The following is a 57,671-nucleotide window of genomic DNA, read 5'->3' on the forward strand; positions in this document are numbered from 1 at the left end:
CAACTTGCACATTGGACTCCGCCTTCTTCTTTCGGCCGCAATTATTACGGCCAGCTTCTTCTTAACGTTTTGTAAAGAAGAAGAATTTCATGAACGGCATTGGGTATTCCCCCTCGAATCCCAAGGCTCGCTTACAGTTGATCCGAACCCAGCCTCTTGCGGGAGCTGCCATTTACAACAGTTCGGTTCCTGGAAGTCGACTCTTCACTCCCGGGCCATCGGCCCGGGCTTTCTTTGGCAATTACCTCGGATCGGAAAACATGGATCCGAAAATTGTATGAACTGCCATAGTCCAAATCCAGAAACCAAAAACTTGTTACTCTTTCGTTTAGGCTGGGGAGAAGTTTCCGATTCCATTTGGAAACCGGGTAGTGAAGAAGGCGGAGTCCAATGTGCAAGTTGCCATCTCCGAAAAGGAAATGTTTATGGGCCTTTTCCAAAAGATGGAAATAAGGATAGAATATTCCAAAATGTGAATATTCCTCACCAAGGTTTTATTCCACAAAAGGAATTCGAAAAATCGGAATTTTGTAAAACCTGTCATCAATCTCCGGAGACGGCAAAACAAATAAATGGAAAATTTCTGATGGATACGTATGGCCAATGGAGAAGGTCGGAATTTGCAAGATCAAATGTCCAATGCCAAAATTGCCATATGCCTCATAGAAAACACGAATGGAAAGGTATCTCCGATCCGGAAATGGTAAAACGTGGAGTCCAAACTTTCTTACAGGTTGTACCAAAGGAAGAAGGCGCAGAAATTATCTCAGAATTGAAAAACACCGGGGTAGGACATTTATTTCCGAGTTATTCCGTTCCAAAAGTGTATTTAGAAATTCTGGCTGAGTTCGTAACGGGAGAAAGAAGAAAGATTTCCGAGAAAACTCTTGGCTGGATGTTAGATTTGGAATTACAAAAAGAAATTTTCGATACAAGACTTTCTCCTGGAGAATCCGCTTTTCTAAGCGCAAACTTATCCAAGGAAGAATTTTCCAAACTTAAACGGGTGGAGTTCATCGTCACAGTAGATCCCAAGGAGTATTATAAAAGAATGTTCCAGGACAATTGGAATTACAGAGACACATTCCGAGAAGATACAAAACTTTGGGTCTTGCCAAACCTAAAAAAAGCCCTCGCGGAAGCAAACTCGGCGAAGTATGAATTGGTTCGCCTTGAATGGAAGAAATAGGCACAGAGTTTCAAGAGGCACAAGGATGTTCTCACACAGATACACAAGGCCACGGAGAAAAGAGTTTTGTTGGAACTCCTACAGGCATACTTTCCATATAATAACCCTCAGTGTTTCTGTGCCTTTGTGTGAAAAAAACAATTTCCGAATAAACGGCCCTTCCTAAAAATCATCCCGAGTATGGGCTCTTTATTAGAAGAACCGGAATTTCCAAAATTGATAAGCGCATATAGAGAAGCTTTAAGAAGAAGATATTCCAAAAACAATCTTTCCAAGTATCCAAAGTTCTCTACAATACCGGAAGAGAAAGTGGATCTTCTCGTACGTTACTTTTTAGAGCTACTATACCCTGAATACGAGGGGAGGAAAAAATTAGACGGGGCATTCGAATCTTTGGCGGGATTTGTACATTCTCCACAAAAAGTATTCGGGTTATTAGGTTCTTTAAGTATGGCGGTATTCAAACTGGGCCGTCATTTAAGGTCTGCGTTCCAAGCAGGATTTGCCGCCCTACATTCTTATATAACCGCTCATAGATTCGAAGAGATCATGTTCTCCAAGGCAAAAGAATTATTAAAAGAAGGGAAAGATCTCACAAATAGATCCGTATTTAATCAGGTGCTTGCTTCCGTTTCTAAAAAAGACGCGGATCAATTTAGGGAAGATATCTTAAAATTATTCGCCACACTTTCGGATAAGGAACTTCTTTCTAAAATAAAACAACTTATGGACGCAGTCGTTAAGACAATGAAATCCAAATCTAAAACATATACTCGGCAAGAGGTAGAAGGTATTATGCTCGGTGCAGGAATTCTTACGAAGGGAGAAGAATTATTTGCCGGGATGACTAGAGAAGAAATGGATTTGATCTTAGAAGCGATTGATCAAGTGGAGAAGGATGCATTTGAAGAAGCGATTGCTTCTGGTAAGTAAATAACCCTGCCGACGGTCGGAGTCGAACCGACACGGGGTTGCCCCCGCTGGATTTTGAATCCAGTGCGTCTACCAATTCCACCACATCGGCGGGTTTTATAATTCCGTATTGGATCAGGAATCGAGTTCGATGTATTTGCCCTTACCGCGGGCAACAATCTTACCGATCTCGTTCTCTATTTCGGCTCTGTTTTCGATCACTTTTTTGTTCTTTTTCACGAACCAGCCACGTAAATGCAGAGGTTGATTTACTTGGGCAGGCTGTAAGAAGCGGATCGTTAACTCGCCAGTTGTTGTTTTAAAATTCATCGCTTCATTGATTTTGGCCATGATTTCGTCCAAAATAGTGGCAATGATTCCGGGATGGATCACGTCCGGGGACCCTTGGAACTTTTCAGGAACCGTGTAGTCACCGTAAGCGGTTTTTGTGTCCTCATCAAAGGTGATCTTTAACTGAAGACCGTCCGGATTATCAGGACTAGACCCGAAGCTCAGGTTTTCCCGAACCGTTGATTTCATATATGTCAAGTTATTACTTAACATTCATGGTGTCAATCCGAAAAAGCTACTGATTGCTGTTTAAGAACGACGTAATACTCTGTCGAAAATAATAGATAAGAATCTTTTAGATGACTGCACTTCTTTTATTACTAGGACTTCTTTCTGCAGGAGCAGGAGCGTACACTTTATTCCGAAATCCGAATCGATCTTCCGGAAGTTCTGCACCTTCTCCAGGTGGTGGAAGTGCAGGTGGAGGCGGCGGTCCAGGGTCGGGAGGTTCCGGTGCAGGAACTCCAGCTCCAGCTGATCGAGGAAAACTAGTCAATGTAGGAGACCAAGATTCTTCTCCATCATCATCATCCTCTTCTTCTCCACAAAAAGGTGGAGGGCAGGCAGAAGCAGAGAAGCCCGATCAAGAATGGAGTCCTCCTTCCGAAAGTGGTGAAAAACCTAACTACACAGGATTGAAGAAGAAGGAAAAATTACAACTTCCTCATGCAACGGATGATATCATCCGGAATAACTCTCGTTATGCGCATCATAGAAGACCTCTATTACATTCAGAAGCGTTAGTAGATAAAGAAAATTTCTTAGGTGCGTTGGAGATCTTAAAGAGAACTAACGCTAGAATTCCCGACTCGGATATTAATGAGAAGATCGACAATAATATCCAAGCAATCGAAGATCATTTAAACGCTCCTCCTGAAGAAGAAACTTATACTCCTGATGACCCGAATTATACAGGACCTCCTATTCCTTTGGGAGATTTGGTTAAAGCGATCAAGGATATCAGCCAAGCCTTAGGCGGAAGTCTCTCCCAGGGATTTGCAAATCCGATCCAGATACAAGCTCCACCCGGAACAGAAGCTCCAAAACTTCCCGCGGAATTACCCCCGGGCCCGGTATCTTATCAAATTATTTCTTATGCGCCTTCTTCCGGGCCAATACCTCCGCCACCACCGGGAGCACCTATCTCTTATTCTGCCGGAGTTCCTTCACCTCCTGGCCCTGGTGGAGGTCCTCCTCCAAGCGGCGGACCAGGCCCTGTAAGTCCCGAAGATTTTGCTCCTTCGGAACCTTCTCCAAAACCTAAGGATCCAGAACATCTTGATCCAAATGAGATGGATCTTCCAGAAGATACGTTCTTCTCGGATGAATGGGATAAGTTTAAGGACCTTCCACTTGTGGATAGAAGGACGGGAGAAGATCGTCGTTCCCAAGGAGAAAGAAGAGGAGGAGAGGGTTCCCGAAAAGATAGAAGGGGAGAAGACGATAGAAGAAAAGAAGATCTCTTTCAAGAGAGAGATGATTATCTAAAGAAGAAGGCGGAAGAAAAACGCCAAGAAAGAGAAGAGCAAGCATTAGAAGAACCTTTACCTCAGGATTGGCCTAAACCAGAATATCCTCTTTCCGATCAGATCCCGGGTTATGCCGCACCTGTTCTTCCTCAGCTAGATTTAGTTCCGATCCGTTTACCTGATCCGGAAGATAAAGTCGTCCGAGGAGAACCTGAAGGAACTCCTCAGGCGCCCGCACCGGCTCCAAGTGGAGAAGCTGCTCCTGCTACAGGTCCGATCGAGTTACCTAAGATAGATCTTCCTGATCCGATAGATGAAACAAAACATGAAGAATATACACCTGAGATTCCTCCACTTGCAGGACCAGGTGCCCCGACTTCTGCACCTTCTCCTGTTCCAAATGCAGAAGAAGCTCCTGAAATAGAAGTACTGGATGGAGGCCTAGAACCTTTAGACCAAGATAGGCCAGAAGGCCAGAGTGGAGGAGGGGACGACGAGCCTAAGATGATCCACGGTATTCTGGAGTTAAAACCTCCGGAAGTGGATGATGCTCCCTTCTTGACCTTGACCTATGATTTCGGAAAGATACCACATTCGTTCAAACTTTCCAAGAATTACAGTATTATGGAATACTCATATTATAAGTATAAACCTATGCTGATTAAGGCCCAGGAATTTGCCCGCCGCAAAATGTTGAAGAATGCTTTGAACTATTATCGCGTGATCAAATCGCAAAATATTCCTCCTGAACTCAGAAAGATGATCAATCGGAACATCAAGGATATCACAGAGTTCATGGAGAAATACCTGATGGCGAAAGGCTGAAAATTTGGCAGAGAAGTTTCTCCGGAAAAAAATTTTCAGATTTCCTAAAAAAGAAAAACTGCTTTCCATCCTGGCTGTCTAAATTTAGAATGATTCTAAATAGGAGAGAGCAAAATGCCTCAAGTTACTTCACTCGCACCGGACTTTAAAGCAGAAGCCGTAATCGGCCAGCAAATCAAGGAAATCAAACTTTCCGAATATAAAGGAAAGTGGGTTGTTCTATTCTTCTGGCCCCTCGACTTCACTTTCGTTTGTCCTACTGAAATCATCGAGTATGATGCAAAATTGGACGAATTCAAAAAAATCGGAGCGGAAGTTCTGGGAGTTTCCGTAGACAGCGCTTTTACTCACCTTGCATGGAAAAACACTCCTCGTAAACAAGGCGGATTGGGAGATATCAAGTATCCTCTAGTTGCTGACATAACCAAGTCAATCGCAAGAGATTACGGAGTTCTTACCGAAGGTGGAGTTGCTTTAAGAGGAACTTTCATCATCGATCCAGCCGGAGTAATCCGTCAGTCTACCATCAATGACCTTCCTGTAGGAAGAAACATAGACGAAGCAATCCGTCTGGTCAAAGCTTTCCAATACGTGGAAAAACACGGCGAAGTTTGCCCTGCAAACTGGGACGAAGGAAAGAAAACCATGAAAGCGGATCCGGAAAAGTCCAAAGAATACTTCTCCGCAGTAAACTAATCCAAATACTTACGGAAATCCGGCCTTCGGCCGGATTCTCCTTTCTGAATTTCTCCTGGTCACACACCTGTCCTCTTAAAACCTGGTTATAGGGCCCTCAACCTTAACGAAACTCGCCTTTCAGGCTTTCAAAAGGGTTGCATCTTTCTTTTCAAAGTCTAAGATATGGGAGAAGAATATTATGGCACAAGCACTTGAGATCATTTCCGACGAAGATAGATATTATCGTGCGGATAATTTTCCCAAAGGACTTACCCGCAAAGTGGTGGAGTCCATCTCCCATATTAAAAATGAGCCGACCTGGCTAACCGAATTCCGTCTAGAAGCATTTAAGGTTTTTGAAAGTAAACCTATGCCTAGTTGGGGATTTTTTCCCAACTTCAAAGTGGATATAGACGAGTATGTGCATTATATAGGTGCTAACCATAAGAAGAAAAAATCCTGGGACGAAGTAGATCCTGAAGTATTAAAAAGTTTTGAAAGACTTGGAATCCCTGAACACGAAAGAAAATACCTGGCTGGAATAGAAGCCATGGAAGATTCCGAGACTATTTACGCTAACGTTAAAAAGGAACTTACCGACTTAGGAATTCTATTCTGTGATATTGATACTGCGATCCGTGAATATCCTGATATCGTTCGTAAATATATCGGGACTGTAGTTTCCATCGGGGATAATAAATTTTCCGCATTGAACTCCGCGGTTTTTTCAGGCGGATCTTTTGCTTACGTTCCGAAAGGTGTCAAAACTCCTATGCCTTTGCAGGCTTATTTCAAAGTGACTGCAGCTTCTTCAGGTCAATATGAAAGAACTCTTTTGATTGCAGAAGACGGGGCAGAATTGGAATATTCGGAAGGATGTTCTTCTGTCCAAGACAAGGGCACAAATTTTCATACTGCAGTTGTGGAGCTGATTGCTCATAAGAATTCTAAAATATTCTATACTACCATCCAGAACTGGAAAAAGAATATGTATAACTGGACCGTTAAGCGTGGTCTTTGCCATGAAGCTGCTCATATCACTTGGACGGATGTGAATATTGGCGCAAACACGATCAAATATCCGGGTATCGTATTACAAGGTGATAATTCTACAGGTGATATTCTATCCTTAGCCTTTGCCGGCTCCGGTCAGATCCAAGATACAGGCGCAAGGATTATCCACGTAGGTAAAAACACCCGCAGTAATATTTTAGCAAAAGGTGTTTCCCTGGACGGCGGGATCAACTCTTACAGAGGTCTCGTAAAATTCACAACAGGTTCTTCTAACGCATATAGCCATGTAAAATGTGATGGTCTTATGATGGACGATCGTTCCCAGTCCCACGCTTATCCTTATAATGATGTAAGCGGGCAGAATGGAACCTTAAACTATGAGGCGACTGTTTCTCGTATAGACGAAGAGCAACTCTTCTATCTTCAGTCCAGAGGACTTTCGGAAGATGATGCAAAACTTCTAATCATCAATGGTTTTTGCGAAGGTGTGACTAAACACTTAAATGTGGAATATTCGGTGGAGATGACTAGGCTTATCAGAATGATCCTGGAAGACGGGAAAGTTATTTCTGAACATTCGGATTCTGCTGTTTCCTGACCGGAAAAAAGCTGGTATTCCTTTTAAAATCCGGTCATACAAATCGTATGCAGAAAGTATTGGGCATTTTCCTGGTAGTTGGTTTAATTTTGGCAGGGTTTCAGATCTTTTCTCCGGATGGGTCTGTTTCTTCTAACGAGGCTGAAAAATCGGACACACAAAAAGAAGAATCAACACCTCAGACTTCTTTTCAATTCTCTTCTCTTTTTTCCGAGATAACTGCGTTTATAGACCAATTGAAAAAAGAATCAGGAAGCACCAATGTTGTTGCTCCTGAAGTTCTTACAGACCAGGAACTGAATGAACTTTTTCAACAAGGTTTAGATTCTTATAATGCAGCCGAGTATGAAAATTCTATCTCTCAATATGATCGTTATCTCGCAGCGAATCCTAATAATTCTTCCGCATTGTATAATCGCGGCTTAAGCAAATATTATCTGAATAGATATACCGAGGCCGAAACCGATTTTGATTCCGCATATTCTATGGATCGTAAAAATCTGGATGCATTATTTTACAGAGGTTTAAGCCGTTTCGGTTTGGAAAGAAAGGAAGAAGGTTTGGAGGATATGAATCGGGCCATCGATTCGGGTCTCATCAAATCATATGCATTTGCGGAAAGATCCATCCAACTTGGTATATTAGAAAAAGCGAAAGAATCTTTGGCGGACGCTAAAAAAGCGGTACAATTGGATCCGGAATATCCGAGAGCGATCTTTTCTTTGGGGTTCGCTTATTATGCTTCCGGAAAATATAAGGATAGCGTAGATTCTTATTCCAAAGTTTTAAAGCTCCTACCGGACGATTCGATTTCTTATTTTAACCGCGGTTTGGGTTATGCTGCCTTAAAAAGAAAGGCAGAGTCTTGCAGGGATTATAAAAAATCCTGGGATCTGGGATACGAAAACGCAGAAAAAGAATATAAGGATTCTTGTAAGTGAACGAAACCCTTTCCAATTCTGAACTCCAGGAAAATAGAGCTGGAAAAATCCCGGTCAAGGGCCAGACCTTGGAAGAGCTCACCCGGATTATTTCAGAACTGGGAGAAAAACCTTTTAGAGCGAAACAAATCTATAATGGATTGTACACAAATCGTTACGAGTCCTGGGAAGAATTTTCTACAATCGGAAAAGACTTAAAGGATAAATTAAAGGAGAAGTTTTACTTCTCATCTATCAGTGTTGCCAAACATTTAAAATCAATAGACGGAACCCAAAAATTCACATTCGAATCCGTTCCTGGAAGCGGAAAAGAATTCGAATCGGTTTGGATCCCTTCCGGAGATGGTGGAAGAAAAACGATCTGCATTTCTTCTCAAGTAGGTTGCACTCTAAATTGTAAATTCTGCGCTACTGCTAAACTACCTTACCAAGGAAATTTAAAAGCAGGAGAGATCATCGATCAGATCCTTCAGGTAGAAAAGATCGTAGGCGATCGAGCTACCAATATTGTATTCATGGGAATGGGTGAGCCTATGCATAATTACTTTAATGTAATGCGTGCAGCGGAACTTCTGCATGATGGGGAAGCTTTAGGGATGGGCGCGAAAAGAATCACGATCTCCACCTCAGGAGTAGTGAACGGTATTCGTAGATTTATAGAAAATAAAGAACCTTATAATCTTGCAATCTCACTCAACCATCCTGATCCGAACGGAAGAAAAGAAATCATGGATATAGAGGAGAAATTTGCACTCCCGGAACTTCTAGATGCTGCCTTAGAATATACCAAAGTTCTAAAGCGTAGGATTACATTCGAATATGTGATGATCCCCGGTGTGAACATGAGCGGGGAAGACGCTAAAAAATTAGTGAAGATCGCAAGAAGACTGGATTGTAAAATAAACGTAATCCCTTTAAACACCGAGTTTTATGGCTGGAGAAGGCCCACCGATCAGGAAATAGACGAGTTTTTACGCCATCTGGAACCTGCAGGAGTTCCCATCTTGAATAGAAGGTCCCCTGGAAAAGACATCAACGGAGCATGCGGAATGCTCGCCGCAAAAAGTTGACCTTAGATCCGTATCGAATAACCTAGCTGGAATGAGGCTGTCTCTTTTTTCGACCTTATTCTTATTTTCTTTTATTATGATCGGGATTGCCGATTGTAAGGATCCTTACCAACAAAAATGCCAGGAGATTTGCGGTTTTTTCACCTCTTGTGTGGAAAAACAATACGCATCCAATGGGCCCATGGACGCCTCTCAAAAAAGTTTTATGCAGATTGAATGTGAGTCCGGATGTTTAAGAGAACAAGGATATGCAATGCCTTGTTACGAGTCCGAAAAAACATGTACTGGATTTTCACGTTGTCTCATGGAATCCGGGCTCATGGATTGATATTATCGTTTTTCTATTAAGTTTGGAGTATTATAAAAATATGAATTTCGTTCAGGATGGGAAAAACTCCTCTTTTGTGAAATATTCTATTTGGTTTCTTTTAGCAGTAGCCGTTCTGCCCTTATTTCTAACATTTCCCCTGGATGTGATCGATATTGATTCTTCCCAATATGCGGAAATCGGTAGGGAAATGACCGATAGCGGGAATTGGTTTTTTATTCGAGATAATGGTAGAAGATACCTAGATAAACCGATCCTTACTTTCTGGAAGATCAGTTCTTCTTTTACTCTTTTCGGTCAGAATAATTACGCGTTCCGTTTGCCTGCAATACTCATGACCCTACTTTCTCTCTGGGGAGTGTTTACAATCACCAAACTATATTCAGGAAATGTGAAACGTGCCTGGATTTCGGTGTTCTTATACGCGTTGTCTCCTGGATTGTATGCAATGGTGGTGGATCCTAAGATTGATGTATACGTGACTCCTTATATCATTTTAGTATTCGCTTTTTATTATTTAGGAACCAAAAAAAATCCTGCCTATTATTACGCGATGTATCTTGCTATGGGACTCGGCTTTATCACAAAAGGGCCGATCGCAGTCGTGATTCCAGGAATTGGAATCGGCGGGGACATTCTTTTTAGAAGGGATTGGAAGAGACTTCTTGGGATGAAATTGTTTCCTGGAGGGATATTAGCGTTAATTCCTCCGTTTCTATGGTCTATTCCTTTGTATTCGGAATTTAATACCTACGGACCTTATTTTTTCCTTTGGGTGCAATCTTTCGGTCGCTTTTATATCAAGATGTATGACCAAAAATTCAATCCTCTATTTTTCTACTCCAATTTCTCTTGGGCATTCGGAATATTCATATTACCGTTCTTGGCTTGGATCGGATCGAATTTAGTCGGATTCATCAGAGAGAAGGGTAAAAATCTATTTTCTAATATTCGAAAAAATGAATGGAGAGATAAGGATTTTGTCCCTGCTTTTTGGTTGTTCTTATTTTTGTTTTTGATCAGCTTTTCCAAATACCAATTGCCTCAGTACATTTACTGGTGCCTTCCTGCAGGAGCTATTATTGGCTCCGGCTTTTTGCTCAGACTGATAGAAAGTCCGGAAGGATCTCTTTCTTTTGCGGGTAAAATTTTAGTTTATCTAACTAGTTTGGGATTTGTGTTCGCAGGGATCTTATTTCCGATCTTGGTCTTAGATGTTCCGGTTTCCTATTATGTTTGGGTGGCAGTGTATCTGGGAATTGCGGCTATCGTTTTATTATATTTTAAGACGGAAGCCGTGCTCGGGACCTTAGTGGTATCCGTCTCCTTCTTCTTTACTTTGGTGAGTTTATATGCGTATCCGTTGCTTGTATCTTACCAACCTTCTAAGGAAATAGGAGAGATTATCCAAGAAGCAGAACCTGGAAAAGAAAAGTTTCTGATGTTCGGAGTTCCTGCCTCTAAAAGATCCTATGCGTTTTATTCCAAACGTTTGACCAGAACCTTATTTGATCCGGAAGTTCTGTTCGAAGCATTGCAGAAGGATGGAGAAAGAATGATACTCATCTCCGAAAAGTATATGCCTCATTTTGACGAATTTACTGCGGATCGAGTGGATCTGGATATTTTTGCAGAATATGAGAGTTACAAGGTAGCTACTCCCGAGTTTGGTTTTTTCTTAAAATCCAAACGAGATTCTTTGACCACCAAGGTGTATTTAGGAAAGATCCGATTTAAACCTGGGAAAGAAATTTCCAGAAAATGATCCTTCGAATTTTTTTTTTAAAAATATTAAAAAAGTTTAAGGGAAATTTTGTAAACCCTCCGAATTCTTAAGTAGGCTTTGTTATGAGCCTGGTTTGGTTTTGGTCCCAGGGTCCTCCTGGGGCTACTTTTCCCTATAAGTAATTCTCGACTTTTGATCATTCTTCTTTTAGAAATGACGAATGTTCGTTTCTCGCACATTTTTTTATCTTTGTTCAATCTTATTCTTCTATCAATGTGTCACATCCCCCATTAAGGACACTTCTCTAAAGGAAGAAAATCATATTCTATCCTGGGATAAGAGAGAGGCGGAAACAGTTAAAATTCTCACAGATCTGATTCGGATCAAATCGATTAGAGGAAACGAAAAACAAGTCGCAGAATATATCAGATCTATTTTCGAAAAAGAAGGTATTAAGACCAAGTTTGTCTCCGAGCCTGGATTTCCGGATCGAGTGAATTTAATCGCTGAGTTGGAGCCGAGTTCTCCCAGTTCCGAAAAAGGTTTAATTTTAGGAAATCATTTGGATGTGGTAGAAGCGGATCCGAAGGAATGGACGGAAGACCCTTTTGCAGGAACAATCAAAGAAGGTAGAATTCACGGAAGAGGTGCCTTGGATTGTAAAGGTCTTATAGCAATGCAGATTGTTTCCTTTTTGGAACTGAAAAGATCTGCGGTTCCACTTAAAAGAAAAATAATGTTCTTAAGTATGGCAGACGAAGAATCCGGAAGTGAAAGAGGTGCCAGATTTTTATTAAAAGCTCATCCTGAATTGTTCAAAGGTTACGGATATATGTTGAACGAAGGAAGTTTCGGGACCAAGGATGTCGCTATACCTGGAAGTATCATCTTCAATATCCAATATGCGGAAAAAGGAAATCTTTGGTTGAATGTTAGAGCAAAAGGGGACCAAGGACATGGAAGCACCCCAAGTCTAAATTATCCCAGTCTCAGACTTTTGAAATTTTTGACCGAAGTTTTGGAATATGATACTGAGATCCGTATCTCCGAAGAAACCCAAGGATTTTTCTATCAATTGGGAAGTATCAGCTCTTTTCCAAAATCATTTATATTAAAAAATTCAAATATTCCAATTTTAAGAGGCTTATTATACGGGCCGATTCGTTCCAGCAGGCAGCTGAGCGCTATCACTAGAAATACTAAGGCTGTTTCCGGCTTAAAAACGGAAGAAGGTAAAGGTCATAATGTACTTTCTTCCTTGGCGGAAGCAAAACTGGATGTGAGACTTCTTCCTGGGTTTGATCCTTTGGAATATTTAAAAGAGATCCAAAAGATAGCGGGAAAATATGAAGTAGAAGTGGAACCTGCATCCACTGTTAGCTCAGATAAATCTAAATTGGATTCTATTCTTTTCCAAACGATTGCTTCGGTTGCGACTCGCAAAATTCCAGGAAGTGTAGCCGCTCCTTTTATTTCTCCGGGTAAAACGGATAATGCATACTTTCGTCAAATAGGTTTGGAATGTTATGGGTTAATTCCAGTTCTTCTTAACGAAAAAGAGCTGACTATGCTTCATGCTAAGAATGAAAGTATTAGTTTGGAAAATTTGAAATTGGGAACGCAGATCCTCTTCGAGATATTGTATCAAATGAACTGAGGGTCTTTTTGCTTGTCAAAGAACCTACATCGAATCCTTATGTTCGAAAAACAAGAATTGGATCCACTTTGGTTCGCTATATTATTCCCTATATCTTTTTATACTTATTTTATCTACCGTTCAGAATTCTACCTTATAGAGCCTGCTTAGTTTACGGAAGATTTTTAGTACGTCTTCTTTATCCACTCGCTAAAAAACATCGTAAGATAGCTTACGATAATATTTCTTATGCATTCCCTGAATATTCGGAAGAAAAGAAGAAGGAACTAGTATGGAAAAGTTTTCTTCATATAGGTGATCTTCTTGCAGGTACTTTATTCGCTCCTCGTTTAAGCCGTAAATGGATGGATAAATATCTAGTCTATGATGCAGAGTCTTTGGCAATCGAACAGAAAACGATCCAAGATGGGGTGGGAGTTGTTTTGATCTCAGGACATTTTGGGACCTGGGAAATCCTTGTACAATTTATGGGGATTAGAATGAAGGGAGGAGGGATTTATAAAAAAGTCCGAAATCCTTATGTGGACAGACTCATTCATAAATTAAGAAGTAAGAATGGAATCAAGTTGGTTTCTACTGAAGAGTCCAGCCAAGTTACTAAGATGTTAAAACAAGGATACTGGGTAGGATTCGGTTCGGACCAAAATGCAGGTAAGGTCGGGATCTTTGTAGACTTCTTCAATCGTAAAGCTTCTACTTACCAAGGTCCTGCGTTGATGGCGTATTTGACCGGCGCAAAGATGTTACTTTATTCTGTTTTATGCGGAGAGAAAGGAAAGGTCATGGTTCGCGTTAAGGATCTTGGCTTCGTAGATAAATCTGCATTTTCGGATAGAGAAGCTGCGATCCGCCATTATACTGAAGTTTGGACCAAAGCATTAGAAGAAGAAGTTAAACTATATCCTGAACAATATTTTTGGGTACATAGAAGATGGAGGACCAAACCGGGAGATTTTCCGGGTCAAACTTAGTTATGGTTCCTGCGATACCGATCATTTCGTTTACAATCTGCGTTTTTTCCGCCTTTTTAATTTTTACCAAACGACCTAGGTATCCTTTCGATTCAATTTATTCTGTATTTACGATCTTTCTTTCGGTACCCCATTTAGGGCATTTGCTTGCCTATAGATTCGAATGGGGTCCTGAGTTTTTAGATTTTACCATCCTATTTCCTTATACTTATGGTCCATTATTATTATTGTATATTCGAAATCTGACAACGGAAGGTAAGAGTTTCAGAAGAACGGACCTTCTTCATTTTGTTCCTTTTGTATTCCTCCAATTTATACTTTTAGCCAAGTTGTTCTTTTTCCAAAGTCCCGAAGAAGAATTGTATCCTCATGAATGGCATAGGCCGAGTAGGGGATTTCATCCAAACGGCGGATTATTGGTCACTTCCATGTTGGTGTATTCCATTTGGACGTTTTTACTTTTGAACAGACATAGAAGGAATATAGTAAATCATTTTTCTAATATAGATGGTATTAAGGATTTACGATGGATGTATTGGAGTTTAGTTTTATTCGTAATTTCTACCTGTGTCCATTTTTTGTTAGAAGGTTTGCTATTTACGGACCTTCCTCCGGAAACCTACGAGCCGAGACTGATCAGAGGAGCAGCCGTTTTAGCATTCTCCGTTTTTTTCTGCTGGTTCGGTGTAAGACAAACCGTGGTTTACACTCATAGAGAACTGCATGCATTTAAGACAAAAACTTCAAAAGAAGAAGAGGAGGTAGAAGAAGAACGCAAAAAATACGAAAAATCCGGACTAAGAGAAGATATGATCCCAGAGTATCTATCTAAGATTCGTGGTTATATGGAGTCTGAAAAACCTTATAAAGATTCCGAATTTTCTATCGATCTACTTTCCGAAAATACGGAAGTTCCAAGATTCTATATCACACAAATCTTAAGCGAAACGTTGGAAACAAATTTCTATAATTTCGTAAACGAATATAGGATCAAAGATATCATCTTTGTTTTGGGAAATATTTCGGAAGAACGTCCGAATTTTTTGAGATTGGCCCTTGAGTATGGGTTCAATTCCAAGTCCACTTTTAACACTTCTTTTAAAAAAGTCACAGGGAAGACACCGACACAATATCTGGAAGAAATTTCCGAAGTGAGTTCACGTTAAAATTTTAAAAATATGGTTCGAGCCGATTGGGGCGGTCGAATTCATTCGAAAGATCTCGTAGATTATTCTAAACTAATAAGTTTGGAGTAGTTATGCTTCGATTACGATCTGTCCTACTGATTGCTATTGCAGCTTTTATTTGGAATTGTGATAATTCTGGAGGGAGTGATCTTTCTTCCACAGCGGTTTTATTGGCCGCTTCTCAATGTACACCAACAACCACCACTACAATGCCCACAACTCTTACGTCCACTGCGTCTTGCCCCGCTGCGATTAATGAGTCTAATGATGATCTTGGTTTTGGGGGGCCTACCTGTGTAACTAGCATTGCTGCAGAGGCTCCTTGCTGGATGAAGACCAGTTTTCACTGTGTGACTATTACTGTAGAAGGTTCCAATTATGTGATCACAACCAATGATCGGCCTCCACATAAAAGCACCTACTATACTGGTACGGATAGTACTTACACTGAGAGCATGGACTCAGGTTTCCATACCAATCCAAATCATATTATTACCCAGAATATCACGATGACGATCCCGACTACTCCTACAGTTACGGATTGTTCACAATCCAATGCAGGAACGGATTCTGTCGGAATTACAACATTGGGTGTTGTGATCTTCAATAACCAGGCGGCTCCTGGAGATTCTTTTGCAACTGAATATTATACAATGGACCCATCTCAAGGCCACCCACAGAATACTGGAAAATATCATTATCATACGGAGCCTTATAAAATCACAAATGATGATGATAATATGGTAGGGATCATGCTGGATGGTTTCCCAATTTATGGAAAGAAAAATCAATCAGGTTCTTATCCTACATTGGATTCTACCACACATACCACTTCCTGTACAACTACCGAATTTGTTGATTCGACTTATTGTTATCACGTGGAAAACCAAACAGGTTTAAACGGATACATCATAGGGAGTTATTTCAAGGGAACTCCAGGTTCCGTAGACTAATCAGAGGTTAGATTGAAGTTCTATTTATTCACGATCTGCTTTCTTCTAGTCGCTTGCGATCCGGCTCGGGTTGTAAGCACTGATCCTTCTATTACTCGAAATGGAAGGGTTGTTTTTTATGGAGGAGAAAAGTTCTACGGCTTTTTGGAATCAAGGACGGAAGAATTGGGAATCGTCCGTGTAACTTCTTACAAGAACGGTTTGCCTGATGGAATCGAAAAAGATGTACATTCTAACGGCCAAGTTTTGGCAGAAAGAGAATTTTCCCAGGGGAAGAAGATCGGAACTCATCTTGGTTGGTTTCCCGACGGTAAAAAACGTTTTCATAATGAATACTCAGAGGGGCAGTTTCACGGCTCCCAATGGGAATGGAGAAACTCCGGTACATTATATTCTTACGCAAAATTCGATCATGGAAAAGTGGTTGGAAAGAAGATGTGGAGAGAGAACGGGCAGATCTATATGAACTTTGTGATCTATCAAGGACGAGCATATGGGATGACGGGCGGAAAATTATGCAGCCAAGTTAGAGGAGATGAAGATGGGAATACGGTCCTATTTTAAAATTTTATTCTGCAGTTTGATTTTAATCTCTCTTTCGATCGGTTGTTCTAAAGATCCGAAAGAGGAATATTCGCAAGAAATCACCGACTTCTCCTTACCTCAAAAGGATAAACTTCCTTTATATTATGGAAAAGATCTTCAACCGGTCTGGGAGAATAAAAATACTTTTAAACCAAGAGAGATTTCCAAATTTATAATGAAGGATCAGGAGAATCAGAATATTTCTGAAGTGTCCTGTAAGGGAAAAATTACTGTTGTTTCCTTTTTCTTTACTAAATGTGCCGGGATCTGTCCTACAATTACTAATAATTTGAGTTTGGTGCAGAAGGAATTCGAGGCCGACACCAAGATCCAAATTTTGTCCTTCTCCGCCACACCTGATTTGGATTCTCCTCAGGTTTTAAAAGAATACGGATCCAAACGAAAAATCCGTTATGAAAAATGGAAACTTCTGACAGGAAATCAAAAAGAAATTTATGCTTTAGCAAGAGATTCATTTAACGCGGACACAGCGATCCCGAAAGAAAACGCTAAAAAGAAGCTCACTGAAAATGATTTCCTTCACTCGGATCATGTGTATCTTTTAGATTCTCAACTTAGATTACGCGGAATTTATAATGGAAAGATGAAGTCTTCTATCCAGGAATTGAATTCAGATATAGAAGTTTTGAGACGAGAACTTTGATTTAATTATAAACATAGGATATGCTGAGTTCGTGTTAGCTAGCAAATATGGACGTAACACGAACTTGGAATTGATATTCCGCGTGTTCGAAGTGATTTGAAATCAATGTAGTTGACGAATTAAAAAAATATAAATATCCTTGGGTCATGAAAATGACAGCTACAGGACTCAAATACCGATTCCCATTAGTGCGATTTGAACACGAATCAGAGCCTACTACGAAAAAACGAATTCCAACGAATCAAGTTGGAACACCCAAAAAAAGAATACTAGGAATTTTAAAGGGAAAAGCTTCCTTTAAAATCTCCGATGATTTTAAAATGACAGAGGAGGAATTCCTGAATCTGTGAATTATCTATTGGATACACATGCAATCTTATGGGTATTATTTCAGCCGGAGAATTTATCTTATAAAGTTGAATCAGAAATTTTAAACCAGACGAACCGGATCTTTATTAGTAGTATTTCTTTGTGGGAAATTTCACTGAAATTTTCTCTAAGAAAGATGGACTTACAAGGAATTACACCAGAGCAACTGCCTAAAAAGATCCGAGAAGCTGGATTTGAATTTATCGGAGATTCTCCTGAGATATTTGCGAATTATTATAAGCTGCCGACCGGGAAACATACAGACCCATTCGATAGATTTCTGGTTTGGCAAGCGGTAAGTTTTGATTTTGTGTTTATTACAAAAGATAGATACTTAAAGGAGTATAACCCTCTGGGTTTAAGATTGTTTTGGTAAAATTATGAGCCATCATCTTTCCAATAATAAATCCGCGCTCACTGGACAATGATCCGAAAGGCCTTTTTCTGCGCTTGGATTCCCGTCAAAATTGCCATCGTCAGATTCGAACTTGGTTTGGATAAAACTTCCTTCTTGCCATTCCATATTCGTGATCAGGTAATCTATAAAGCCGTCATTGTGTTGCCAACAATCCGATTTTTGTTTATAGTTCGCTATCTTAAGTTTTAGATTTTTTTGAAGAATTTTCCAGAGATCTATTCTTCTTTCCAGAACCTCATTAAAATCTCCTAACAAAACAAATTTACCTAGGGAAGGCAGAATATCCTTCAATACAAGTATCTGTTCCTTTCTTTCCTTCTTGTCCTTTGGAGAATGTCCCGCTTTCAAGTGAACTACTAAGATAAAAACTTTCTTACCATCGAAATTGAACTCTGCAAGAAGTCCCTTTCTCAGGCCCGGGCGAATGGAAAGTTGTTCTAATTCGCTGATAGTCGGTTTTCCAAGTTCCTTCTTCCAACATAATCCTAACTCTTGAGAATAACCTGGAGTAACTGTCGCTGTGCACTCATATTCATTTATTATAATATGCTGAAGTGCGGTTTCGTTTTCTATTTCTTGGAATCCGATTATGTCGGGATGATTGGAAAGAATTATCTTTTTTATTTTGGCAAAATCTTCTTCCGTTCTATGCCTTCTATCTTTAGGAAACTTATGTGAATCTCCTATCTCATCATATAAAAAGTAGGAATTGAAGCTTGTGATTTTAAGTTTTTTTATGGGACCTTTCGCGATAATGGAGATTGTTATTAGGAAAGCGAAGGGAATTCCCAGAAATCGGATCAGTGGGCAGTGCATCATTCTTTCCAAATTAGATTTTTGAATTCATATTTTAGTGATATGAGAAAGTAAAATCCAGGAATTTTCTTAATATTAAGAACGACCGTTCTAATCATATCTATCATAAACTTAGGTTTTGTATTCGAGATCTTTTATCTTCTAAAATAGACCTTCTTCAATACAAATGGTATCCATTTAATTGATACTAAGTCTCAAAGAAAAATGCAAGAAATCGCCAAACCAATCGCGTTTTTAGGCGTTTACTTGCAATTTTAACCTAAGCCAAAATCCTTGTTCCCAAACCTTATTTTGGAACCCACGGGACTTCTCACGAATGAATAAGAAAGCTTTGAAACTTTCGGTTCCGCTTATTGCTATTGCAGCAGTGGCTTACCTGATTTTTTCTCCCTCCAAATATGTAGGCTACTCTCCGGATCAGCCTATACCTTTTAACCACAAGATTCACGCAGGTGATAATAAGATAGATTGTCGTTATTGTCATACTGGTGTAGAAACAAGCGCGCACGCAACGGTTCCGAATACTTCTACTTGTATGAACTGTCACTCGCTTGTTGCAAAGAACAGCCCAGATATAAAATTTTTGAGCGAAAGTTACACGAACAAGAAACCGATCGAGTGGGTGAAAATCCACGACCTTCCGGATCATGTTCAGTTCAATCACTCTCGCCATATCTCAAGAGGCGTGGATTGTTCGCAATGCCACGGCAATGTAGCTGAAATGGTCAAGGTCAAGCAGGTAGCATCTCTGAATATGGGATACTGTATCAACTGCCACCGGGAGAACAATGCTCCTACCGACTGTTCCACCTGTCACAGATAATCAGGAGATAGCATAACAGATGGATAAAAAGAATTTCCAGAAAGAAAAGAAAGCTCACTGGCTCTCCCTCGAACTGAAAGATAACGAAAAAGAAACGAAGGACCTAGCACGCTCTGAATTTTTCACTTCTCCGGATCCAGTAATCGCAAGAATTAAATCCGGCGAGTTCGATCGTAAAACTTTCCTCAAATTGATGGGTGCGGGAGTCGCAATGACTTCCTTAAATTGTGTACGCAAGCCTGTCGAAAAAATCGTTCCATACGTGGATCTGAAAACTGACGAAGGTACTTTTGATTTCGTAAAACACGGACAAGCGTATTACTATGCTACCGTATTTAACGGAACCGGTTACTTAGTTAGATCTAAAGACGGACGTCCTCTAAAATTAGAAGGAAACGAAGATCACCCTGTTTCTCAAGGTGCTCTTGGTGCTTCTGGCCAAGCTGCTATTTTTGATCTATATGATCCAGACAGAGCACAAGGTCCGGCGGCAATTTCCGGCGGAAAAGTGGAGAATATCCAATGGGCCGCTTTGGATTCTAAAGTTCAGGAAGCTCTTTCTAAGAACAAAGGTAATACTGTAATCGTAACTAGACCTCTTGATTCTCCTTCTACCAAAGCGATCATCGCTGACTTCTTAAAAGCAGTCGGTGGGGGACAACATTTAGAGATCTCTATCACTTCTCCGGAAGATGCAATTTCCAAAGCTCAAGCGGCTTCTTACGGAAAGGCACTTGTTCCTAACTATAATTTCGAATTGGCGAACACGATCCTGTCCATCGATTGCGATTTTATGGGTGGATGGTTGTCTCCTGAAGAACACCAAAAGGATTTTGCAAAACGCAGAAACCTAAGAGATGGAGCAAAGGATCTTAACTACTTCATCGCTGCCGAATCCGTTCCTACTATGTCTGGATCTAACGCGGATCTTAGACTTCCGATTCGTCCTGGTGACCAGTCCAAACTGGCTCTTGCAATTGCTGCGGGTCTGGGAGAATTAGGAGCAAATACTAAGGATGTTACCGGAGCTTCTACAGTAGAAAGTCTCGCAGGAGAACTTGGAGTTAGCGCAGAGGGAGTCCGTAAAACTGCAAAAGCACTTTGGACAAACAAAGGTAGATCTCTTGTGGTAGCCGGTGGTCTTGCCGCTTCTACTAAAGAAGCTGTGGATCTTCAAATCCTTGTGAACTTCTTAAACTCTACCTTAGACAACGACGGTAAGACTGTTGATTACGCTACTCCTAAGAAAGAAGGGTTAGCGGATTATTCAGGTAACTTAAATAAACTTACTGAAGCATTAAAACAAACTAAAGTAGGAGTTCTATTCCTCTACGATACCAACTTGGTTTACCAAGCGGGAGATTCTTGGAAGGACCTTCTTCATAGAGCTGCTTTGACTGTAAGTCTTGCTGACAGGGCGGATGAGACTGCGCTTGCTTCCAATTATCTGGCTTCCACTACTCATTTCTTAGAGTCTTGGGGAGATTCAGAAGGAACTAAGGGAATATTCTCTATCCAACAACCTGCGATCCGTCCTTTATTCAACACTCGTTCTTTCGAGGACAGTTTGATCGCTTTCGCAGGCGGATCTCTTTCTAACGAAAAATCGTTTTACGAATTCGTAATGAACTCTTGGACCAAAAAACTAGGTTCTAAACAGAAATGGGAAGAACTTCTCAGAGTTGGAACCACAGTAAGGGCTAAAGACCGCAGCAAAACTGCAAGTGCTACTCGTGGCTTCAATAAAGCGGCCCTGAAAAAGCCTGCAAGTTATCCTGCTGGAATCCGTTTGGCTCTTTATGAGACAAGCTCCATCGGAGACGGTAGAGCCGCGAATAACTCTCTATTACAAGAGCTTCCGGATCCTGTTACCAAGGTTACTTGGGACAACTACGTAGTTATTTCTCCTGCATTGGCGAAAGAAAAAGGGATCCAATCCAATGATGTGGTTTCCGTTAAAACCACCAAAGGTTCTATCGAACTTCCTGCTCAGGTTCAACCTGGAGTTCACAAGGATACGATCGGAATCGCTGTTGGTTACGGTAGAACTGCAGCTGGTAAAGTAGGAAACGAAGTAGGTAAGAACGCTTATGCTCTTGCAGAAGATGGAGTATTCTCTGGAATTTCCGTGACTTCTCTCGAGAAAACAGGCAAAACCTACAAGCTTGCTTGCACCCAGCACCACCACGTTTTATCTCCAGGTTTCGGATACGAAGATCGTCCTTTGGTTCAATCTACTTCTTTGGAAGAATGGAAAAAGAATCCAGCTTCCGGAGTGAAAGAATCCGAAATTCCTAAAATTAAAAAAGACGGTAAGATGGTCTACGCAGCCGGAGCAAACCCGGTTCATGAATACCCTGGTTATAAATGGGGTATGGCTATCGATTTGACTGCTTGCACCGGTTGCGGTTCTTGCGTCATCGCTTGCCAAGTAGAGAACAATATTCCTGTAGTAGGAAGAGACGAAGTTAGAGTGGGTCGCGAGATGCATTGGCTTCGTATCGACCGTTACTATATCGGTGATCCTGAAAAACCGGAAGATCTACAGATCGCTCACCAGCCTATGATGTGCCAACAGTGTGATAACGCTCCTTGTGAGACTGTTTGCCCTGTTGCAGCTACCGTTCATAGTTCCGAAGGGATCAACGACATGGTTTATAACCGTTGCGTTGGAACTCGTTACTGCTCTAACAACTGTCCTTACAAAGTTCGTCGTTATAACTGGGCTCAACACTGGTATAACGATACCGGAGCCGAAAAAGGATCCAGAACTCCGAGATATCTCGGACTCAATCCTGAAGTTACGGTTCGTGGTAGAGGGGTTATGGAAAAATGTAACTTCTGCGCTCATAAGATCGCAGAGGCTAAAATCCATGCTAAGAACGAAGGTAGAACTCTTAAAGACGGAGAAGTTCGTTGTGCTTGCGAGCAAAGCTGTGCAGCAGATGCGATCAGCTTCGGTAATACCAACGATAAAACTTCTAAGGTTTCCAAACTTAGTGCGGATCCTAGATCTTTCCGAGTTCTCGAGTATTTAAATGTCGGTCCCCAGGTCGCATATCTGACCAGGGTAAGAGCTTAATCCGGAGTAATTAAAGCGCTATGTCTATACCTAACGCAATCAAAGAAGCCCTGGATATCCAACCCTTAGTCACTGGCGGCAAGTCCGTCCGTGACGTTACGGAGGATATCCTCAAGCCGGTAGAAGCTTTCCCCACTTCCTTGTGGTGGAAGGCTTTCATTCTGGCTCTTACCATTACCGTAATCGATTTAGGTATCATCGGATACTTGGTATACGAAGGTCTTTATATCCTCGGGATTAACAATCCTGTAGGTTGGGGATTTTTCATTGTAAACTTCGTATTCTGGATCGGTATCGGTCACGCAGGAACTCTGATCTCAGCGGTTCTTTATCTGTTCCGCCAAGAGTGGAGAACCGGTATTAACCGTGCTGCAGAAGCGATGACCATTTTCGCGGTGTTAACTGCTGCATCCACTTTGATCATCCACATCGGACGTCCTTGGATGGGATTTTGGTTATTCCCTTATCCGAATGAAAGAGGACCTCTTTGGGTGAACTTCAGATCTCCTCTGATCTGGGATACATTTGCGGTTTCCACTTACTTGAGTATCTCTCTTGTTTTCTGGTATATCGGTTTGATCCCGGATATCGCAGCTGTGAGAGACAGAGCGACCACTCCTATTCGCAGAAAGGTATATGATATTCTTTCCTTCGGATGGGTTGGATCCAATAGAGCTTGGTCTCACTTAGAGACTGTTGCGATGATCCTCGCTGCATTGTCTACTCCTCTGGTTCTTTCGGTGCACACGATCGTATCCTTCGACTTCGCTGTTTCCATCGTTCCTGGATGGCACACTACGATTTTCCCTCCTTACTTCGTTGCCGGTGCGATCTTCTCCGGATTCGCGATGGTGGTTACTCTGATGGTAATCGCAAGGGAAGTCTTCCAACTGAAAGATTATATCACCATGAAACACTTGGAAAACATGAACAAGGTGATCATGGTTACCGGTTTGATCGTGGGTCTTGCTTACTCCACTGAGTTCTTCATGGCTTGGTATTCAGGAAACGAATACGAAGGATTTACCTTCGTAAACAGAGCATTCGGACCTTATGGATGGGCATACTTCATCATGTTCAGCTGTAACGTGTTTGCGCCTCAGGTATTCTGGTCTAAAAAACTTAGAAACAGCATCCCTGTGATGTTCATCGTTTCCATCATCGTAAACATCGGTATGTGGTTCGAACGTTTCGTGATCGTAATGACATTACACGCGGACTTCTTACCTTCCAGCTGGGATAAATACATTCCAACGGTTTACGACTTCATGATGTTACTCGGAACCTTCGGTATCTTCTTCACTATGTTCCTTCTCTTCTGTAGATTACTTCCAGTAATCGCGATCGCGGAAGTGAAAACAGTAATGCCTCATAAAGATGGAGGTCATCATTAATGTATACTCCTAAGAAAGAACAGTTTCATACTTTCGAAGAAACAGAGCATGGAGTTTTCGGACTATTCGATACTCCTGCTCAGATCATAGACGCGGCTCAAAAAACAAAAGAGAAGGGTTATACCAACTTCGATTGTTTTACTCCATATCCTGTTCACGGACTGGATGATGCAATGGGTCTTGCACGTTCCGGACTTCCTTGGGTGACCTTCTTCATGGGGCTTTTCGGATGTATCACCGGTTTCTCTATGCAGTATTTAACTCATAAATACGATTGGCCGATCAATATTTCCGGAAAAAGTTTCAACGCTTGGTTCGCATATATTCCAATCACATTCGAGTTTACAGTGTTCATGGCTGGACTTTCCACAGCTGCAGCTTTGTTCTTCCTGGCTAAACTTCCAAGAACCGGTCGTAAGGTTTTACATCCGGACATCACTACCGACAAATTCGCACTTTGGATCCCTTCCAACTCCGCGAATTATTCAGAAGGTTCAGTGACCGACTTTATCAAAGGCCTCGGCTCTAAACATGTCGAGACGGTGAAATAGGAGAATTTTGATGATTTCACTGCAAAGAATTTTTGCTCTTTCTCTCGCGGGTTTGATCCTATGGAACTGCGAGTCTAAGACTCCTCCAATGGAGTACATGCCGGATATGGCTGATTCTCCAGCAAGAGAGGCTCAGGAAGCGGACTCTAATTTTCCGAACAATACTTCCTTACGCCTTCCTCCTGTGGGAGCAGTTCCTCAAGGATATTACCCTTACGAGTATGCGGGTATGCTGGATCTCAACAAGCTTCCAAATAAAGGTTTAGCAAATCCTTTTAAAGGTGATTTGGCTAATCTTCAAAAAGGGGAGATCAAATACCAAACGTATTGTAGCCCTTGTCATGGTGTTCGAGGACAAGGAAATGGAACCGTAGTAGGTCCAGCTCCACGTTTGAATATGGCTCAAGGCGACGGAAGTCCAATGGCTGCACTTACATCTGCAATCGCTAAAGGTTATTCCGACGGACAGATCTATCATATCATCACCGAAGGAAAAGGAGCTATGAAAAGTTATGCTTCTCAGGTTCCTTCCGAGGATCGTTGGAAAATCATATTATATGTTCGTAAATTACAAGAATACGACAACAGAACGGCTGGTAAATAATGGAAGTTAAAGTAGAACAAAACTTAATCAACTTTAAGTTGGATTCCAAAACCAGAAACGCTCTGGTCGGAATGATTCTAGTAGGTTTAGTAAGCTTAGGCCTTGCAACTTTCGGTCTTGGACATCCTGAACTTCGTCATGAAGGCGGTCATTCCAATCCGGCATGGTCTGCATACTTGGTGGGTGTATTTTTCATTTTGGGAATTACACTTGCAGGGATCTTCTTTACTTCTTTGGCACATATTACAGGTGCACATTGGCCGGTAACTCTTCGTAGAATTTCCGAAACGTATGGATTATTCGTCCCGGTTGCAGCGGTCCTTCTTCTTGTTCTGATCTTAGGAGCTCATGATCTATATGAGTGGACTCACGCAGAAGTTGTAGAAGCGGACAAACTTCTAAAACACAAAAAGCCACTTTTGAATATCGGATTCTTCTCCGCGATGGTGGTTGTTTTAGGAGCAGCTTGGTCTACCTTTGGATACTTATTCTATAAGAAATCCGTAACTCAGGACAGCGACAAAGACGTTAAGCACACTCAGTTTAATGCGAAGTTAGCCGGAGGATATATTATATTCTTCGCACTATCTTTCTCCTTAGTTTCCATCATGTTGGTAATGTCTCTTACTCCACACTGGTTCTCCACCATGTTCGGAGTTTATTGCTTCGCAGGAGCTTATCAGGCAGGACTTTCTTCTTTCATAATCATGGCTTATTACCTGAAGAAGAAAGGATTTTTAGGAAACCTGGTGAACGAAAACCATATCCACGACTTGGGAAAATTCTTACTCGGATTCACAGTATTCTGGGCTTATGTTGGTTTCTCTCAGTTTATGTTGATCTGGTATGCTTCCATTCCGGAAGAAACTTTCTTCTATGAGCAAAGACTAACCGGTGGATGGGAATATTTGACTCTGGCATTGCCTGCGATTAAGTTTGCAGTTCCTTTCTTACTTCTTTTAAACCGTCCAAACAAAAGAGACATCGACTTCTTAGTAAAAGTTGCTCTTTGGGTTATCTTTACTCAGGCTACCGAAATTTTCTGGTTAGTTTATCCCGCTAATTTCGTGAATTTCTCCTTCGGAGGATACTTGGTATCTTTAGGAGCAGTAGTAGGAGTGATTGGAGTATTCGGTCTGGTTGTTCTGAAAAGATTAGAAAAAGCTCCTTTGATTCCGGTGGGAGATCCGAGATTGGAAGACTCTTTACACCATCACCAATAAGGAAAAGGATCATGAAAAAATTAGTATTAAATATTACGATCCTCGGAATTGCAGCTCTCGCTTTGGGAGCTTGTTCTAACACCGCTCAAATTGTAGGGAATATTAACTGCCCTACATTAGAAAAAGGTAAATTAGATCCTAAGGTCGGGATTCTTTCTGACGAGCAACCGGGTTCTGTTCAAGTGGAACTACTTCCCGTTGGAACTGTAGTAAAGGTTTATGATTACAGAAACCATTATTACATCGCGAAAAAATTGGTCCGTATTAAGACCGAGAAAAACGAAGGCTGGGTAGACCCGGTTTGTTTGGTAGTTGCTCAGAATCCTGACGATTCCGTTTTCAAATGGGGATATCGTTCCGATTATAAACCTTTCTTAGACAGAGAAGATAGAGACAGATATAATTATAAAAACGATCCTAACGCAGGACCTGATTCAAAAGGAAAATCTGCAGACGGATTCGAATTTGATGTCTACAGAAACCTTCCGAAAGATAAGGTCCCTCTGGCAGATCTGGCACCTGAGCTGAAAAAGTAAAAGAAGAACGTTCTTTTATCCGTTTCAAAATTCACAAAGCCCCCTCCGAATTTGATTCGTTGGGGGATTTTTTTTGCATAATTGAGAGTAGATATTATGAATAAAAAGATACTGATTAGAAAGTTAGCTGCAGGGTTACTTCTTTTATTTTTCTCCTGTTCTATTATTTTTCATACGATCATTATTTCCGGTGCAGTCCCTTTTTCCATAGTTTGGGGAGGAAAATTGGAAACCTGGGAACAGATGATCCTATTTGAATCTATTTCTATTCTTTTAAATTCTATCTTTCTGATAGTGATTTCACTCGACTCCAAATATATCAAGCTTCCAATTCCTCAATGGGTTGTTCGTATAACACTTTGGATCATGGTCGCTGTCTTTTCTCTGAATACTTTGGGTAATTTATTCTCTATCAATTCTACCGAGACTACACTATTCACTCCGGTTACTTTAGTGATCGCTCTATGCTGTCTAGCTTTGGTGTTGATTCCTTCAAAAGAAAAAGTTTGAGAATTTAATCCTTAAACGAGATAAATTTTTTACTGGAATCTTCCTGAAAACTCGTTTAGGGTTTCCAAATGCGTTTACTGGTTTTCTCATTATTCTTTTTATTTTTATCCAATGCCTGCGCTTCCAGATATTCTCTTACTCAAGCCGGAGATGTAGGAGCTCCAACAAAACAACCGACTAAAAAATTCAGGATCGCTTATTTAGGATTTAACACCTTTAAATCCACTAAGTTAAAAAATCCTGACGGGACGGTTGACTTCGAAGCTCTTTCCGATCCATATTCTCGAACGATCAAAGAGCCTATTGGGGGAAGTTTTCCGATCCCGGGAGAGAATAAACCAAACGGAATTAGAAAGGATTTATCTCAGGAGAAGGTTTCGAAATTCGTAAAATCTTTCTTAGAGATAACAGGACCTACTGGGATCAAAGAATTAGAAAAGTTTTTAGAAATCTCAAAAACAGGGCAGGATTACACATATTCGTTTAAAAATCTTCCTTATGATTATTATATCATGGGATTACACTATCCTGTTTTCGAAAAAACAAGGAATATAGGCCTGAACTTTGTAACGATCTTTTCCAGTTTGTTTAGTGTTGCTACATTGGGGATTTTACCTTCTTATGAAGCGTATGCCGCGAATACAAAAGTGTTAGTATATGATAAAAATTTGAATTTGATTAAAGAATTGGAATACGATAATAATTATTCGGTATGGAGGGCATTATGGATCTCTCCCAATCCAAAAGAATGTGGAATAGGAAGCCTGGAATGTTTAGGAATGTTCAGCCCTACGCTGGGGACAAATCCTCCTATGGTATTCGAAGTAAGTTCTCCTAAGATCAGCGCCGACCTAAGCGATTTTATAAATACTTTGAAGTAAGAAAAGACACCCGGGGATTTACTCCCCGGGATTCGAAGCTATTTAGCGAGAAGGGATGCTAGGTAACCTTTCTTATCGATAGGAGAATCGAAAATAGAAGCAGAACAAACTTTATAATTTACGGCAGTAGGGCAACTAGCCGTTCCTCCGATCTTACATCCTGACTTCTCACATTTTTTGCGACTTTCAGAAGTATCCGAACCTGAATAACTGCAATAGTCCCTACAATTGGAACTTGAACCTGAACCGCAGATATAACATCCGTCCGCATAAAGACCGAGTTTTGAATAAGCGGAAAGGATTAAAATAAGAAGTTGGACAATAAGTAACTTTTTCATATAGTCTCCGAATTCAAAATCTAATTAATAATTTATTTCCAAAATTAAAACTAGTCAACCGAATAATTTTTAGGAAGTATATTCTTTCATTTTATATTAGTTCCGTATCAAATTAAAACCGTTGGTCTACGAAAACATAGATAAAACTTACTTTTTTGAGGATTTTCCCCACAGTTCTCAAATTCCCCCGTTCGAGTGATACGTTAGTCGGCCGGTGTCCCCTAACGGATGAAATTTAGTAAAAAATTTTTTTCAAAAGAAGCCGATTTTATCGTAAAAAATGCGAAAACGAAAGACATTCCAAGAATAAATTGTGAGTCGGTTAATTCGAAAAGAATCAATTCGCTTATTAAAAGAAGCCCAGTCGGATTATGCAATATTTTGAAAAGAATTCCAGAACTTTAGATTATATCGTTTCCAAGGATCAGAAAAAGCATGTCATTCTGAAATATTTACTGGAACAGGAGCTTTCTCTTAAGATCTATCCTTTTGATAAAAAAGCGGTAATCAAAAAGTATTTGGAAGAGGATGAGAAAATCCTAATCCGTATGCCGGAAGACTGGGAGGAAATGGGGGAGAAGAAGGTCTCTTTATTCAAGATTCTGGCCAAGTATATAGAAATTGACTGTCAATACCTTCAAAAAGCGGAGAAGGACCTTTACCTTTTGAAGGTAGAAAGACTCGCTATCGCAAAATTGAATCGGGAAAGTCCAAGGGTCCAAGTCTTGAGCGGCAAGGCAGTCGTCACAAATTTAATCACTCCGAAAACGGTTATTGAAGCGAATATGTTCAATATTCCGACTTTGATAAAGGTGAATTTGGAAGATTATAAAAATCGCCTGAAAAAGAACAGCACTGATAATATAGTAATAGAGACGTTTAAACCCGGGTTGGATAGGAAATTCGAAATCGTTAAACGTTCTCGTAAGTCCTTATTGCTGGAAGATACACAAAACGCTAATTCTTATTCCGAATCAGGGCCTGATCGTTTGGATTATTCCAAGGATATCGATGATGATATCGGGACAATGATCCGAAAATTTAAGGACCAGAAAATTGTTTCGGAACTTATTCGCCCTATCATTTACAAAAACCATTCAGACCAACCGATCCCGATAGGTTATATCTGGATTCAAAGTAAGGATAAAAAGCTGAGTTCGGATTATCTTTCGGAACTGGGGAAACTTTCCGATGAGGTTGTTGGGAGGATCAAAGAATCTAATACAATTAAGACTACAGAAAAATTCAAGGTTTTGGATGCTTCTGCCAAGGGACTTAAAGTGAAGATCGATGACCCGAATCTTATCGATACCTTAACTAAGCAGGAAGATTTTATCTTCGATGTTCTTTTTAAGATGCAGGCACCTTTGACTGTTTCTGCAGCGATCCGTTGGTGGGGAAAAGACGAGGATGGGCATTTAACTCTAGGCTTGGAATTTAAAGGGAAATCGGATCATCCTGGAGAGAGAGACAGGTATATTAAGAATCTAGAATTGATGCAAAAGGGTGCTCTTTAATTTAGAAATCGAATCTTCCTTGAGGGTCTATAAGGGAATCAAAATCCTTGAAGGATGCAAATTCTGCCCAAACTTCTCTGAAGACCCCGGCTAACATTTTTCTATAATATTCTTTGTCGAAACCTGTATTTTTGATCTTGTTCGGATAGAGTTGTAATTCTTCTTCAGGCATATATCTTCTGTCCTTGGTTTTAGCTCTTTGGTTCAATACTAAGTATTTTATTTTTTCTCCTGCTTGCACATCCATTCCGAAATCCTTAAGTTTCATCATGGAAAGTGCGGTAGCTCCCATTACTTCGTATTCTTCCAATTCTCTGGAGCTGGATTTGACAAGCAGTAGATTTTCGGGCGTAATATGGTTTTGACGGATCATGGCATCGTATTTATGATAGATGGCTAAAATTTCGGATTCGGATTCTTTCAGATCTTGGATACTAATCTTAGTTTTCATCCATTCCAACATTTCATATTGGGCGCTTGTGATAAAGGTCGGTAGGTCCTTTCTTCTGGCTCCAATTCCTCTACATTTCAATTTTCCGGATTGGAATCTTCCCATGTACCTATTTGCCACAGGCATTTCAGAATCTTGACTGGAAGGAGGAAAAAGTAACCAGCTATAGATTCCATCTACTTCCATTCTGATCCCGGTTCGTTTTTGTATTTCTAAACACAGAGAATCCAATTCAGAGGAAGTTAATGGAGAAGAATTATAGTTTTTAATAAATATACTGTCGGTGATCGCATGAACGAATTCATAGCCGAATTCTTCTGCGGTCTCTTTTGCGAGTAGAAGTTTTTCTCTTCCGAAAGCGTTTACACTTTCGTGACTTTCTAATCTTCCGAATTTTGCATTCCTATAACCCAAATATCCGAAAGAAGTGACTAACATCCATTTTAAACTGGCTTGTTTTGCTTCATAATTTGCCAATTGTTCTCCGGAGCTGATCTTGGATTGTTTTTTGTAATAGGCTCTTCTCTCTAAGACATGCTCTAAGGCTTCAGAAACTACTCCTTTACGTTTATTGCATATACGATATCCTATATCCGGAGCCTTCGGAACTGTTTCGTCGTTGCTACAACATAAGCAGTTCACACATTCTGGAGAAATATTATGCATTGCCATGATGCTGGGATACATCTGAGCAAAGTCCAATTGGGCGACATTCTCCGCCGTTTTTCCATAGCTGATATCCGGCTGAAAAACTAATCCTCCTTTGTCCGCCTCCAATAATTGGAGCGCCGTTTTAGGAGCTTCTACCGCACTTTTTTGCCAAGGAACCAGATAGCCTCTTCTTAAGGCCACATCCGTTTCAATATAGGTGAGTGCCTTGCCTGTGGATGCTCTTGCCATTTTTTGCATAGGGAGTCTGGAAAGTCTCGCGAGTTCTACAACTCCCATTAGATCTGCTTCCTTATATACGAAACTGTTTTTGGAATCAATATGCCATCTTCCGAATAAAGGATAAGAAGGTGCTCTAAACACTATATTTCCATAAGTAAAATAACTGGTTCCTTTGGTGCTGATATTTCTTCGGATGGGAGTGGTCCTATCTCTGTCCAGTGCGGGCAGAAATCCTTGTTTTTGGGATTGGTAGAATAAATAAGGTAGAATGACCTGGTCTCCGTACCGGGTCAGAAGAATATCCGGATCTTCTTCTTTTAAAAGTATATCTAATTTTTCTAATAATCTCCTGGGATTTGTTCCGGACAATTCATGGTAATCCGTTTCGGTTCTTACGATCAAAGGATTATTTTCTATATTGATCCTATGGCTTTTTTTGAGTTCCAAACGTATGATCTTGAATTTGGGAACTTCATAATCCATTTCTTTAGGAGAGTCTTCCGTTCTGATATTTACGACCCTTTTTGCTCCAGGATCTTCAGTGTAATCGATCTCCATTTTGCATAAAGGAAATAGACCTTTCTGAAACATGTAACTGGTCGGAAGATCCAGATCAGAATGATAAATCTCGAATTTTCCATATAGAGCGAATAATTTACGGCTGATTTTGGGAAGGATAGAAGGTCTGGTGATTATAATTTTTAGGACTGGAACTGTTTTATTTTCGTAGAATAGGTTTCTATTTTCGTAAACCGGAATTTCTTGGATGGCATCTAATTCGAAAAGACGTTTTACTAATTTTTTAAGTAGATCAGCCTCTCCTCTTGCATATATGATCGGATAAAATTTATCTAAAAAAAGTTGGGATTCACCTTTTTCATTTTTTAACCAAAGATATACCATGTCCTCCGCATGATAAACGTCGAACAGATATCCTTTGGTAGTTCGGAGATTCATTCTTGTTTCCGAAGATCTTCCGATTCTTTTTTTAATCTGAGTATTTCCTTTTTTAAATCGATCATCATTGTAAGAAGCATGATATCGATCGGATAGGGAGAAGAAGCCATTACCCCCGCTTGTACCTGAAGTTTTGCAGTTCGAATCAATTCATCAAAAATTTCCTGGTCCGGTTTACGAAGTCCTCTCCTGTATTGTCCAAGACTAGACTCGATATACTGCATTTGTCTGGAATATGGAATAACCGTCCTACCCATAAATAAACTCCTGTTTGGAATTCGGATCTGTTTCGATCTCGTATATAGATTTCGCTTTTCTGATCTTAAGATAAGAATGACCTTCGACCACGTTTAATTCCCAAAGATCTTCGGAGAGTTCGACTAACTTAGGAAAAATTTTTTGAAAGTTGGGATGAGTGTATTTTGTGGATTCCACAAGTACGATAGGAATCTGTCTGGAACGTATACGTTCCAATAATAATACCAATTTTTCCAAAAGGAAAAGGCCTTCGTCGTCTTGCACATCTCCATCGAAGAATTGTTTGCAGGGAGCTAGGATAAAATAGATCGTATTTTCTTTTCTAGAAGAATAGATTTCCTGGACGGAATCCAAGATTTGATAAGGAGTGAATGCTCTCTGGACCAGGATTTTTTCCAAAAGAGCCTCGGGGGATACTCTTCTTTTTCTAGTCTCTTCGGTGATAGTGAATACATCGAAACGAATGGCACAGTCCAAGTTAAAGACCTGGAATCCGGAAACGGCAAATGCGTATTCCCAAAGAAGCGCCAATTTATAGATACCCTGTCTTCCTGTTAAAAGCCCGACATTATCCCTGCTCCAGCCTAGTACCGGACGAAACAACTGGTCTTGGAAACCCTCCAGGGGACCTAAATACATATATACTATATAAACGATACGTTTAAATATGTAAAGTGAAATGGAGTGTGGGAATTCCAAAAAGAAAACTTTGGGCTATGGACTATTGCAATTATGTCTTGTCTTAAAAAATTTTCCAAAATCCTTGGAGCTATATGGAATCAGATCATTTTAAAACGGTCCGTGCTCGTTCTGCAGTAGATTATCTTTTTAGGACCGTTCACCAACATCATTCTCAGCTCAGCCAGATGGCGGACCAAAAGGCGAATATTTTGATCGCCGCATCATTCGTAATACTCTCACTTTCTTTGGGCTACGTCCAAAGGCCGGTCTATAGAACAGGTTTACTCACTCTGATGGTATTTATTGTAATCGCGGCAATCTTGGCGATACTTGCGGTGATGCCCACGTTCAAACAGAAAAAGAACGGCCAAATAAATCCTTTGTTTTTCGGGCATTTTGCTCCGTTGAGTGAAAAAGAATTTATGACCAAGATGGAAGATATCGCTTCGGAAGATTCTTCTTTGTATGAAGCCTTGACTAGAGATTTATATAATTTGGGAAAATCTCTCTACTTTACAAAATATAGATATTTGAGATGGAGTTATCGTTGTCTTCTCGTAGGAGTTACTTCTTCCATGATCTTAATATTCTTGGAAATTAAAGGAATTATCTAATACTATATTTCCATAAAAGAATCTAAAATCTCTCTTAGAGTCGCGAGTTATGGAAATTTGCAAACTTTAGAAGAATGCGAGAAATCCAAAAGATAGGTCCCTAGTTCGGGACCATTGTTTCGTTTTTCTTTTGTTTCATTCTTTTGACTAGATAATCTCTAAGCGCTAAGAAAGGTCTTTCGGTTATGTAAAAGATCGGAATACAGATTACGAAAGACACTATAATTGCAAAAAGTCCGAACAAGAAAAATTGTCCCAAGCTTAAACTTCCTGGGATTTTTGATCCAAAAATTATTCCGAGTGCGACTGCTGTGCAAGGTGTATGCCATAGATACATTGTATAGCTGATCCTCGAGAAAGGTCTAAAAATCGTAAGACTAAAAAGCCGATTGATAAAACCTTCTTTCCATAAAGCTAATATGAATAGAGAGGAATATCCTAAATGGAATCCGGTGAAATTGAAAACCAAACCCCAGCCAACTCTTTCCGTTAAATAGGCAAAACTTAAGAACAAGACTGCTCCAAAACCTAACAGATAAGAGAATTTGGGATTTTTCGATGTTAAAAAATCGGGTTTCCAAAATACTAATTCCGCGATCAGCATTCCGCAAATTAAGGTATCGAACCTCGTTTCAGTATGATAAAGTATGACAGCTTCCGTCAGTCCGAAAGACATGTATATGAATCTTATAAATAACGGGAGGAAAAATAATCCCAATAATGTAATCCTTCTCAGTCGGTCCGGTATTTTAAAGAAAAATAAAAGACAAAGAGCTGGGATCACTAGATAGAATTGTTCTTCAATAGATAGGGACCAGCCATAAAGAAAGAGTCTATCATTGAAATAATTAGAAATATATAAAACATCTGCCCAAGAGTGAGAAATTGTGGAAGCTAATTTCTGTATCCCTGCAATTCCTTCAGGATGAAGATCCGGATGAGAGTTATAATAATTTAATATATTTTTAGAGTAAAAAAAGGAAGCGATAAGGCAAAGATAATAGGCCGGCATGATCCTAAGAGTTCTTTTTATATAGAACATTTTTAGATCCAGGGTATTTGTTTTCCTTTTTTCTTGTAATAATCCACTGTATATTAGGAAGCCACTTAGAATAAAAAATAAATCCACGCCCGTTCTAAGATTATGAAAAACGACCCTTACTAGAGGGTGTTCATAATTCAGCAAATGTAGCTTATCCGCGTGGTCCCAAAAATGGTACAATATTACCAAAAAAATAGATAATGCTCTTAAGCCGTTTAACGCGGGTATTTCTGATTCGTTTTTGGAGAATAAAAATTTCAACGGATGATTTCCTCGGATCGAGTTAAGCTAAAATCATAGAAAAAAGGAAATTCATATCGTGGAAACTATTTTCCATAAGAATCTAAGGATTCTTGGTCCGGCATCGTTCAGATCAGGACTTGATTTGGATAGGAACAAAACGATTCAGGATTTCCCTAACGACCCGATTGAGTCTGGGCTTTCCTTCCGCTTCTAAGAGGATCCAATAGGCATAGTCAATACTAAACATATCCTTGATATTCTTTCCAACTTTTACCCATTGTTGTTCTATTCTCTTTTTAGCCTCTATAGTTAGGTTTGGATTTTTTTGAAAATTTTCCAAATAAGAATAATATTCCGAGGTAAGAGAAGCGGGGATAGGATCCTTCCATTTTCTACCTCTCATACTTCTCTCCGTTTCCCATCGGAATTCTCCCAGGGTTTTAGTTACGACTAATGTGGCATTTTCAGTCATAACTACCGGAAATAATAATCTGCTGTAATCCTGATTACCGATACTCGTTTCTTGCCATAGAACACCTCTATTTCCGCTATAAGGAAGAAGGATACAATCTGCAAAAAATTCCTTTCTATACTGCTCGGTATGGCTTGGATCTGTATTAGAAATTGCAGTTACTTGTCTCTGGAAGATACTTGTGTCTATCTTTGAAACTCTTTCGGCATTCGATAAAATCTTATCAGTAAAAGTAAGATTCGCTTCCGTGGCGCCGTAAAACTGATCTTCGGAAAGAATAGGATATGCAAAATTCGGATTTAAGGAAATCCCTAAAAGCCCCATATAAAGTATGTTTTCTAATTCCCAATCCAGAATATGCAAAAGATATTCTTTATTCATAATATTCTTTGCTTCCGGTTCTTGGTTCCAGCGTAGATTAGATTTTTGGATCTGGTCGTAGGTTTGTCCCATATGATTTTGGGATGGATTCTTTTTGCCTGCAAGTATCAAGTTTAACCAGTCGGGAAGAAGATGAATAGAAAGTTTTACTTCCTGGTATTGTCGATCTGTCATTGAGGATTTTAATGTGGCAATAGCAAGTTCCAGGTCTTGCAGTCTTTTTGCAGAGAGCAAACCTTCGTCCAAAAAGAAAAAATAAATAAAAAGAAGTACAGGTTTTGGGATATTCGTTGTTTGGGAGCGGAATTTAATAAAACAAACTTTATATAGTCTTATTAATATTTTATAATCTTCTTGTCTGTGTCTTCTTCGTATCAACCCTGGATGCTCTTTGTATGCATGTACGAGTCGAGTGATCTCCTCACAAGTGCTTGCGTGAAGGCCGGAATACTCTAAAATTTGTGCCAGACTGTTTACATATTCATCCGGTATTATGCTAGGATGGGCAGGTCCTGCAGGGCTTGTTTTAGGAGTTTCGATCCATTCTTCTGTTTTTTTCTCGTCCAGTTCGGGAACTGTTTTGATCTGTAAGGTAAGATTTGTTCCCTCTTGAGAGATTAATATTGCTTCGGATTTGAGCCACTGTTTGTTCTCATCCGGAATTAGGATTTGCATTCTTTCATATCTTGTGAGAGAGAATGTGGCTCCTACTTTTTTGGTATAAATCCTGGCTCTTATCGCTTTATTTAAGGAATTCTCATCCAATTCTTGGATACCAAGTAAGGCCGGAAATCTTTCCTCGGAATCTGTTTCTAAAATAGCAGTGATAAAGTTTTTGGCAGTCGTTTTATGATCTTCTATCAAATGATCTAAAGTATGTATGATTAATATATCTTTCCATGCGGGAAGATTACTCTGCTCTGCAAGAAACTGTAAAAATTCAGGAAGGAAATGTTTTCTGTACCAAGAGGGATCTTCTGCTAATCGTTTTAAATCGAGATTGTCTACTTGGTCTAAGAACGTATGAAAAAGATTTGTATCCTTGGAATTGAAATGATGGAGCTGTAATTTAGATACGATCTTTGCTCTGTACTCTAATGCGAGACGGTTTTGTCCGCGCAGATAACGTTGCAATAGATATATTACGGTAAATAGAAGGACTAAAAAGATCGCTCCGCTGATAACGGGAGTCCAAGAGAACTCCGGCCAAATCAGGATAGGGTTTCCGGAATCCTGACCTAATATGAGCATAGAAAAATAGTAAATGGAATTATAAAGTAGTCAAGATGTTTACTGGGTCTGGAGGCTGAGAAGAGCGAGAATTGGGAGAAGGATGGCTGACTTCTCCGGAATTTTTCCCAGAGAAGTCGCAAATTCTAATCTAAATGGATTGTTGGGAGATTCCCGCTGTCTGTTTAGATTTCAAGTGAGCGATCCATTTATCTTTGAGGATTAAAAAAGGTCTCTCAATCAGATAAAATAAGATCACGCAGAATATAAAAGTAAATAACATTGCTACTAGGAAAGTAGCAAACGTTCTGGAATAACTCAGTGAATGAATTACTGTCCCGCACACTAAGGAGATTGCTGCAGAGGTCGGATATAAATGCCAAAGATACATTGTATAACTTACTCTTGCTATAGGACGAAATATAGGCAGGCTCAAGAATTTCGAGAAATATGAATTTTCCCAAAGACTAAGTAAAACAAGTCCAGCGAAACCAATGTTTAGACAATTATAAACATAAATTTGTGTGAGCGCGGTTCTCTCGGATAAAAATCCGATCGCTGTTAACGTGATAGACGCTATATATAACCCAATCCTAATAAACTTCTTTGTAGTAAAGTTTGCATAACTCGCAGAAAGATAAAATTCGGAGCATAACATCCCTGCGATAAGAGAATCAAACCTGGTCTCGCTATGTTGGTAGACCATATGTGGCGAGAAAATATTGAATTGAGAATATAAAATCCTGAAGAGGATCGGAAGGAAATACGAAGAAATTAAAAGGATCCGTCTGGCCTTATCCGATATTTTAAAGAAAAGAAGCGCACAGAGCGGCGGCAATATTATATAAAATTGTTCTTCGATGGAAAGTGACCATCCATAATCGAACATTCTTCCTTTTGTGTAGTTGGAAATATATAATAAATCGGCCCAGTAATAGGATATATTTTCAGTTAAGCTATTCTTTAAGAGAGTTTTTGAAGAATCAAGATGGGGTGCTGCGTTGAGTGATTTTAATATTCCACGCATGCTCACATACTGTACAAGCAGTAAGAAATAATATGCGGGAAAAATCCTTAACGATCTTTTTATATAAAAGAAAGAGAGTTTTATGTTACCATGTTTCGCTTTTTCTTTTAATAGATTCCCATAAATTAGAAATCCACTCAAAACAAAGAAAAGATCTATTCCTGCTGTAAGATTTTTTAAGGCAGTATCTAAGAGGACAGGAATATCAGGGATAAAATGATTCGCTCCGATCCATATATGAAGACCAATGATCATCATAATGGAAAAAGCTCTGATACCATTTAACGCAGGATATTCGTCGGACCGTTTTTCGGTTATATAAGAAAGAAACTTCATCTGTCCTCTTATTTTTTCTGTTTATAGTTTAATCTAAACGGAAATTAGTCATCGGGAATTGTTGGGTGATCTCTTTCACCCCAGCCTTGACTTTTTCTTTGGTCTTTTCGTCGTCCGGATTGTCCAAGAAATCACAAATCAGATTTCCTACTTTTTCTATATCAGGGGTCTTAAGTCCTCTAGTAGTAAGTGCAGGAGTTCCTAAACGAATTCCGGAAGCAACTGCCGGAGGATTTTTATCGAATGGGATCGCGTTTTTGTTCACAGTGACTCCCACTTCATCCAAGCCGTCCGCCGCTTTTGCACCGGTCAGTCCTTTTACGGATACATCAAGTAGGACAAGGTGATTGTCTGTTCCACCGCTCACCACTCTGAACCCTCTTTTTACGAAAACTTCTGCCAAAACTTTTGCGTTTGCGAGTACTGTTTCAATGTATTTTTTATAATCAGGGCTTAAAGCTTCTCCGAATGCTACCGCTTTTGCGGCGATCACATGCATTAAAGGTCCACCTTGGATCCCAGGGAACACTCTGGAGTTTAATACTTTCTCATTTTCTAATTTAGAAAGAATTAATCCACCTCTAGGTCCTCTGAGGGTTTTGTGAGTGGTAGTGGTAACATAATCAAAACTATCGATCGGAGAAGGATGGTAACCTGTAGCAACTAATCCGGAGATATGCGCTATGTCTGCCATAAGTTTTGCACCTACGGATTTTGCGATTTCTGCGAACTTATCAAAATCGATCGTTCTGGAATATGCAGAAGCACCTGCGACGATCAATTTAGGTTTATGTTCTTTTGCAAGAGATGCGAGTGCATCATAATCGATTGTTTCCGTTTTAGGGTCCACGCCGTAAGGGATCGGTTTATAATATTTTCCGCTGATGTTTACAGGAGAACCATGAGTTAAATGCCCTCCATGAGCCAGGTTCATTCCTAAGAAAGAATCCCCTGGTTCCATGGTCGCCAAGAAGACCGCCATGTTTGCCTGTGCCCCAGAATGGGGCTGAACGTTTGCGTATTCTGCTTTGAAGATTTTTTTGGCTCTTTCGATTGCCAGGGATTCGACAGCGTCCGCGTTGACGCATCCATTATAATATCTTTTTCCAGGATATCCTTCTGCATACTTATTGGTAAGTGTGGAAGTATAAGCTTCCAGAACTGGCCTGGATACGAAGTTTTCGGAAGCGATCATTTCCAGGTTTTGTTCCTGTCTTTGGTCTTCTGCTTGTAACGCTTTGAAAATTTCGGGGTCTTGTTGGGGAAGGTATTTCATTTTTTCCTCTGTGGTGCTGCGAGAATCATTCTCCCAGAATATAGCCTAGATCAGAATATTTTTCCTGGAACAGCCGATCTGCCACCTTGCGAATGTTTCGAAAGAAGGAAGGATCCGCTTCGGTACCTAGGATTTCAACCCCCAGATAATCCGCAAATAAAAGGGAAAGGTCTTGTTTGAATTTTCCTGGCGAAAAAGAGGCCGGTAAGGAGGTTACAAATTCCTGGTGAGTTCTGCCTTTTCTATATTCGGGCTCTTCCGGAGGATGGGGAAGGAGGTCCGACACCAATGGGATAAGCCTTGGATCCAAGATCAGGGTCCCATGTTGTACGATGCAGTTCTTCTTTCTGAACTGAGCGTTACCCGAAATCTTTTTCCATACATCTGGAGAAAGTTCTAAGGCCAGATCTGACTTTCCTTTACATTTTGTTTTGAGTCCTTGTTTGTTTAAGGCAGAAGATATCAGACCTAAGAATATATTATAAGAGTTAGAGACGGGATATAATTCCGGTTTTGCTTCTAAGGAAACAAAAAGGCTGAAGTTTAGATTCCATCCTGGCTCATGCACTACGGTCCCTCCGCCGCTTGCTCGTCGGGCCAAATACACCGGATCTGTAAGGGAAGGTTTTTTAGGAGCCTGCCTTTTGTTAAATTCGGTTAGGAAACTTTCTAAATTTTCTTTTCCTGCACTTAGTTCCGGTTTTTCGGAGAGACCCATTATGATGGACCTGGGTCCTTCCCAAAACCGAACCCCACCGGAATATCCTCCGGATACTAGTTGGACTGCGAGCGCTTCTTCCAAAGCTAGATTATAATAAGGTGTCCTAATGGATTTTTGGTCTAGTATAAAAGTTCGCACTTCGAGACCAGAGTCTATCAGACTATAGTTTTCGTCCATGGGTTTACTACGGACTGTAGTCCTCTTTTTTATATTTGAGAGTCGATTCCAATCTTTCATCCTATATCCTTCCTCAAGGAATATTTCCGGTTATTTGTTTCTATGTGAAATGAACTTCGTTCTAATATATATTATAAATAATTAATATTAAAGTAAGCTTTAAGTTTGGTTGAACTTCGGTCACCATTGCGTGATTTTTAATAAAATGGGAACATTCTTCTTTCTTCCCTTGTCCTAATTTATAGAGCATTATGAAAAATGAATATAAGTTATTTATTGGAGAAGTTGGAGCTTCTCTCTTTCTCTTCGAAAGCCAAGGGAGTTTTTAATCGGCTTTCAATTATTGTCCTCGCGTCGGCTCTTCTTTTGGGAGCCTGCGTGCAGGACAAGGATACTCATTCTAAAGAATCCAAACTGTACAAACCTAGTTTCGCTCTTTTCGGGGATAGTATCTCCGCTTATTGGCCTGTAGAAGAACAATTTCCCGAGTTCGAAACCTATAAGAAAGCATTTCCGGGCAGAAGGACTTACGAGATCCAAGAGGCCGCTAAAAACGAAACGGGAAGATATAGATCCTGCATGTTGAACGGCGGTGTAAACGATTTCCTGCATAATTATGAACCTACTTGGGAAGAGGTCGATGCCACCGTTCAGAGACAACTCAAAACATTAGAAATATTGAACGACCATTGTGATTATATCGTCGTTCTGAATGTATGGACTGTACAACTTCCTTGGCCGGTAAAAGCCGCCTCTATGATTAATTTAGAAATGAAGCAGAAGGTAACCTTTTTGCCAAGGATCGACCCCGAGGATCTGATCCATAGTGAGATGTTATTGGACGGTGGTCACCTTACGGATGAAGGATACGGGATTCTTTCCCAAAGAGTAAGAGAATATCTTAAGGCTACTTTACCCGAGTTTTGGTTGGAGTTCCTATTATGAAGTATGGACTCTTATTATTTCTGATTTTTCTAAGCCCTCTTGCTGAAATTTTAGGCTCGGATAAAATGGCGATACCTTATCCTGTTTGGGGACAATCCGTCGGAGTATATAATATTTTTGTAATGAGTGCTCAAGCGCAGGAATACAAAAATTCGAGGGATTCTGATCGGAACCGTAAAATTTCCCTGGATGGGGAACTTAAATTAGGGGATAATTTTTCTGTTTCTGCGGGTTACGGGTACGTAGACCAAGATTCTACAAAAAACACACCTTGGAGCGGTTGGGATAGATGGAGAGCGGGACTAAAGACATTCTTCACCTTCGGGATATTTTCGATCGGTGGGGGAGTGAACGTTTACGGACCTTCTGTATCCGAACCTTGGATCGGAGACAGAAATCCTGATCTTCTTTTGGTTCGTCCTCATCTGGGCTTTGTATTAGATTTTGGTAAAGTCAAGTTCCAAGCATTCGGTTTGTACGAGAGAGAAACCGATTCCAAGTTTAGGGATCCTGTCCAAGATAAATACTACCGTTATATGGAAGCCGGGGCTACTCTTTCTTATGAAACGAATTCGAACTGGATCCTTCTTCTGGAGACTACCTATCGTATGTCTGTCGAGGATACGATCCCTGCTCCTCGTTCCGATTCATTCAATCTTCATCCCGGAGTTCAATACAAGGTGGGGGATGGAGGAAGAATTTTCTTTAGCGGTTTATATGGAATGAGAAAAGATAATACGTATGACCAGGGTTTTAAAATGGGTTATCAGCAGATGTTCTCTTTCGAGTGATCGCCCACGGATTCGTTTAGCGCATCTTGTGCTTTACTCTACTCGCACTATGGTTATCTTCGCTCCCTAGGGGTCGCTCGATGGATCGATGGGAGGGCGCGGCAGAACTTATTCCTTCGCTTCGTAATATTTGGTGGAAGCTTCCTTCAGAAACTTTTTCTCTTTTTTGTTCAAAGAATTCATTCCTTCTTTGGAAATTTTTTCCAAGAGACGATCTACTTCTTCTTTTGCTTGTTCTCTGGTTTTCATCTCTTCTTGCCAGCGGACCATTTTTCTTTTTTGTCTCCATCTGGAAAAAGAGAAACTTGGAAACTTGAATCCGAATCTATATTTTACTTTAGTATAATATAAAAAGTAAAGCCCTCCCGCAGCGAAGCCTCCGAGTCCGTTTGCGATTGGAGTTCCCGATTGTAATCCTAAAAGTACTAAAACCACCAAGATTAAAGCTGCCAGATACTTTGCTTTGATAGGAAAAATACCCCAGAACAAAAGTTCTCTATTTGGCCAGATCAATGCGTAAGCAGTGATTAACCCGTAGAGGACTGCAGAAATACCAAGTACTGTCCCTTGTTGGAATCCGAAAAGAGAAGCAAGCACGGTAGCAACCCCGCCTCCAAAGATACAGAACATAAAATAACGTAAAAAATTTCTGGACCCCCAATGAGACTCTAACGCAGACCCGAACATCCAAAATGCGAACATCTCGAATAAGAATCCGATTAACATATTAGGGGAATGGAAGAAACTGTAAGTCAATAGCTGCCAGCCGAAAAACTTTTCTAGGACAAGGCCGGGAGTCAGTCCGAATAGCCCAAGAATGGCTAAAAGTATGGGTTGGGCCACCAGGCTTAGAATAAACTCTATCCCGAAAATCGCTATATTTAGGATCAAAAGTTTACGAACGAGTGGAGAGGTTGAGACACCGAATCCGCTAGAGAAAGACGCCATTGACTCCCTAGTTTTCTTTTTTCCTTTCGAACGACAACCTAAATCCGGATTTTGTTTCCTTTGACAGTTTGGGCGAAATATAGTAAATGTTCCTAAGATGGAAATCTTCTTGTACGGAGTCCGGGGATCTATTCCTTCCCCCTTATCAAACGAGGAATACAGGGAGAAAGTAATTTCCATTTTGAGACTTGTCGCCAAGTCGGAGGGAAAAGCTTTTTCTTCCCCCGAAGAATGGTTCGACGGGTTGCCGGAACCTCTAAATTACGTGGTCGGCGGAAATACTACCTGCGTTCGGATCATCGGTTCTTCCGGAGTGGAATTGGTTGTGGATTTAGGAACCGGCGCCCGAGTTCTGGGAGAAGATCTAGTCCGTGGAGTATTCGGGCAAGGAAAAGGAGAAGCTTCCGTATTTTTCACCCATACCCATTGGGATCATATCCATGGGATCCCTTTTTTCAAACCGATGTACATCCCTGGAAATAAATTCACTTTTTATTCCCCTTTAGAAGATCTTCCGGAAAGATTAAAATACCAACAAGAACCCAGATTTTTCCCGATCCATTTCGATCATTTTGGTTCTGAAAGAAATTTCCATAGGCTCCAAAAGGGAGAAATTTTGGAAATCGGGGGTATCAAAGTGGAATGGCTTGCTCTCAAACATCCGGGAGGTTCCATCGCCTATAAATTCACCGAAAATGGGAAAAGTTTTATTTTTGCCACCGACGCGGAATATAATGGTGAGGATTTTCCTTTGATCCAAGAGCAAAAACCATTCTTTAAAGGGGCGGATCTTCTGGTTTTGGACGCTCAATACACTTTGGACGAATCCTTCCAAAAATTCGATTGGGGACATACTGCCTATACCATGGCGGTCAATTGTGCTTCTTCCTGGGAGGTCAAAAAACTGGCTTTGACCCACCATGAACCCGCCTATTCGGACGAAATTTTAGCTATCATCTTGGATGACGCCAGAACCCATGCTGAAAATCTTGGAGCTAAGGACCTATCCATAGTCCTGGCTAGAGAAGGAATGAAATTCAAACTCGTATGAATCTATTTAGCGAAGGAATTCACAGAGCTACAAAAACACTTTTGGTCTTTGCCTTGCTGGGCGGTCTGTTTTTCGGATATATTATCGCGGAAGTGGATGAGGGGGGGGAGCTTGCGATTTTAGCTTCTTACCAACCCACCACTCCCACTCGTTTGTATGATATCAACGGTGTGGTGTATGCAGAGTTATATCGTCATAAGCAACAACTTCTAAAATACCAAGATATTCCTCCTCATGTGGTTCAGGCCTTCCTTTCTGTAGAGGATAATAACTTTTTCAATCACTTCGGGATAGACTTCTCCGCAATCCTTCGCGCGGCGGCAGTCAATGTGATCTCCGGCAGGATCAAACAGGGTGGATCCACTCTTACTCAACAGCTAGCTAAAACTGTTTTGAATAATAGGAAAAAATCTTTTATTCGTAAATTCGTAGAAGCTCTGTTTACTCTTCAGATTGAACAAGAATATTCTAAAGAAGAAATATTAGAAATTTATTTTAATTTAATATACCTAGGACATGGAACGACAGGTCTTGCTTCCGCTGCAGATGTGTATTTTCATAAGGATGTTTCTGACTTAGATGTGGCAGAGGCTGCACTTCTTGCCAGACTTCCTAAGGCGCCTGTAGATTATTCTCCTTATAAAAATCCTGCAGCTTCCAAAAGAGCCCACCTGGAAGTCTTAAAACTTATGGCTTCTCAAGGATTTGTTCCGGAAGACAAGGTGCAGACTATTCACGATGAGTTCTGGGAAAAGTATTGGCCGATCGTAATTACCCAGTCTCCTTCTCAATCCACCTGGGGAACCAAACTGAATAGAGCTCCCCATTTTACTGAATTCGTAAGACAAAGATTATTAAAAGAATTGGGAGAGGATAGGATCTACAGTGGGGGTTTGAAAATTTATACCACCCTGGATATCCGCAAACAAGAGATCGCTCAGGACGAACTTCGTAAGGCTCTCAAAAAACACGATGACCTGGTTTCAGGTGTTACAGTAAACTATGCGGGCGGTGCGGACAGAGGTCTTGTCGGACTTTATAATTTTATCGGATCCTTATTCCCTGTTGCTCCTCCATTTGTAAGCCGCTTAGATGATAAGGCAAACTTCAGAGTGGCTTTAGAAAAAGAACTCATCGATACGGCGGATGTACTCAGTTTACTTCTTCCTGCAGATAATGAGTCGGCTGCTTTTACTGAATTCCAAAAAAGAACCGCAGTATTCGGCAAGAACCTTCACGTAGAAGGTGCTGCTATCACGATAGATCATACCAACGGCTATATAGAAACAATGGTCGGAGGATATGAATTCACTCCTAAAAATCAATTTAACAGAGCGGTCCAGGCGAGAAGGCAGACAGGTTCTTCTTTCAAACCTTTCGTCTACGGTGCAGCGATTGCGGAAAGAGTTGTTGGTTCCGGAACCGGGATCATGGATGCTCCTCTCACTACTTTAACGGAAGAAGGAGAAGGTTGGTCTCCTCAGGATTTCGACGGAGACTTCCAAGGGATGGTTCCTCTTTCCAGAGCACTTTCCATGTCCTTAAATATCGTTTCGGTTCAGGTCCTTTTGAGAACCGGAGCGGATGCCGTTATAGATTTTGCTTCTCGTTTAACAAAAGCTGATAAGAGTAGATTTGTTCCGAGTCCTGCCCTTGCCCTTGGAATTGCCGAACTTTCTCCTTACGAAATGGCGGTGGGATATTCTATCATCGCAAACAAAGGAAGAAATGTGATTCCACTTTCTGTTCGATATGTGATCGATCAGTCAGGAAACGTAATTTATAACGAAGAATTAAAAGTCAGAGAAGAATTGGATAAAGAAGCAGAAGACGGTTCTATCCAAATCATCAGCGAAGGAACAGCCTATATTCTTCGCAAAATGTTGACCATGGTTGCCATGGGAGGAACCGCAGCGAACGGACTCCATTCCCCTGACCAAGGAAATTATAAAGGGGTCGCTGCTGGAAAAACGGGATCCACTTCTTCTTTCACAAATGCATGGTACTGCGGATTCGATCCTAAGTTGACCACTGTAATTTGGCTTGGATTCGATAAGAGTTCTATCTCTCTTGGAAGAGGGCAGGCTGCAGGAGTTCTTGCAGTTCCGATTTGGGGAAAAATGTACCGTCGTTTCTATAACGGAGAAAATTATCCGACTTTTGAGAACGAACACGGTCTGGATCCACAACCGGAAGAAGTACAAAGTGGTGGAACCTGTGCGTATAATGGATTGTCTCCTAAACCAGGAGTATGTCCTGTTACCCAGAACTTGACCTTAAAGCCGATTACTGTAGCAGGTGTGACAAAATCTGTCCAAGCGAATCGCCAATGCGACGGAGATCGGGACCACCATAAGTCAATAGATTTTAGAGAATTCCTCCAATTGGAATATCAGATCAGCGACGAAGAGATCGGAAAAACGGATCGTAAGTTTAAACCGCAAGCGGACTAAAAACCTTAGTTCGTTTTCGCGAAAATTCATCCAAAACACCGATTTGACAAGAACGACTTTACAGAATTTTTCCGCTTTCCGAAAGTGAAATGGAGGCGGTCCCGGAATGGGACGTATACACCGACCTCCGTAGGATCAAGATGTCGATAGAGATCAAGGTTCCCGAAATGGGTGAGTCCATTACGGAAGCAACAATAGCAAACTGGGTAAAAAAAGAAGGCGAACGAGTAGAACAGGACGAGGTCCTGGTGGAATTGGAAACCGACAAGGTGACCATGGAGGTACCGGCCCCCTCGGCGGGAGTTCTCCAAAAAATTAACAAGAAGCCGGGGGAGACGGTCAAGATCAAAGAAGTGATCGGAATCATTGACCCTTCTGCCTCCGCAAAAAGCACTCCTACTTCAAGCACTCCTTCCTCAACGAATACAACACAAACTAACACAACCAGCGCAACGCAGAACGATACACTTCCTCCTGCTGTTCGTAAATTGATAGATGATAATGGATTAAATCCTGCTTCTATCTCTGGCTCCGGCAAGAACGGACAAATCACCAAAGAAGATGTGCTAAACGCAATTGCAAATAAACAGTCTGCTCCTGCGGCTGCGGTTTCCGCGGCGCCTGTTGCGGCAAAGTCTGCTCCTTCTCCAGAAATTGCTAAAGCGGTTCCTGCCGCTTCTCGTAGTAATCTTCCGAGAGAAAACGTTGTTCCGATGACTAAACTTCGCCAGACGATCGCAAATCGTTTGGTTGCAGCTCAGCATAACGCAGCTCTACTTACTACTTTTAACGAAGTGGATATGAGTGCGGTCATGGATCTTCGTTCTAAATACAAGGACAAGTTCAAAGACGCGCATAATATCAATTTAGGATTTATGAGCTTCTTTACCAAGGCAGTGATCGGAGCTTTAAGATTTGTTCCTGCAATCAATGCAGAAATTCGCGGTACTGATCTGGTTTATAAAAACTACTTCGATATCGGTGTGGCTGTTGGAGGTCCAAAAGGTCTGGTGGTTCCGATTGTTCGTGACGCGGATCTTTTAAGTTTCGCTCAGGTTGAATCCGAAATCGCTCGCCTCGCCAATAAGGTGAAGGACGGAAAAATCGATCTTTCCGATATGGAAGGTGGAACATTCACCATCTCCAATGGAGGGATTTACGGTTCCATGATGTCCACTCCTATCCTGAACCCACCTCAAAGTGGAATTTTAGGACTTCATAATATTGTAAAACGTGCAGTAGTGGTGAACGACCAGATCGTGATCCGGCCTATGATGTATGTTGCTCTTTCTTATGACCATAGGGTCGTAGATGGAAAAGAAGCGGTTACTTTCCTCGTGAAGGTAAAAGAAGCGATCGAAGATCCGACCCGCCTTCTTTTAGAAGTTTAAGGAAGTCTAATAAGTATGGCGGAACAATACGACGTATTAGTGATCGGATCGGGACCTGGAGGTTATGTGGGTGCGATCCGAGCGGCTCAACTCGGGTTTAAAACCGGGATCATCGAAAAAAGAAAAACCTTGGGAGGAACCTGCTTGAACGTAGGTTGTATTCCTTCTAAGGCGCTTTTGGATTCTTCTGAAGAATATCATAAAGTTTTACATAAAACGGATATCCATGGGATCGGAGTTGGCAAAGTTACTCTGGACTTAAACAAACTCATGGAGCGTAAGAACACTATCGTTAAGGAAGTCACAGACGGTGTAGACTACTTGATGAAAAAAAACAAGATCACTCGTTATGAGGGTTTTGGGAAATTGCTAGGAGGGGGCCAGGTAGAAGTTGCTCTCACAGACGGCAAAAAAGAAGTTCTTAGCGCGAAACATATCGTTCTGGCAACAGGTTCTGTTCCGATCGATATTCCAGGGCTTCCTGTGGATGGAAAGTCTATCATCACTTCTGACCATGCAATCGATCTAAAAGCAGTTCCTAAAAAACTGGTTGTGATCGGCGCTGGGGTCATCGGTTTGGAGTTAGGTTCCGTTTGGGGAAGACTCGGGGCAGAAGTCACAGTGGTGGAACTATTACCAGGGCTTCTTCCTACAGTAGACAGATCTTTTGGTAGCTTGTTGCAAAGAAGTTTAGAGTCCCAAGGTTTTAATTTCTTATTCGAACATAAAGTATTAGGAGCGACTGCTTCTAAATCTGGTGCTAAAGTAAAGATTGCTGCACCTGACGGAAAAGAATCCGAACTGGATGCGGACGTTGTGCTTGTAGCAGTCGGCCGCAAACCGTTTATTGATGGGATCGGATTAGATGCTGCCGGGGTCCAATTAACAGAAAGAAAAAGGATCAAGGTAGATTCTCATTTCCAAACTAGCGCAGCTGGTATCTATGCAATCGGGGACGTAATCGACGGACCTATGCTTGCTCATAAGGCGGAAGAAGAAGGTGTTGCACTTGCTGAATTACTCGCAGGTCAATCCGGACACGTTAATTACGCTGCGGTTCCAAGCATTATCTATACCTGGCCCGAAATGGCTTGGGTTGGAAAAGGTGAAGAAGAACTAAAAGCTGCCGGTGTAGAATACAAAGTAGGTAAGTCATTATTCAAGCCGAATGCGAGAGCTAAGGCTATGAACGAAGCGGAAGGCCAAGTCAAAATTTTAGCGGATAAAAAAACGGATAAGGTATTGGGAGCGTTTGTGTTCGGGCCTAGAGCTTCGGATATGATTGCTGAACTTGCGGTAGCGGTAGAGTTCGGTGCTTCTTCGGAAGATATAGCACGTTCTTTCCACGCGCATCCTACATTGTCCGAGGTCGTAAAAGAGGCCGCCATGGCCGTAGACAAATGGGCAATTCACGCTTAGGGGAGATCCGATCATGAAAATCGAACAATTGATGGCATTATACGGAGAGAACGGAGCATTACTCGAAGAACTTTACGAAAAGTTTAAGAAGGACCCGAACTCTCTGGACAAAGAATGGTCTTTATTCTTCCAGGAAGTGGAGACTAACGGAGTATATCCTCAGAACGGATCCAACGGAAACGGGAATGGCAACGGAAAATCAGCGGTTGCCACTTCCTTTACGGATGCGCAAGCCGGATCCATCAGAGAGATGGGGATTATCAACCTGTTGAACGCGTATCGTAGACAGGGGCACTTAGCGGCAAATGTAGATCCTCTTGGAATTTCTCAACCGAACCGTAAGTTCATCGAATCTAAATTGGGGAATCTGACTCCTGCGGATTTGGATACGGTAGTCGACACACAGAATCCTTCTCTGGGTCGTGCTAAGCTGAAAGATGTTGTGGCTTGGTTTGAAAAAGCATACTGCAGCACTGTGGGTTACGAGCAATATTATCTAGTAAATGATGAAGAAAGAGAATGGCTCCAACATCAGATCGAGTCAGCGGAATATCATGCGCCTCTTCCTAAAAGTACACGCTTAAGGCTGTTCGAAAAATTATTCCAAGCGGATCATTTGGAAACATTCTTAGCTAAAAAATACGTGGGTAAAAAACGTTTCTCCTTGGAAGGAGGAGAAAGTATGATCCCTATGCTCGACACGATCGTAGAAGAAGCCGGACGTTTCAAAATGGACGGACTCGTGATCGGTATGGCGCATAGGGGACGTTTGAACGTACTTGTGAACGTGATCGAAAAGCCAGCCTCTCTAGTATTCGCTGAATTCGAAGAGAAGGCAGACAAAAGTGCTGGAAGTTATGCGGACGTTAAGTATCATTTAGGATATTCTAACAGTAAAATGACTTCGAGCGGAAAAGAGGTGAAACTTTCTCTTGCGTTCAACCCAAGTCACCTAGAGGCAGTGAACCCGGTTGTTACCGGTTCCGTTCGTGCTCGCCAAGAGCAGTACGGAGATGCGGATCGTTCTAAATTTATGCCGATCACCATCCATGGAGATGCAGCGTTTGCAGGTCAGGGTGTGGTGGCTGAAACTATCAACTTAATGAATCTGGATGGTTATACTACCGGTGGAACTTTCCATATAGTGATCAATAACCAGATCGGATTTACTACTTTACCGAATGAATCTAGATCCACGTTATACGCAACCGATCTCGCAAAAGGATACCAGATCCCTATTGTTCACGTAAATGGGGATGATCCGGAAGCGGTGTACCGAGTGACCAAACTCGGAATGGAATACCGTCAAAAGTTCAAAAAAGACTTTATCATAGATTTGATCTGTTACCGTAGATTAGGTCATAACGAAACCGACGAGCCTGCATTCACTCAGCCTAAGATGTATTCCATCATCAAAAATCACCTTCCTACAGCTCAATTATATGAGAAAAAGCTGATAAATGACGGAGATATTTCCGGAGAAGAATTAGACTTCATCAAGAATGGTTCCGCTCAAGGTTTGGAAGATTCTTTCCAAAGAGCAAAAGAGCAAGATATCAAGATGAAAGTGGATACAATGCAGGGTGTTTGGGCGAAATATTCCAAAGAACCTCTGGATAGTGGTACTGCTACTTCTCTTCTTGCGGAACAAATTGATCGTATCGTAAAAGCGATCACGACTGTTCCTGATGGTTTTACTCCGAATCCTAAACTAGTAAAACTTCTCCAAAGCCGGAAAGAAATGGCGGAAGGAAAAGTTTCTTTGGATTACGGAATGGCGGAAGCGCTTTCTTTCGGTTCGATCTTGGAGAACGGATTTAGAGTTCGTCTTTCCGGTCAGGATAGCCAACGAGGAACATTCTCTCATAGACATGCAGTTCTTGTGGATATCAACTCAGGAGCAAAATACGTAGGTCTAAACCATATTTCTGAAAAACAAGCCAAGGCAGAAGTAGTGAACTCTTCCTTGTCCGAATTTTCCGTTTTAGGTTTTGAATACGGTTATTCTCTTTCAGATCCGAGTGCACTCGTGCTTTGGGAGGCTCAGTTCGGTGACTTTGCAAATAATACTCAGGTGATCTTTGACCAATTCCTTTCCAGTTCCGAAGTGAAATGGCAGAGGATGTCGGGTCTTGTGGTACTTCTTCCACACGGATACGAAGGACAAGGACCAGAACATAGTTCCGGTAGGGTAGAAAGATTCCTGCAGCTTTGTGCGGACAATAATATGCAAGTGGCAAACTGTACGAATGCCGCTCAGTATTTCCATTTGCTTCGTAGACAGATACTGCGCAATTTCCGTAAACCTCTGATCATCTTCACTCCTAAGTCTTTATTACGTTTCCCTGGAGCACTTTCTCCGATAGACGATCTGTTAAAAGGAGCGTTTAAGGAAGTTCTTCCTGATGCGGGAGACTTGAAAGCAGATAAGGTGGAGAAAATTGTATTCAGCTTTGGAAAAGTATATTATGATCTTCTAAAATATAGAGAAGAGAATAAGGTGCAAAATACAGCGCTGATCCGAGTGGAACAAGTATATCCTTTCCCAGCGAAAGAGATCCAGGAAGTTCTGAAAACTTATAAAAACGCCAAAACTTTTGTTTGGTGCCAAGAAGAACCTAAAAACCAGGGCGCTTGGACATTTGTAAGAGATAGATTCGAAGATCTTCTTCCTAATGGAACAAAACTCAATTACGCTGGTAGAAAAGAATCTGCAAGCCCTGCTGCAGGACATATGAAAGTCCATACACAAGAGCAGGAACATCTTGTTTCAGACGCTTATTCGGTCTGATCTTAGGTGTCGAATAACGTGGGAGAGCCCGTTCTATTAGCATTAGTGTTTGCAGATCGGGTTATCTCGGAAGATAACGGGAAAAAAGGGATCATAGGAACTTTTACTAAGTTCTTTACCGGACAATTTCCTGTAGTCTTTCCTCCTTGGGGAATATATGTGTGTGTCACAAATCTTTCCCCAGGAGACCATGAATTTTCCTTAGAATTAGAACACGCAGATACGGGCGAAAAAGTTATAGGGGTCGGAGGAAATATCCGAGTCAATAATGGTTCCGAGCCTGTAGAAATAGGTCTTCCAATCCCCCATGCAGTTTTTCCTAAAGAAGGTAGATATATTCTACTTTTTAAAGTGGGTTCCGAAATTGTAGGAAGTCGCCCTCTCTGGGTGGATAAATTAAACTCTCCTACCTGATCCGATCTTTTAGAAAATCCTAAATCTTTTACGAGTCCCTTCGTTTTCTTGTACGATCGGATAATAATTTTTTTCCAATATTAATCTTTTGAAATGCGCTTGCTTTGGAAAATTTTCCAAGTATTCTACCTAACTCTAATATACAAATTTATTATATATTATGGCGACCCCTGCAGAAAAAGATATGACATTAGAAAAGGCTTTGAAGGATGCAAAACTGATCGAATCCAAATACAAAGGCCTTCTGGAGTCTTTGCCCGATTCTATCGTAATGGTAAACGATTCCGGAAGTATCGTGTTTGTGAACGAGCAGGCTCTTAGAATGTTCGATTACAAACTACAAGAACTTCTCGGACAGCCGGTTGAAGTCCTTCTTCCTGATAGGTTTAGAAAAAACCATATTTCTTATCGTGATCATTATTTTACTCAACCCAGGACAAGATCGATGGGAGTGGGTTCGGAGCTTTTCGGCAGGAAATCAAACGGCACAGAATTCCCGGTAGAGATTAGTTTAAGTCCGTATCATACGGAAGAAGCAACATTGGTACTAAGTGCCATCCGCGACATTAGAGAAAGGATCAAGGCGGAGGCGAAGTTCAGGGGTCTTTTGGAATCTGCTCCCGATGCAGTCGTAATAGTGAATCGAGAAGGAGATATAGTCCTAATCAATTCCCAAGCAGAAAAATTATTCGGATATCCCAGAGAAGAATTATTACATAAACCTGTTGAAGTTTTGGTACCGGAAAGATTCAGAGCGAACCATCCGCAAAACAGGATCGGATTTTTTAAGGATCCAAAAGTCCGAGGAATGGGTAGCGGGCTAGAACTATACGGACTTAAGAAGAACGGATTAGAATTTCCCGTGGAAATCAGTTTAAGTCCTCTGGAAACGGAAGAAGGTATGCTGGTTTCCAGTTCTATTCGCGACATCACAGAAAGAAAACAGCAAGAAGAATTTAGAAGAGCCGCATTAGAAGAACAGAATGAAAGAATGAAGGAAACCGCCAGATTAAAAAGTGAATTTCTGGCAAACATGTCTCATGAGTTAAGAACTCCTCTGAATGGTATCATAGGTTTTTCGGAATTACTCTCTGACGAAAGACCGGGGCCTCTGAACGAAAAACAAAAAGAATACTTAACGGATATTTTAAATAGTGCGAACCATCTTTTGAAATTGATCAACGACGTTCTAGATCTCGCTAAGGTGGAATCCGGAAAGATGGAATTGTTTTTAGAAACATTCTCCCTATCCACCGCTATTAAAGAGGTTTCTTCCATCATTCGTCCATTATTAAGAAAGAAGCGGATCAATTTTTCGATAAAAGTAGAGGAATCTATAGATGCGGTGATCTTGGATCCTCAAAAGATAAAACAGATCTTATATAATCTTCTATCCAATGCTGTTAAGTTCAGTCACGAAAGCGGAAATATCAGAGTGAATATGGAGGCAGAAGACAAGGATATGATTCGAATGAGATTCGAAGACGACGGAATAGGTATTGGTGAAAACGATCTAACCAGGATTTTTGAGGAATTCCAACAAATAGACAGTGGGGCCAATCGACAATTCCAAGGAACAGGACTCGGACTTGCCCTGACCAAAAGGATCGTGGAATTGATGAACGGAACAATAAATGTAGAAAGTGAGTTGGGAAAAGGGTCCGTTTTTACTATAATACTTCCAAGAAAGATCTCTAACGGTAAGTAAATATGGCTCCTAAAGTTTTGGTAGTGGATGATAATATCGTAAATCTTAAATTGATTTGCGAATTATTGGAGCTGGATGAATACGAAGTTTTAAAAGCAGGAAATGCTGAAGAAGCACTTCAGATAATTGAGAATTTTCCTTTAGATCTGATTCTTATGGATATAGAATTACCGGGGATAGATGGACTTACACTTACTAGACAATTAAAAGAAAGGGAGAATACGAAGAATATACCGATCATAGCTGTTACTGCATTTGCAATGAAAGGAGATGCTCAAAAGGCCTATGGAGCAGGTTGCGACGGTTATATTACAAAACCAATTGATACGAGGAAATTTACGGAACAAATTAGCGGTTTTATCAAGGGGCTGAATCCGTGATCTACGAGGTTTTTTTCGTCCCTTACTTTTACACGATCCATTTTTGGACTAAAATTTTATGGTTATTCTAGTCGTAGACGACAGTTATCAAAATCGGAAATTAATTTCTGCTCAGTTAGAAAACGGGTCTAGGAAAATTTGCACTGCTTCCAACGGTATAGAGGCTTTAGAGATCTTGGAGAATACGGAAGTGGATCTGATCATTTCCGATATTCTAATGCCTCAAATGGATGGGTACCAATTTTGTTCTCAAGTGAGGCAGAATGAGAAAATTAAACATATTCCAATTATCATATATACTGCCACCTATACTTCCGAATCGGACGAGAAACTTTCTTTCGATTTAGGAGCAGACGCGTTTTTGAAAAAACCTGCCGGTTTAAAACTGTTAGAAGAAACAGTAACAAGACTAATCAAAAATCCCAGATCGGAGCGCGATATTAAAAGATTGGTTATGGACTCGGCACCTCTTCGCCAATACAATCACAGGCTTGTGGAAAAATTAGAAGAGAAAAATTTCGAACTCCAGAAGAGAAGTGAAGAATTAGGTTACGAAATAGAAGAGAGAAGAAGAGCAGAAAGGCTGAATCGTGAAGGTGAAGAATTATTTAAGGAACTTACGGAAGCAATTCATGAAGTATTTTGGCTAACTAGTCTTTCTAAAAATGAGATCATTTATGTCAGCCAAGGATACGAGCAGATTTGGGGAAAAACCAGAAAAAGCCTTTTAGACAATCCGATCTCTTGGATGGAATGTATCCATCCTGATGATAGGGATAGAGTAATCGAAAGTGCAAAGACTAGGCAAGTAACAGGGGAATATAGAGAAGAATATAGAATCATCCGTCCGGATGGAGAGATCAGATGGATAAGAGATAAAGCATTTCCTGTTAAGAACGAAAGAGGTGATACGATTCGAGTTGCGGGAGTTGCAGAAGATATTACCGAACATAAGTTGAAAGAATCCCAGCTAAAGGAGGTTGAAAAAAGAAGGGCGGAGTTGGAAGAACAACTGATCCAAGCACAAAAACTGGAAAGTTTAGGTACCCTGGCAAGCGGGATTGCTCACGATTTTAACAATATACTGTCTATTATTATGGGCCACACTTCGGTGATAGAGATTAGCAGGAATAACCCTGAGAAATTCTCCCAACATATCTCTGCCTTGCATGTGGCTGCTCAAAGAGGAGCTTCGCTAGTTAGACAACTCCTGACATTCGCCAGAAAAACGGAATTCAATCTGGAACCGGCGCAAATAAACGATATTATATTAGAAATTGGTAAATTGATTTCCCAGACATTTCCTAAGAACATTAGGCTTTTTACGGACTTTCAGGAAAATCTTCCTTTGGTTAAAGTGGACGCCAATCAGATCCATCAGGTTTTATTAAACTTGTGTGTGAATGCTAGGGATGCCATGTCGGAGGGAGGGATCTTGAGCATAGAAACCTTCTTAACGGACTCGGAAAGTCTAAAGGCTGGATATTCTAAAAGTTTAGCAGAAAAATACGTAATACTCCGGATCTCCGATTCCGGAACTGGGATGAACGAAAAAACAAAACAAAGGATATTCGAACCGTTCTTCACTACGAAAGATATAGGTAAAGGAACAGGATTAGGGCTCGCATTGGCATACAGTGTGATCGAGAATCATAAAGGTTGGATCGAAGTAGAATCCGAATTAGGAAAAGGAACTACATTCTTCGTATACTTGCCTGTATCGAAAGATAAATCGGAAGTAGATATAAAATCTGCTCCTTTAGAATCAGAGTCGCTAGGAGGAAAAGAAAGTATACTTATAATCGAAGATGAAGAACTCCTCAGAGATATGTTGACTGATCTTTTGGAGTCCAAGGGATACAAAGTATATTTGGCTGTAGACGGAGAAGATGGAGTGGAACAATTTCTTCTGAGGCATTCTCAAATCTCATTAGTACTAACGGATCTGGGTCTTCCTAAGTTTGGAGGAGGAGAAGTGATCAAAAGGATCAGAGCAATTCATAGTTCCGTTAAAATTGTTCTCGCAAGTGGATTTATGGAACCTGAGTTAAAAGTTTCCTTAAAAGATTTCGGAGTGAGCTATTTTATCCAAAAGCCGTATTTGGGCACAGAGATCCTTTCCTGTATACGTTCTGCTCTGGATCAAAAGTAAGATCCAAGTTCCCGTTCGTTCGCTGATTCAGTTTAGATCCATATTTCACTTAATTTTATCTTATATTAGAAATAAAATATTGATCCGTGTAGCAATCGCTACAGTGTTGGTTTTAATCCAAGTGAAAAAGAGAAACGAAAATGAGCCAAGCACGTCTTTTGCCGGTCTTAACCTGGAGGCTGGAGTTATTCACACATACTGTTCCGGTACCTTTCGCAGTATATTTTTCTGCAGTTACTGGTTCTTTATATTCCTTAGAAGAATATCTTTCTATGGGTGTTGCTTCGACGA

The 57,671-nt window shown here is 40.8% G+C and carries 50 protein-coding genes, 1 tRNA gene and 1 pseudogene (1 of these 52 running past the window's edge); 39 read left to right on the forward strand and 13 right to left on the reverse strand.

The annotated features are described in order from the left end of the window. Positions 1-277 precede the first annotated feature (277 nt). Both CH365_RS18720 and CH365_RS18725 read left to right on the forward strand, forming a co-directional pair. Entirely contained in the window at positions 278-1,189 is a 912-nt protein-coding gene (locus CH365_RS18720) for a multiheme c-type cytochrome (RefSeq protein ID WP_425268572.1), read from the forward strand. Positions 1,190-1,369: 180 nt separating this feature from the next. Beyond that, positions 1,370-2,122 (forward strand): hypothetical protein, encoded by a 753-nt coding sequence (locus tag CH365_RS18725; RefSeq protein WP_100770071.1) that lies wholly within the window; start codon positions 1,370-1,372, stop codon positions 2,120-2,122. Between the two features lie 7 nt (positions 2,123-2,129). Here CH365_RS18725 and CH365_RS18730 read toward each other — a convergent pair. Continuing rightward, positions 2,130-2,213, reverse strand: a tRNA-Leu gene (locus CH365_RS18730). 23 nt (positions 2,214-2,236) lie between these two features. Beyond that, positions 2,237-2,641 (reverse strand): PaaI family thioesterase, encoded by a 405-nt coding sequence (locus tag CH365_RS18735; RefSeq protein ID WP_008595600.1) that lies wholly within the window; start codon positions 2,639-2,641, stop codon positions 2,237-2,239. Positions 2,642-2,751: 110 nt separating this feature from the next. Between CH365_RS18735 and CH365_RS18740 the strand changes: the two genes are divergently transcribed. From CH365_RS18740 to CH365_RS18810, 14 genes are all read left to right on the forward strand, one after another. Beyond that, positions 2,752-4,746: a hypothetical protein gene (locus tag CH365_RS18740; protein WP_100770072.1), complete on the forward strand. Its 1,995-nt coding sequence runs from the start codon at positions 2,752-2,754 to the stop codon at positions 4,744-4,746. A gap of 114 nt (positions 4,747-4,860) precedes the next feature. Beyond that, positions 4,861-5,442, forward strand: a complete 582-nt coding sequence (locus CH365_RS18745) for a peroxiredoxin (RefSeq protein ID WP_100770073.1) — start codon at positions 4,861-4,863, stop codon at positions 5,440-5,442. A 181-nt stretch (positions 5,443-5,623) separates the two neighbouring features. Further along, positions 5,624-7,036 carry a Fe-S cluster assembly protein SufB gene (sufB, locus tag CH365_RS18750; protein ID WP_100770079.1) on the forward strand — a complete coding sequence of 471 codons (1,413 nt, stop codon included), beginning with the start codon at positions 5,624-5,626 and terminating at the stop codon, positions 7,034-7,036. Positions 7,037-7,083: 47 nt separating this feature from the next. Further along, positions 7,084-7,977 (forward strand): tetratricopeptide repeat protein, encoded by an 894-nt coding sequence (locus CH365_RS18755; protein ID WP_100770080.1) that lies wholly within the window; start codon positions 7,084-7,086, stop codon positions 7,975-7,977. Beyond that, positions 7,974-9,047: a dual-specificity RNA methyltransferase RlmN gene (gene rlmN, locus CH365_RS18760; RefSeq protein WP_100770082.1), complete on the forward strand. Its 1,074-nt coding sequence runs from the start codon at positions 7,974-7,976 to the stop codon at positions 9,045-9,047. Before CH365_RS18755 ends, rlmN begins: the two co-directional genes overlap by 4 nt. 31 nt (positions 9,048-9,078) lie before the next feature. Beyond that, positions 9,079-9,375, forward strand: a complete 297-nt coding sequence (locus CH365_RS18765; RefSeq protein WP_100770083.1) for a Cys-rich protein — start codon at positions 9,079-9,081, stop codon at positions 9,373-9,375. Between the two features lie 40 nt (positions 9,376-9,415). Then, positions 9,416-11,140 (forward strand): ArnT family glycosyltransferase, encoded by a 1,725-nt coding sequence (locus CH365_RS18770; RefSeq protein WP_100770085.1) that lies wholly within the window; start codon positions 9,416-9,418, stop codon positions 11,138-11,140. Between the two features lie 181 nt (positions 11,141-11,321). Further along, entirely contained in the window at positions 11,322-12,758 is a 1,437-nt protein-coding gene (locus CH365_RS18775; RefSeq protein WP_100770086.1) for a M20/M25/M40 family metallo-hydrolase, read from the forward strand. A gap of 68 nt (positions 12,759-12,826) precedes the next feature. Beyond that, on the forward strand, positions 12,827-13,729 hold the full coding sequence (locus tag CH365_RS18780; protein ID WP_100770151.1) for a lysophospholipid acyltransferase family protein: 903 nt from the start codon (positions 12,827-12,829) through the stop codon (positions 13,727-13,729). 2 nt (positions 13,730-13,731) lie between these two features. Continuing rightward, positions 13,732-14,895 carry a helix-turn-helix domain-containing protein gene (locus tag CH365_RS18785; protein WP_100770087.1) on the forward strand — a complete coding sequence of 388 codons (1,164 nt, stop codon included), beginning with the start codon at positions 13,732-13,734 and terminating at the stop codon, positions 14,893-14,895. 92 nt (positions 14,896-14,987) lie between these two features. Further along, a complete protein-coding gene (locus CH365_RS18790; protein ID WP_100770088.1) occupies positions 14,988-15,869 on the forward strand; it encodes a YHYH protein in 882 nt (293 codons plus the stop codon). A 12-nt stretch (positions 15,870-15,881) separates the two neighbouring features. Continuing rightward, positions 15,882-16,433: a toxin-antitoxin system YwqK family antitoxin gene (locus CH365_RS18795; RefSeq protein WP_100770089.1), complete on the forward strand. Its 552-nt coding sequence runs from the start codon at positions 15,882-15,884 to the stop codon at positions 16,431-16,433. Beyond that, positions 16,411-17,118 carry an SCO family protein gene (locus CH365_RS18800; protein ID WP_100770090.1) on the forward strand — a complete coding sequence of 236 codons (708 nt, stop codon included), beginning with the start codon at positions 16,411-16,413 and terminating at the stop codon, positions 17,116-17,118. The genes CH365_RS18795 and CH365_RS18800 overlap by 23 nt, the downstream gene beginning before the upstream one ends. A gap of 346 nt (positions 17,119-17,464) precedes the next feature. Beyond that, positions 17,465-17,863 carry a type II toxin-antitoxin system VapC family toxin gene (locus tag CH365_RS18810; protein WP_100770092.1) on the forward strand — a complete coding sequence of 133 codons (399 nt, stop codon included), beginning with the start codon at positions 17,465-17,467 and terminating at the stop codon, positions 17,861-17,863. Between the two features lie 12 nt (positions 17,864-17,875). Here CH365_RS18810 and CH365_RS18815 read toward each other — a convergent pair whose 3' ends face one another. Continuing rightward, positions 17,876-18,724 (reverse strand): endonuclease/exonuclease/phosphatase family protein, encoded by an 849-nt coding sequence (locus tag CH365_RS18815; protein WP_244283316.1) that lies wholly within the window; start codon positions 18,722-18,724, stop codon positions 17,876-17,878. A gap of 313 nt (positions 18,725-19,037) precedes the next feature. Between CH365_RS18815 and CH365_RS18820 the strand changes: the two genes are divergently transcribed. From CH365_RS18820 to CH365_RS18860, 9 genes are all read left to right on the forward strand, one after another. Then, positions 19,038-19,544 carry a cytochrome c3 family protein gene (locus CH365_RS18820; RefSeq protein ID WP_086448446.1) on the forward strand — a complete coding sequence of 169 codons (507 nt, stop codon included), beginning with the start codon at positions 19,038-19,040 and terminating at the stop codon, positions 19,542-19,544. Positions 19,545-19,563: 19 nt separating this feature from the next. After that, positions 19,564-22,626, forward strand: coding sequence for a TAT-variant-translocated molybdopterin oxidoreductase (locus CH365_RS18825; RefSeq protein ID WP_100770094.1), 3,063 nt, complete (start codon positions 19,564-19,566; stop codon positions 22,624-22,626). Positions 22,627-22,652: 26 nt separating this feature from the next. Then, positions 22,653-24,020, forward strand: coding sequence for an NrfD/PsrC family molybdoenzyme membrane anchor subunit (gene nrfD, locus CH365_RS18830; RefSeq protein WP_100770152.1), 1,368 nt, complete (start codon positions 22,653-22,655; stop codon positions 24,018-24,020). After that, the gene (locus tag CH365_RS18835; protein ID WP_100770095.1) at positions 24,020-24,571 is read left to right on the forward strand and encodes a DUF3341 domain-containing protein; all 552 of its coding nucleotides are present in this window, start codon (positions 24,020-24,022) and stop codon (positions 24,569-24,571) included. The genes nrfD and CH365_RS18835 overlap by 1 nt, the downstream gene beginning before the upstream one ends. A 10-nt stretch (positions 24,572-24,581) precedes the next feature. Further along, a complete protein-coding gene (locus CH365_RS18840) occupies positions 24,582-25,175 on the forward strand; it encodes a c-type cytochrome (RefSeq protein ID WP_100770096.1) in 594 nt (197 codons plus the stop codon). Next, the gene (locus CH365_RS18845; RefSeq protein WP_100770097.1) at positions 25,175-26,398 is read left to right on the forward strand and encodes a hypothetical protein; all 1,224 of its coding nucleotides are present in this window, start codon (positions 25,175-25,177) and stop codon (positions 26,396-26,398) included. The genes CH365_RS18840 and CH365_RS18845 overlap by 1 nt, the downstream gene beginning before the upstream one ends. 11 nt (positions 26,399-26,409) lie before the next feature. Continuing rightward, positions 26,410-26,934 carry an Lsa16 family lipoprotein adhesin gene (locus CH365_RS18850; protein ID WP_100770098.1) on the forward strand — a complete coding sequence of 175 codons (525 nt, stop codon included), beginning with the start codon at positions 26,410-26,412 and terminating at the stop codon, positions 26,932-26,934. Positions 26,935-27,030: 96 nt separating this feature from the next. Further along, entirely contained in the window at positions 27,031-27,444 is a 414-nt protein-coding gene (locus CH365_RS18855; protein ID WP_100770153.1) for a hypothetical protein, read from the forward strand. Positions 27,445-27,512: 68 nt separating this feature from the next. Continuing rightward, a complete protein-coding gene (locus CH365_RS18860) occupies positions 27,513-28,325 on the forward strand; it encodes an Lp29 family lipoprotein (protein WP_100770099.1) in 813 nt (270 codons plus the stop codon). Positions 28,326-28,363: 38 nt separating this feature from the next. Here CH365_RS18860 and CH365_RS18865 read toward each other — a convergent pair. Next, positions 28,364-28,600 (reverse strand): annotated as a pseudogene (locus CH365_RS18865) (hypothetical protein); the annotation flags it as partial. Between the two features lie 434 nt (positions 28,601-29,034). Here CH365_RS18865 and CH365_RS18870 point away from each other — a divergent pair. Continuing rightward, the gene (locus CH365_RS18870) at positions 29,035-30,180 is read left to right on the forward strand and encodes a DUF1577 domain-containing protein (protein WP_100770101.1); all 1,146 of its coding nucleotides are present in this window, start codon (positions 29,035-29,037) and stop codon (positions 30,178-30,180) included. A 1-nt stretch (position 30,181) separates the two neighbouring features. Here the strand turns inward: CH365_RS18870 and CH365_RS18875 are convergent, their stop codons facing one another. From CH365_RS18875 to CH365_RS18885, 3 genes are read right to left on the reverse strand one after another with little or no spacing between them, the layout of a single operon-like run. After that, complete coding sequence (locus tag CH365_RS18875) at positions 30,182-32,479, reverse strand: DNA polymerase domain-containing protein (RefSeq protein WP_100770102.1); 2,298 nt, start codon at positions 32,477-32,479, stop codon at positions 30,182-30,184. Continuing rightward, a complete protein-coding gene (locus CH365_RS18880) occupies positions 32,476-32,736 on the reverse strand; it encodes a DUF8156 family protein (RefSeq protein ID WP_100770103.1) in 261 nt (86 codons plus the stop codon). The genes CH365_RS18875 and CH365_RS18880 overlap by 4 nt, the downstream gene beginning before the upstream one ends. Then, a complete protein-coding gene (locus CH365_RS18885; RefSeq protein ID WP_100770104.1) occupies positions 32,729-33,376 on the reverse strand; it encodes a hypothetical protein in 648 nt (215 codons plus the stop codon). Before CH365_RS18885 ends, CH365_RS18880 begins: the two co-directional genes overlap by 8 nt. A 134-nt stretch (positions 33,377-33,510) precedes the next feature. On the opposite strand from CH365_RS18885, the gene CH365_RS18890 reads away from it, so the two are divergent. Continuing rightward, the gene (locus tag CH365_RS18890; protein ID WP_100770105.1) at positions 33,511-34,032 is read left to right on the forward strand and encodes a Pycsar system effector family protein; all 522 of its coding nucleotides are present in this window, start codon (positions 33,511-33,513) and stop codon (positions 34,030-34,032) included. Positions 34,033-34,132: 100 nt separating this feature from the next. Here the strand turns inward: CH365_RS18890 and CH365_RS18895 are convergent, their stop codons facing one another. From CH365_RS18895 to CH365_RS18915, 5 genes are all read right to left on the reverse strand, one after another. Then, a complete protein-coding gene (locus CH365_RS18895) occupies positions 34,133-35,335 on the reverse strand; it encodes an acyltransferase family protein (RefSeq protein WP_100770106.1) in 1,203 nt (400 codons plus the stop codon). A gap of 112 nt (positions 35,336-35,447) precedes the next feature. Further along, positions 35,448-37,421: a hypothetical protein gene (locus CH365_RS18900; protein ID WP_100770107.1), complete on the reverse strand. Its 1,974-nt coding sequence runs from the start codon at positions 37,419-37,421 to the stop codon at positions 35,448-35,450. Between the two features lie 130 nt (positions 37,422-37,551). Then, positions 37,552-38,763, reverse strand: a complete 1,212-nt coding sequence (locus tag CH365_RS18905; RefSeq protein ID WP_100770108.1) for an acyltransferase family protein — start codon at positions 38,761-38,763, stop codon at positions 37,552-37,554. A 28-nt stretch (positions 38,764-38,791) separates the two neighbouring features. Further along, the gene (gene glyA, locus CH365_RS18910; protein ID WP_100770109.1) at positions 38,792-40,039 is read right to left on the reverse strand and encodes a serine hydroxymethyltransferase; all 1,248 of its coding nucleotides are present in this window, start codon (positions 40,037-40,039) and stop codon (positions 38,792-38,794) included. A 25-nt stretch (positions 40,040-40,064) separates the two neighbouring features. Further along, a complete protein-coding gene (locus CH365_RS18915) occupies positions 40,065-40,898 on the reverse strand; it encodes a lipoate--protein ligase family protein (RefSeq protein ID WP_100770154.1) in 834 nt (277 codons plus the stop codon). 417 nt (positions 40,899-41,315) lie between these two features. Here CH365_RS18915 and CH365_RS18920 point away from each other — a divergent pair, with 417 nt between their 5' ends. Then, a complete protein-coding gene (locus CH365_RS18920; protein ID WP_244283318.1) occupies positions 41,316-41,882 on the forward strand; it encodes an SGNH/GDSL hydrolase family protein in 567 nt (188 codons plus the stop codon). Next, positions 41,879-42,673 carry a hypothetical protein gene (locus tag CH365_RS18925; RefSeq protein ID WP_100770111.1) on the forward strand — a complete coding sequence of 265 codons (795 nt, stop codon included), beginning with the start codon at positions 41,879-41,881 and terminating at the stop codon, positions 42,671-42,673. The genes CH365_RS18920 and CH365_RS18925 overlap by 4 nt, the downstream gene beginning before the upstream one ends. 108 nt (positions 42,674-42,781) lie before the next feature. On the opposite strand, the gene CH365_RS18930 is transcribed toward CH365_RS18925, so the two are convergent. Continuing rightward, the gene (locus CH365_RS18930; protein ID WP_100770112.1) at positions 42,782-43,621 is read right to left on the reverse strand and encodes a rhomboid family intramembrane serine protease; all 840 of its coding nucleotides are present in this window, start codon (positions 43,619-43,621) and stop codon (positions 42,782-42,784) included. Between the two features lie 97 nt (positions 43,622-43,718). Here CH365_RS18930 and CH365_RS18935 point away from each other — a divergent pair, with 97 nt between their 5' ends. The 10 genes from CH365_RS18935 to CH365_RS18980 form a co-directional block, all read left to right on the forward strand. After that, the gene (locus CH365_RS18935; RefSeq protein WP_100770113.1) at positions 43,719-44,672 is read left to right on the forward strand and encodes an MBL fold metallo-hydrolase; all 954 of its coding nucleotides are present in this window, start codon (positions 43,719-43,721) and stop codon (positions 44,670-44,672) included. Then, entirely contained in the window at positions 44,669-47,125 is a 2,457-nt protein-coding gene (locus tag CH365_RS18940) for a penicillin-binding protein 1A (RefSeq protein ID WP_100770114.1), read from the forward strand. The genes CH365_RS18935 and CH365_RS18940 overlap by 4 nt, the downstream gene beginning before the upstream one ends. A 140-nt stretch (positions 47,126-47,265) precedes the next feature. After that, a complete protein-coding gene (gene odhB / locus CH365_RS18945; protein WP_100770155.1) occupies positions 47,266-48,516 on the forward strand; it encodes a 2-oxoglutarate dehydrogenase complex dihydrolipoyllysine-residue succinyltransferase in 1,251 nt (416 codons plus the stop codon). 15 nt (positions 48,517-48,531) lie between these two features. Continuing rightward, positions 48,532-49,935 (forward strand): dihydrolipoyl dehydrogenase, encoded by a 1,404-nt coding sequence (lpdA, locus tag CH365_RS18950; protein ID WP_100770115.1) that lies wholly within the window; start codon positions 48,532-48,534, stop codon positions 49,933-49,935. Positions 49,936-49,948: 13 nt separating this feature from the next. Then, positions 49,949-52,726: a 2-oxoglutarate dehydrogenase E1 component gene (locus CH365_RS18955; protein ID WP_100770116.1), complete on the forward strand. Its 2,778-nt coding sequence runs from the start codon at positions 49,949-49,951 to the stop codon at positions 52,724-52,726. An 18-nt stretch (positions 52,727-52,744) separates the two neighbouring features. After that, positions 52,745-53,140 carry a DUF6941 family protein gene (locus CH365_RS18960; RefSeq protein WP_100770117.1) on the forward strand — a complete coding sequence of 132 codons (396 nt, stop codon included), beginning with the start codon at positions 52,745-52,747 and terminating at the stop codon, positions 53,138-53,140. Positions 53,141-53,300: 160 nt separating this feature from the next. Then, complete coding sequence (locus tag CH365_RS18965; RefSeq protein ID WP_100770118.1) at positions 53,301-54,848, forward strand: PAS domain S-box protein; 1,548 nt, start codon at positions 53,301-53,303, stop codon at positions 54,846-54,848. A gap of 2 nt (positions 54,849-54,850) precedes the next feature. Beyond that, positions 54,851-55,228, forward strand: coding sequence for a response regulator (locus tag CH365_RS18970; protein WP_100770119.1), 378 nt, complete (start codon positions 54,851-54,853; stop codon positions 55,226-55,228). Positions 55,229-55,286: 58 nt separating this feature from the next. After that, positions 55,287-57,380 (forward strand): ATP-binding response regulator, encoded by a 2,094-nt coding sequence (locus CH365_RS18975; protein ID WP_100770120.1) that lies wholly within the window; start codon positions 55,287-55,289, stop codon positions 57,378-57,380. A 140-nt stretch (positions 57,381-57,520) separates the two neighbouring features. Then, positions 57,521-57,671 carry the 5' end (the start) of a SpoIIE family protein phosphatase gene (locus CH365_RS18980; RefSeq protein ID WP_100770121.1) on the forward strand. Its footprint extends 2,072 nt past the window's final position, so 151 of the gene's 2,223 nt are visible here — the first part of the coding sequence; the start codon lies at positions 57,521-57,523; its stop codon lies beyond the right edge, outside the window.

Origin of the sequence: Leptospira neocaledonica (assembly GCF_002812205.1) — a bacterium.
Lineage (GTDB): Bacteria > Spirochaetota > Leptospiria > Leptospirales > Leptospiraceae > Leptospira_B > Leptospira_B neocaledonica.

What these genes read in the sequence shown, in the direction of transcription:
- CH365_RS18935 (WP_100770113.1), top strand. Translation starts at nt 43,719, where the DNA reads ATGGAAATCTTCTTGTACGGAGTCCGGGGATCTATTCCTTCCCCCTTA.
- sufB (WP_100770079.1), top strand. Translation starts at nt 5,624, where the DNA reads ATGGCACAAGCACTTGAGATCATTTCCGACGAAGATAGATATTATCGT.
- CH365_RS18820 (WP_086448446.1), top strand. Translation starts at nt 19,038, where the DNA reads ATGAATAAGAAAGCTTTGAAACTTTCGGTTCCGCTTATTGCTATTGCA.
- CH365_RS18970 (WP_100770119.1), top strand. Translation starts at nt 54,851, where the DNA reads ATGGCTCCTAAAGTTTTGGTAGTGGATGATAATATCGTAAATCTTAAA.
- CH365_RS18975 (WP_100770120.1), top strand. Translation starts at nt 55,287, where the DNA reads ATGGTTATTCTAGTCGTAGACGACAGTTATCAAAATCGGAAATTAATT.
- CH365_RS18900 (WP_100770107.1), bottom strand. Translation starts at nt 37,421, where the DNA reads ATGCTCATATTAGGTCAGGATTCCGGAAACCCTATCCTGATTTGGCCG.
- CH365_RS18800 (WP_100770090.1), top strand. Translation starts at nt 16,411, where the DNA reads ATGGGAATACGGTCCTATTTTAAAATTTTATTCTGCAGTTTGATTTTA.
- CH365_RS18740 (WP_100770072.1), top strand. Translation starts at nt 2,752, where the DNA reads ATGACTGCACTTCTTTTATTACTAGGACTTCTTTCTGCAGGAGCAGGA.
- lpdA (WP_100770115.1), top strand. Translation starts at nt 48,532, where the DNA reads ATGGCGGAACAATACGACGTATTAGTGATCGGATCGGGACCTGGAGGT.
- CH365_RS18720 (WP_425268572.1), top strand. Translation starts at nt 278, where the DNA reads ATGAACTGCCATAGTCCAAATCCAGAAACCAAAAACTTGTTACTCTTT.
- CH365_RS18885 (WP_100770104.1), bottom strand. Translation starts at nt 33,376, where the DNA reads ATGTATTTAGGTCCCCTGGAGGGTTTCCAAGACCAGTTGTTTCGTCCG.
- CH365_RS18880 (WP_100770103.1), bottom strand. Translation starts at nt 32,736, where the DNA reads ATGGGTAGGACGGTTATTCCATATTCCAGACAAATGCAGTATATCGAG.
- CH365_RS18870 (WP_100770101.1), top strand. Translation starts at nt 29,035, where the DNA reads ATGCAATATTTTGAAAAGAATTCCAGAACTTTAGATTATATCGTTTCC.
- CH365_RS18745 (WP_100770073.1), top strand. Translation starts at nt 4,861, where the DNA reads ATGCCTCAAGTTACTTCACTCGCACCGGACTTTAAAGCAGAAGCCGTA.
- CH365_RS18905 (WP_100770108.1), bottom strand. Translation starts at nt 38,763, where the DNA reads ATGAAGTTTCTTTCTTATATAACCGAAAAACGGTCCGACGAATATCCT.
- CH365_RS18840 (WP_100770096.1), top strand. Translation starts at nt 24,582, where the DNA reads ATGATTTCACTGCAAAGAATTTTTGCTCTTTCTCTCGCGGGTTTGATC.
- CH365_RS18765 (WP_100770083.1), top strand. Translation starts at nt 9,079, where the DNA reads ATGAGGCTGTCTCTTTTTTCGACCTTATTCTTATTTTCTTTTATTATG.
- CH365_RS18825 (WP_100770094.1), top strand. Translation starts at nt 19,564, where the DNA reads ATGGATAAAAAGAATTTCCAGAAAGAAAAGAAAGCTCACTGGCTCTCC.
- CH365_RS18755 (WP_100770080.1), top strand. Translation starts at nt 7,084, where the DNA reads ATGCAGAAAGTATTGGGCATTTTCCTGGTAGTTGGTTTAATTTTGGCA.
- CH365_RS18965 (WP_100770118.1), top strand. Translation starts at nt 53,301, where the DNA reads ATGGCGACCCCTGCAGAAAAAGATATGACATTAGAAAAGGCTTTGAAG.
- CH365_RS18850 (WP_100770098.1), top strand. Translation starts at nt 26,410, where the DNA reads ATGAAAAAATTAGTATTAAATATTACGATCCTCGGAATTGCAGCTCTC.
- CH365_RS18955 (WP_100770116.1), top strand. Translation starts at nt 49,949, where the DNA reads ATGAAAATCGAACAATTGATGGCATTATACGGAGAGAACGGAGCATTA.
- glyA (WP_100770109.1), bottom strand. Translation starts at nt 40,039, where the DNA reads ATGAAATACCTTCCCCAACAAGACCCCGAAATTTTCAAAGCGTTACAA.
- CH365_RS18735 (WP_008595600.1), bottom strand. Translation starts at nt 2,641, where the DNA reads ATGAAATCAACGGTTCGGGAAAACCTGAGCTTCGGGTCTAGTCCTGAT.
- CH365_RS18770 (WP_100770085.1), top strand. Translation starts at nt 9,416, where the DNA reads ATGAATTTCGTTCAGGATGGGAAAAACTCCTCTTTTGTGAAATATTCT.
- CH365_RS18925 (WP_100770111.1), top strand. Translation starts at nt 41,879, where the DNA reads ATGAAGTATGGACTCTTATTATTTCTGATTTTTCTAAGCCCTCTTGCT.
- CH365_RS18815 (WP_244283316.1), bottom strand. Translation starts at nt 18,724, where the DNA reads ATGATGCACTGCCCACTGATCCGATTTCTGGGAATTCCCTTCGCTTTC.
- CH365_RS18890 (WP_100770105.1), top strand. Translation starts at nt 33,511, where the DNA reads ATGGAATCAGATCATTTTAAAACGGTCCGTGCTCGTTCTGCAGTAGAT.
- CH365_RS18845 (WP_100770097.1), top strand. Translation starts at nt 25,175, where the DNA reads ATGGAAGTTAAAGTAGAACAAAACTTAATCAACTTTAAGTTGGATTCC.
- CH365_RS18940 (WP_100770114.1), top strand. Translation starts at nt 44,669, where the DNA reads ATGAATCTATTTAGCGAAGGAATTCACAGAGCTACAAAAACACTTTTG.
- CH365_RS18930 (WP_100770112.1), bottom strand. Translation starts at nt 43,621, where the DNA reads ATGGCGTCTTTCTCTAGCGGATTCGGTGTCTCAACCTCTCCACTCGTT.
- CH365_RS18860 (WP_100770099.1), top strand. Translation starts at nt 27,513, where the DNA reads ATGCGTTTACTGGTTTTCTCATTATTCTTTTTATTTTTATCCAATGCC.
- CH365_RS18875 (WP_100770102.1), bottom strand. Translation starts at nt 32,479, where the DNA reads ATGAATCTCCGAACTACCAAAGGATATCTGTTCGACGTTTATCATGCG.
- CH365_RS18725 (WP_100770071.1), top strand. Translation starts at nt 1,370, where the DNA reads ATGGGCTCTTTATTAGAAGAACCGGAATTTCCAAAATTGATAAGCGCA.
- CH365_RS18785 (WP_100770087.1), top strand. Translation starts at nt 13,732, where the DNA reads ATGGTTCCTGCGATACCGATCATTTCGTTTACAATCTGCGTTTTTTCC.
- CH365_RS18790 (WP_100770088.1), top strand. Translation starts at nt 14,988, where the DNA reads ATGCTTCGATTACGATCTGTCCTACTGATTGCTATTGCAGCTTTTATT.
- CH365_RS18835 (WP_100770095.1), top strand. Translation starts at nt 24,020, where the DNA reads ATGTATACTCCTAAGAAAGAACAGTTTCATACTTTCGAAGAAACAGAG.
- CH365_RS18775 (WP_100770086.1), top strand. Translation starts at nt 11,322, where the DNA reads ATGTTCGTTTCTCGCACATTTTTTTATCTTTGTTCAATCTTATTCTTC.
- CH365_RS18855 (WP_100770153.1), top strand. Translation starts at nt 27,031, where the DNA reads ATGAATAAAAAGATACTGATTAGAAAGTTAGCTGCAGGGTTACTTCTT.
- odhB (WP_100770155.1), top strand. Translation starts at nt 47,266, where the DNA reads ATGTCGATAGAGATCAAGGTTCCCGAAATGGGTGAGTCCATTACGGAA.